At 71.8% G+C, this 56,728-nt stretch carries 49 protein-coding genes and 1 riboswitch (2 of these 50 running past the window's edge); of the genes, 21 read left to right on the top strand and 28 right to left on the bottom strand.

Annotated elements, in window-relative coordinates; all coding sequences use genetic code 11:
* The 11 genes from KVT45_RS36435 to KVT45_RS36385 form a co-directional block, all read right to left on the bottom strand.
* Nucleotides 1-723: the 5' portion of a cytosine permease gene (locus tag KVT45_RS36435; RefSeq protein WP_217553451.1), read on the bottom strand. 816 nt of this gene lie to the left of the window's left edge; 723 of the gene's 1,539 nt are visible here — the first part of the coding sequence; the start codon lies at nt 721-723; the stop codon falls past the left edge of the window.
* Nucleotides 724-864: 141 nt separating this feature from the next.
* The gene (locus KVT45_RS36430; protein WP_217553450.1) at nt 865-1,635 is read right to left on the bottom strand and encodes an aspartate/glutamate racemase family protein; all 771 of its coding nucleotides are present in this window, start codon (nt 1,633-1,635) and stop codon (nt 865-867) included.
* A gap of 84 nt (nt 1,636-1,719) precedes the next feature.
* Nucleotides 1,720-2,199, bottom strand: a complete 480-nt coding sequence (locus KVT45_RS36425) for a MarR family winged helix-turn-helix transcriptional regulator (protein WP_217553449.1) — start codon at nt 2,197-2,199, stop codon at nt 1,720-1,722.
* Complete coding sequence (locus KVT45_RS36420) at nt 2,189-3,079, bottom strand: alpha/beta fold hydrolase (RefSeq protein ID WP_217553448.1); 891 nt, start codon at nt 3,077-3,079, stop codon at nt 2,189-2,191. Before KVT45_RS36420 ends, KVT45_RS36425 begins: the two co-directional genes overlap by 11 nt.
* A gap of 11 nt (nt 3,080-3,090) precedes the next feature.
* Nucleotides 3,091-3,780 carry an isochorismatase family protein gene (locus KVT45_RS36415; protein WP_217553447.1) on the bottom strand — a complete coding sequence of 230 codons (690 nt, stop codon included), beginning with the start codon at nt 3,778-3,780 and terminating at the stop codon, nt 3,091-3,093.
* Complete coding sequence (locus KVT45_RS36410) at nt 3,777-4,427, bottom strand: SRPBCC family protein (RefSeq protein ID WP_217553446.1); 651 nt, start codon at nt 4,425-4,427, stop codon at nt 3,777-3,779. Before KVT45_RS36410 ends, KVT45_RS36415 begins: the two co-directional genes overlap by 4 nt.
* A complete protein-coding gene (locus tag KVT45_RS36405; protein WP_217553445.1) occupies nt 4,418-4,954 on the bottom strand; it encodes a (2Fe-2S)-binding protein in 537 nt (178 codons plus the stop codon). Before KVT45_RS36405 ends, KVT45_RS36410 begins: the two co-directional genes overlap by 10 nt.
* Nucleotides 4,951-7,323 carry a xanthine dehydrogenase family protein molybdopterin-binding subunit gene (locus tag KVT45_RS36400; protein WP_217553444.1) on the bottom strand — a complete coding sequence of 791 codons (2,373 nt, stop codon included), beginning with the start codon at nt 7,321-7,323 and terminating at the stop codon, nt 4,951-4,953. The genes KVT45_RS36405 and KVT45_RS36400 overlap by 4 nt, the downstream gene beginning before the upstream one ends.
* Nucleotides 7,320-8,168, bottom strand: a complete 849-nt coding sequence (locus KVT45_RS36395; protein ID WP_217553443.1) for a xanthine dehydrogenase family protein subunit M — start codon at nt 8,166-8,168, stop codon at nt 7,320-7,322. The genes KVT45_RS36400 and KVT45_RS36395 overlap by 4 nt, the downstream gene beginning before the upstream one ends.
* A 61-nt stretch (nt 8,169-8,229) precedes the next feature.
* Complete coding sequence (locus KVT45_RS36390; protein ID WP_217553442.1) at nt 8,230-9,501, bottom strand: FAD-dependent oxidoreductase; 1,272 nt, start codon at nt 9,499-9,501, stop codon at nt 8,230-8,232.
* A gap of 32 nt (nt 9,502-9,533) precedes the next feature.
* Nucleotides 9,534-10,565 carry a hypothetical protein gene (locus KVT45_RS36385; RefSeq protein ID WP_217553441.1) on the bottom strand — a complete coding sequence of 344 codons (1,032 nt, stop codon included), beginning with the start codon at nt 10,563-10,565 and terminating at the stop codon, nt 9,534-9,536.
* Between the two features lie 419 nt (nt 10,566-10,984).
* Here KVT45_RS36385 and KVT45_RS36380 point away from each other — a divergent pair, with 419 nt between their 5' ends.
* Both KVT45_RS36380 and KVT45_RS36375 read left to right on the top strand, forming a co-directional pair.
* On the top strand, nt 10,985-12,490 hold the full coding sequence (locus KVT45_RS36380) for a cytosine permease (RefSeq protein ID WP_217553440.1): 1,506 nt from the start codon (nt 10,985-10,987) through the stop codon (nt 12,488-12,490).
* Nucleotides 12,487-13,065 carry a cysteine hydrolase family protein gene (locus tag KVT45_RS36375; protein WP_217553439.1) on the top strand — a complete coding sequence of 193 codons (579 nt, stop codon included), beginning with the start codon at nt 12,487-12,489 and terminating at the stop codon, nt 13,063-13,065. The genes KVT45_RS36380 and KVT45_RS36375 overlap by 4 nt, the downstream gene beginning before the upstream one ends.
* 182 nt (nt 13,066-13,247) lie before the next feature.
* Here the strand turns inward: KVT45_RS36375 and KVT45_RS36370 are convergent, their stop codons facing one another.
* The 4 genes from KVT45_RS36370 to KVT45_RS36355 form a co-directional block, all read right to left on the bottom strand.
* On the bottom strand, nt 13,248-14,369 hold the full coding sequence (locus KVT45_RS36370) for a hybrid-cluster NAD(P)-dependent oxidoreductase (RefSeq protein WP_217553438.1): 1,122 nt from the start codon (nt 14,367-14,369) through the stop codon (nt 13,248-13,250).
* Nucleotides 14,366-15,619: an SRPBCC family protein gene (locus KVT45_RS36365; protein WP_217553437.1), complete on the bottom strand. Its 1,254-nt coding sequence runs from the start codon at nt 15,617-15,619 to the stop codon at nt 14,366-14,368. Before KVT45_RS36365 ends, KVT45_RS36370 begins: the two co-directional genes overlap by 4 nt.
* Before the next feature lie 55 nt (nt 15,620-15,674).
* Complete coding sequence (locus KVT45_RS36360) at nt 15,675-17,723, bottom strand: NADH:flavin oxidoreductase (protein ID WP_217553436.1); 2,049 nt, start codon at nt 17,721-17,723, stop codon at nt 15,675-15,677.
* A gap of 159 nt (nt 17,724-17,882) precedes the next feature.
* Complete coding sequence (locus KVT45_RS36355) at nt 17,883-18,665, bottom strand: IclR family transcriptional regulator (protein WP_217553435.1); 783 nt, start codon at nt 18,663-18,665, stop codon at nt 17,883-17,885.
* Between the two features lie 186 nt (nt 18,666-18,851).
* Here KVT45_RS36355 and KVT45_RS36350 point away from each other — a divergent pair, with 186 nt between their 5' ends.
* The 6 genes from KVT45_RS36350 to KVT45_RS36325 are packed head-to-tail and all read left to right on the top strand — an operon-like array spanning nt 18,852 to nt 26,754.
* Nucleotides 18,852-20,435, top strand: a complete 1,584-nt coding sequence (locus KVT45_RS36350; RefSeq protein WP_217553434.1) for an ABC transporter substrate-binding protein — start codon at nt 18,852-18,854, stop codon at nt 20,433-20,435.
* A gap of 2 nt (nt 20,436-20,437) precedes the next feature.
* Nucleotides 20,438-21,394, top strand: a complete 957-nt coding sequence (locus KVT45_RS36345; RefSeq protein WP_217553433.1) for an ABC transporter permease — start codon at nt 20,438-20,440, stop codon at nt 21,392-21,394.
* Nucleotides 21,391-22,290, top strand: coding sequence for an ABC transporter permease (locus KVT45_RS36340; protein ID WP_089105963.1), 900 nt, complete (start codon nt 21,391-21,393; stop codon nt 22,288-22,290). The genes KVT45_RS36345 and KVT45_RS36340 overlap by 4 nt, the downstream gene beginning before the upstream one ends.
* Entirely contained in the window at nt 22,290-24,080 is a 1,791-nt protein-coding gene (locus KVT45_RS36335) for an ABC transporter ATP-binding protein (RefSeq protein ID WP_217553432.1), read from the top strand. Before KVT45_RS36340 ends, KVT45_RS36335 begins: the two co-directional genes overlap by 1 nt.
* Entirely contained in the window at nt 24,077-26,110 is a 2,034-nt protein-coding gene (locus KVT45_RS36330) for a CocE/NonD family hydrolase (protein WP_217553431.1), read from the top strand. The genes KVT45_RS36335 and KVT45_RS36330 overlap by 4 nt, the downstream gene beginning before the upstream one ends.
* The gene (locus KVT45_RS36325; protein ID WP_217553430.1) at nt 26,077-26,754 is read left to right on the top strand and encodes a TetR/AcrR family transcriptional regulator; all 678 of its coding nucleotides are present in this window, start codon (nt 26,077-26,079) and stop codon (nt 26,752-26,754) included. Before KVT45_RS36330 ends, KVT45_RS36325 begins: the two co-directional genes overlap by 34 nt.
* Nucleotides 26,755-27,056: 302 nt before the next feature.
* On the opposite strand, the gene KVT45_RS36320 is transcribed toward KVT45_RS36325, so the two are convergent.
* Nucleotides 27,057-27,455, bottom strand: a complete 399-nt coding sequence (locus KVT45_RS36320) for a hypothetical protein (RefSeq protein ID WP_217553429.1) — start codon at nt 27,453-27,455, stop codon at nt 27,057-27,059.
* A 364-nt stretch (nt 27,456-27,819) separates the two neighbouring features.
* Nucleotides 27,820-28,935, bottom strand: a complete 1,116-nt coding sequence (locus KVT45_RS36315; RefSeq protein WP_254647847.1) for a WD40 repeat domain-containing protein — start codon at nt 28,933-28,935, stop codon at nt 27,820-27,822.
* A gap of 107 nt (nt 28,936-29,042) precedes the next feature.
* Between KVT45_RS36315 and KVT45_RS36310 the strand changes: the two genes are divergently transcribed.
* Nucleotides 29,043-29,477: an NUDIX domain-containing protein gene (locus KVT45_RS36310; RefSeq protein WP_217553427.1), complete on the top strand. Its 435-nt coding sequence runs from the start codon at nt 29,043-29,045 to the stop codon at nt 29,475-29,477.
* A 319-nt stretch (nt 29,478-29,796) separates the two neighbouring features.
* Here the strand turns inward: KVT45_RS36310 and KVT45_RS36305 are convergent, their stop codons facing one another.
* Entirely contained in the window at nt 29,797-29,970 is a 174-nt protein-coding gene (locus KVT45_RS36305; RefSeq protein ID WP_217553426.1) for a hypothetical protein, read from the bottom strand.
* A gap of 207 nt (nt 29,971-30,177) precedes the next feature.
* Here KVT45_RS36305 and KVT45_RS36300 point away from each other — a divergent pair, with 207 nt between their 5' ends.
* From KVT45_RS36300 to KVT45_RS36290, 3 genes are all read left to right on the top strand, one after another.
* On the top strand, nt 30,178-30,771 hold the full coding sequence (locus KVT45_RS36300) for an RNA polymerase sigma factor (RefSeq protein ID WP_217553425.1): 594 nt from the start codon (nt 30,178-30,180) through the stop codon (nt 30,769-30,771).
* Between the two features lie 230 nt (nt 30,772-31,001).
* On the top strand, nt 31,002-31,799 hold the full coding sequence (locus KVT45_RS36295; protein WP_217553424.1) for a hypothetical protein: 798 nt from the start codon (nt 31,002-31,004) through the stop codon (nt 31,797-31,799).
* A 154-nt stretch (nt 31,800-31,953) separates the two neighbouring features.
* Nucleotides 31,954-32,346 carry a hypothetical protein gene (locus KVT45_RS36290; RefSeq protein ID WP_308310968.1) on the top strand — a complete coding sequence of 131 codons (393 nt, stop codon included), beginning with the start codon at nt 31,954-31,956 and terminating at the stop codon, nt 32,344-32,346.
* 67 nt (nt 32,347-32,413) lie between these two features.
* On the opposite strand, the gene KVT45_RS36285 is transcribed toward KVT45_RS36290, so the two are convergent.
* The 5 genes from KVT45_RS36285 to fae are packed head-to-tail and all read right to left on the bottom strand — an operon-like array spanning nt 32,414 to nt 37,784.
* Nucleotides 32,414-33,574 (bottom strand): iron-containing alcohol dehydrogenase family protein, encoded by a 1,161-nt coding sequence (locus KVT45_RS36285; protein ID WP_217553423.1) that lies wholly within the window; start codon nt 33,572-33,574, stop codon nt 32,414-32,416.
* Between the two features lie 47 nt (nt 33,575-33,621).
* On the bottom strand, nt 33,622-34,551 hold the full coding sequence (locus KVT45_RS36280; RefSeq protein ID WP_217553422.1) for an NAD(P)-dependent oxidoreductase: 930 nt from the start codon (nt 34,549-34,551) through the stop codon (nt 33,622-33,624).
* 43 nt (nt 34,552-34,594) lie between these two features.
* On the bottom strand, nt 34,595-36,115 hold the full coding sequence (locus KVT45_RS36275) for an aldehyde dehydrogenase (protein ID WP_217553421.1): 1,521 nt from the start codon (nt 36,113-36,115) through the stop codon (nt 34,595-34,597).
* Complete coding sequence (locus KVT45_RS36270; protein WP_217553420.1) at nt 36,112-37,224, bottom strand: mandelate racemase/muconate lactonizing enzyme family protein; 1,113 nt, start codon at nt 37,222-37,224, stop codon at nt 36,112-36,114. The genes KVT45_RS36275 and KVT45_RS36270 overlap by 4 nt, the downstream gene beginning before the upstream one ends.
* On the bottom strand, nt 37,221-37,784 hold the full coding sequence (gene fae / locus KVT45_RS36265; RefSeq protein WP_217553419.1) for a formaldehyde-activating enzyme: 564 nt from the start codon (nt 37,782-37,784) through the stop codon (nt 37,221-37,223). Before fae ends, KVT45_RS36270 begins: the two co-directional genes overlap by 4 nt.
* Nucleotides 37,785-38,012: 228 nt before the next feature.
* Here fae and KVT45_RS36260 point away from each other — a divergent pair, with 228 nt between their 5' ends.
* From KVT45_RS36260 to KVT45_RS36250, 3 genes are all read left to right on the top strand, one after another.
* A complete protein-coding gene (locus KVT45_RS36260) occupies nt 38,013-38,801 on the top strand; it encodes an IclR family transcriptional regulator (RefSeq protein WP_308310967.1) in 789 nt (262 codons plus the stop codon).
* 157 nt (nt 38,802-38,958) lie between these two features.
* On the top strand, nt 38,959-40,434 hold the full coding sequence (locus KVT45_RS36255) for an NAD-dependent succinate-semialdehyde dehydrogenase (protein ID WP_217553418.1): 1,476 nt from the start codon (nt 38,959-38,961) through the stop codon (nt 40,432-40,434).
* Nucleotides 40,435-40,499: 65 nt separating this feature from the next.
* Nucleotides 40,500-41,867 carry an MFS transporter gene (locus tag KVT45_RS36250; protein WP_217553417.1) on the top strand — a complete coding sequence of 456 codons (1,368 nt, stop codon included), beginning with the start codon at nt 40,500-40,502 and terminating at the stop codon, nt 41,865-41,867.
* Between the two features lie 20 nt (nt 41,868-41,887).
* Here the strand turns inward: KVT45_RS36250 and KVT45_RS36245 are convergent, their stop codons facing one another.
* Genes KVT45_RS36245 through KVT45_RS36235 form a run of 3 tightly spaced genes read right to left on the bottom strand, consistent with a single transcriptional unit; the run spans nt 41,888 to nt 50,666 of the window.
* A complete protein-coding gene (locus KVT45_RS36245) occupies nt 41,888-42,742 on the bottom strand; it encodes a S1 family peptidase (RefSeq protein WP_217553416.1) in 855 nt (284 codons plus the stop codon).
* An 8-nt stretch (nt 42,743-42,750) separates the two neighbouring features.
* Nucleotides 42,751-46,917: a hypothetical protein gene (locus KVT45_RS36240; protein ID WP_217553415.1), complete on the bottom strand. Its 4,167-nt coding sequence runs from the start codon at nt 46,915-46,917 to the stop codon at nt 42,751-42,753.
* Nucleotides 46,914-50,666 carry a hypothetical protein gene (locus tag KVT45_RS36235; protein ID WP_217553414.1) on the bottom strand — a complete coding sequence of 1,251 codons (3,753 nt, stop codon included), beginning with the start codon at nt 50,664-50,666 and terminating at the stop codon, nt 46,914-46,916. Before KVT45_RS36235 ends, KVT45_RS36240 begins: the two co-directional genes overlap by 4 nt.
* A gap of 274 nt (nt 50,667-50,940) precedes the next feature.
* Between KVT45_RS36235 and KVT45_RS36230 the strand changes: the two genes are divergently transcribed.
* Nucleotides 50,941-51,279 carry a DUF2218 domain-containing protein gene (locus tag KVT45_RS36230; protein ID WP_217553413.1) on the top strand — a complete coding sequence of 113 codons (339 nt, stop codon included), beginning with the start codon at nt 50,941-50,943 and terminating at the stop codon, nt 51,277-51,279.
* Between the two features lie 15 nt (nt 51,280-51,294).
* On the opposite strand, the gene KVT45_RS36225 is transcribed toward KVT45_RS36230, so the two are convergent.
* The gene (locus tag KVT45_RS36225; protein WP_217553412.1) at nt 51,295-52,107 is read right to left on the bottom strand and encodes a hypothetical protein; all 813 of its coding nucleotides are present in this window, start codon (nt 52,105-52,107) and stop codon (nt 51,295-51,297) included.
* A gap of 90 nt (nt 52,108-52,197) precedes the next feature.
* Nucleotides 52,198-52,455, bottom strand: a complete 258-nt coding sequence (locus KVT45_RS36220; protein ID WP_217553411.1) for a hypothetical protein — start codon at nt 52,453-52,455, stop codon at nt 52,198-52,200.
* 161 nt (nt 52,456-52,616) lie between these two features.
* Between KVT45_RS36220 and KVT45_RS57815 the strand changes: the two genes are divergently transcribed.
* From KVT45_RS57815 to KVT45_RS36200, 5 genes are all read left to right on the top strand, one after another.
* Nucleotides 52,617-52,748, top strand: coding sequence for a hypothetical protein (locus KVT45_RS57815; protein WP_302832609.1), 132 nt, complete (start codon nt 52,617-52,619; stop codon nt 52,746-52,748).
* Between the two features lie 146 nt (nt 52,749-52,894).
* Nucleotides 52,895-53,767 (top strand): glutathione S-transferase C-terminal domain-containing protein, encoded by an 873-nt coding sequence (locus KVT45_RS36215; RefSeq protein ID WP_217553410.1) that lies wholly within the window; start codon nt 52,895-52,897, stop codon nt 53,765-53,767.
* A gap of 77 nt (nt 53,768-53,844) precedes the next feature.
* Nucleotides 53,845-53,968, top strand: a riboswitch (SAM riboswitch).
* A gap of 392 nt (nt 53,969-54,360) precedes the next feature.
* Nucleotides 54,361-55,344 (top strand): amino acid ABC transporter permease, encoded by a 984-nt coding sequence (locus KVT45_RS36210; protein WP_217553409.1) that lies wholly within the window; start codon nt 54,361-54,363, stop codon nt 55,342-55,344.
* Entirely contained in the window at nt 55,341-56,129 is a 789-nt protein-coding gene (locus KVT45_RS36205; RefSeq protein ID WP_217553408.1) for an amino acid ABC transporter ATP-binding protein, read from the top strand. The genes KVT45_RS36210 and KVT45_RS36205 overlap by 4 nt, the downstream gene beginning before the upstream one ends.
* A 68-nt stretch (nt 56,130-56,197) precedes the next feature.
* Nucleotides 56,198-56,728, top strand: the 5' portion of a protein-coding gene (locus tag KVT45_RS36200) for an ABC transporter substrate-binding protein (protein WP_217553407.1). 492 nt of this gene lie beyond the right edge of the window; only the first 531 of its 1,023 coding nucleotides appear in the window; its start codon is at nt 56,198-56,200; its stop codon lies off the right edge, out of view.

The raw sequence follows: 56,728 nt of genomic DNA, 5'->3' as shown, positions 1-56,728 counted from the left end.
GTCGCCGCCGTAGTTCAGGAAGCCCAGGCCGACGAGCGTCATCGCCATGATGATGCCGCCGACGAACTCCAGCGCCCCGCCCGCGCGGGCCTCGCCGAGGTGCGACCACTCGATCTTGGGCAGCACGAACCCGAGGAAGGCGAGGGTCATGACGCCGGTCACCCACGAGATCCACACTTCGAGCCTCATGATCAGCTGGTGCCCGAGCACGGCGACCGTCATCGTCACCGCGAGCACGACCACGAACCACAACACCAGCGCGGGGGTGGTGCTCGAACCGTCGGATCTCGCGAACACCGACGGCCACAGCTTCGCGAACAGATGGGCGCCGGAACTCGAGGCGAGGGTGACGATCGTCACCTTCCAGCCCATGTTGGACAGGTAGGCGAAGAACGCGGGGATCCTGTTGCCTTTGATGCCGAAGGCGAAGCGCGTCTGGGTGAGCGTGGGCAGTCCCGTGCGGGGCCCGCCGACCGCGAGGATGCCGACGAGGGTGGCCGAGGCGAGATACCCGATGATTCCCGCGACAATCGTCTGCCAGACGTTCAGGCCGAGGCCGAAGACGTAGATTCCGTAGCTGACGCCGAGGATCGATATGTTCCAGGCGAACCACACGGCGAACAGATCGCGCGGCTTTCCGCGCCGTTCGGTGTCGGGAACGGGGTTGACGCCGTTCGCCTCGACGGTGGTGCCTCGTCGTCCTTGCCGATCCGCATTGCTCATGGATGTGTGCCTTTCGGTGGAGGGCTGTGCAGGGGCAGGGGGGTGGATCAGTTGCGGGACATCGCCGGTTCACGAGCCACGCGCGCGTGGCTGCCGCGCCGAGGAATGCGTCGCCGGTGCGGCCGGCCCGATTCCCTGGGCTCAGCCGGCGACCGGGCTGGTCACGCGGCCGCTGAGCAGGCTTCCGGCGCCCGGTACGACCGGAGGCAGGCCGAGTTCCGTGAGGATGCGGAACGTTGTCGAGGTGGCCGCCGAGAGCACCGGCAGCCCCGCTTCGTCCTCCACCGGCTGGATCGACGCGAGGGACGGCATCTGCACGCACGCCGACAGCACCAGGGCGTCGGCGCGGCGCAGATCGAGACGCCGCCAGTGTGCGCGCAGATCGGCGGGTTCCAGGCGGGCGACCGCCAGGTTGTCGGGCACTTCGAGGCTGAGCGCGTCGACCACCTCGATTCCGGTGTCCTCGATGTAGTCGGCGACCCGGGCGGTGAGCTCCTTCAGGTACGGCGTGATGATCGCGACCCGCCTGGCCCGGAGGGCCTCGATGGCGCTCAGCAGCGCGCCGGCGCTGGAGACCACGGGGGCCTCGGCGCCTTCGGCGCGCAGCGCCGAGCTGATCGCGGCCTCCGCGACGCAGTGGTGCCCCGGCCCCTGGGCCATGATGGCGACCAGGCAGGCCGTGGCGACGACGTCGGGCCGGGCGTCGGCCAGCTCCAGCGCCGCCCGCTCGGTCTGCGCGTTCATCCCGCGCAGTTCCTCGGGCGTGACGTGCTTCATCCGCATCCTGCTGCTGTGGAACACGAAGCGGTCGCCGGGCAGGGCGGCCTCGCGGGCGCCCAGCATCCGCGGCAGCTCGGTCTCCATCGTCAGGTTGGAGCTGGGCACGATCAGGCCGATGTGATGATCCGTCATGGAATGCTCCGGTTGAGATACGGGGCGACGCCCTTCCCCTCGCCCGGAGCGCGCCCGAGTACGGCGGTCCGGCGACCGGGAGGGCTATGAGCCCGAGGCCAGTCCCACCCAGTGGTCGGCGAGGGACGTGATCATGTGCAGAACGGTTTCACGGCCGGCGCTGCCGAACGGCTCCAGCAGGAGCTCGTCCAGCGCCCGGGTGCGGTGCTCGGCCTCGCTGAGGACCTTTTCGCCTTCCTCGGTGAGGTAGAGCAGTTTGCGGCGGCCGTCGTCGGCCGCGGTGCGACGGGTGATCAGCTGCCGCCTCTCCAGCCGCCTGGCCACGTCCGCCATGGTCGAGGTGTCCAGTGCCACCGCCGACGCCAGCGAGCTCTGGTCACGGCCCGGATATGCCTGGACGGTCTGGAGCACGGCGAACTGCGGCCCGGTGAGCACCGGGTCGACCTCACGCAACCAGACGGCGAGATAGGCCTGGTACAAGCGGCGTACCTGGTAGCCGGGGGCGGCGGTCAGCGCTACGGGGGCCTGCGGGGCGGTTTCGGAAACCGGGGTCTCATCGGACATGGTCACACCTAAACACGCTGTGGCCGGTGGGACGGGGCGGGGAAAGGATCGCCCGCACGGCCTCGCGCAGGGCTGTGAGAGCGGCCGCCGGGGCATCCCAGAACACCATGTGCCCGGCGCCGGGGACCGGCTGCAGCGCTGCCCGCGGGTTGCGCGCAGCGGCCTCCTCGGCCCCGGTCGCGGTGACCACCGGGCTGTCGGCCCCGTACAGCATGGCGACGGGCGCCGGCACCGAGGGCCACCAGTCGTAGAAGTCCTCGTGCTCGAAGCCGTGGTGGGTGGCCACGACGGCCTCCTGCGCGCAGCTGGACAGCCAGCGCGCCCGCAGCTCCTGTTCCCGTCGCGGCCAGGCGGGCCAGGACGCGGCCACCTCGTCGGCGTCCGTGCCGCGCCTGGCCTCGGACAACTGGCGCAGGAACGCGTCCAGGCCGGTCGGGTACGGTGCCCGGCCCGGGCCGCTCAGCGGCGGGTCGACCAGGACGGCCCCGCGCAGGGGTACCGCGGCGCGGGCCGCGACGACCGCCGCGATCCGCGCGCCCATGGAGTGGCCGAGCAGCAGCGGCCGGTCGAGTCCCAGCCCGGTGATCAGGGCCTCGGTGTCCGAGGCGTAGTCCTCCAGTCCGTAGCCTCCGCCGTCGTCGGACAGCCCCCGGCCGCGGACGTCCACCACTACCGGCCTGACCAGGTCGGTCAGTTCGCGGGCGACGAAATCCATGGTGATCGCGGGGCTGGTGATGCCGGGCAGAACGACCAGTGGAGGGAGGTCGCCCCCGTAGTCGAGCGCGTGCAGCCGTACGTCCCCAGACCGAATCCAGCGGCTGGTCGCGGGCACGTCGGCAAGATCGGCGAGTGCGTCCTGCAGAACCGAACGTCTGGGCATGTGGTCCCTCCTCATGGGCGTGTGCGCCGCGCGCCGCCCGAAGCGGTCGGGGCGGAGAGGGAGCCGAGGTAACCGACGGCGTCAGCGAGACTGATGACGTCGCCGTACTTGGCCTGGATGTCGAAGAGAGCCGCGTCGGCCGGTCCGGCGGCCCGGTCGCCCACGCATTCGCGGGGCACGAGCACCGGGAAGCCCGACTGGACGGCGTCGACGGCGGTGGCCCGCACGCAGCCGCTCGTGGTGGCGCCGCACACCAGGACGGTGTCGCAGCCGAGTCCGGTCAGCGCGGCGGCGAGGTGGGTGCCGAAGAACGCGGAGGCGCCCTTCTTCACCACCAGCGGGTCGTGTCCGGGCCGCCGGGGCAGCCGGGGATCGACGTCCACGGCTTCGCTGCCCTCGAGCAGCACGCGCAGGCCGGGCGCCTTGTGCAGCCAGGGGACCGCATCGCCTGACGCCTCGGCCTCGGTGTAGGCGATGGCGGTGAAGACCACCGGCACCTCGGCGGGGCGGCCCGCCTCGATCAGGCGGGCGGTCGCGGCCACGACGTCGGTCAGGTCGGTGCCCGAGGGGTAGGAGTCCTCGGTGAAGCCCCGGGTCAGGTCCACCACGACGATCGCGGGTCGGTCGCCGCGGCGGACCGGGGCGCCGAAGCCGGCCCGGCGGTAGGTGAGATCCGCGGTGTCGCCGTACAGTCCGTTCATCGACGCCTGCCCAGCAGCCAGCCCGGGACGAACCCGCACGCGAAGGCGGCGATCACCGGGCCGTACTTCTTCAGCAGCGGGCCGGCGATCAGCGACAGGCCGTTCAGCTCGGCCGGTGCCGCGGCAGGCGCCGTGCCCGCGCGAACGGGCGCCCCGGATGTCGCCGCGGCGGTGCCTTCTCCCGCGGCGGACTGCGCGCCGCCCGGGGAGAGCAGCAGGTCCGCGAGGTTCTGGGCGAACTGCTGGAGGATCCGGTCGGAGACGGCGACGATGGCACCCTTGCCGAACTGGGCGATCTTGCCGCGGATCAGCAGATCCGTGGCGAGGTTCAGCAGCGCGCCGTCCTGGTCCGGGACGACTTCGAGGAAGACCTCTGCCTCGGCGTCGCCGCTGCCGTGCGTGTCGGCGCCGCGGGCGTGCACGCGCAGGACGCGCTTGCCGGTGTCGACTTCCAGGAACCGCACAGTACCGGCGTACGCGGCCGTGATCGGGCCCACCTTGACCTTGACGGTGCCGCGCCAGGCGTCGCCGTCGCGGCCTTCCAAGGCTGCGCCGGGCATGCAGGACGCGACCCGCTGGACGTCACTGATCAGGGCGAACACCGCGTCGGGTGCGGCTTTGACGGGGACGGTGTTGGTCAGTTGCACGGTGTCTCCTTCGTGTCCGCGGTCCGCCGGTCGCGCCGTGCGGTCGCGCAGGCATCGATCGCCTCGACGACGGTCTGGTAGCCGGTGCACCGGCAGAGGTTCGCGGCGACGACTTCGCGGATCTCCGCGCGGGTCGCCTCCGGCCGCTCGGCGAGAAAGCCTTCGGCGAGCATCAGGAAGCCGGGGGTGCAGAAGCCGCACTGCAGTCCGTGGTGCTCGGTGAACGCCCGTTGCAGATCGCTGAGTTCGCCGGTGCCGGGGTCGGCGAGGGACTCGACGGTGGCGATCCGCGCCCCCTCCGCCTGCGCGGCGAACATCAGGCAGGCCCGGGCCGGCATGCCGTCGACGAGCACGGTGCAGGCTCCGCAGATCCCGTGCTCGCAGCCGACGTGGGTGCCGGTCAGCCGCAGATCGTGGCGGAGCACGTCCACCAGGGTGCGGCGCGCCGGGGCGATCACCTCGTGCGAGGTGCCGTTGACATCGAGGGTGATGAGCTGGATCTCGTCCAGTCCGCTGGTGTCGTTCATGGTGTCTGCTCCGCTGCTGACGAGGTCAGGGCTCGGTGGACCGTCTCCGGTGTGATCGGGGTGTTGTCCAGTTCGACGCCGGTGGCGCGCAGGGCGTCGTTGACGGCGTTGAGTACCGCGGCGGGGGCCCCGATCGTGCCGCCTTCGCCCGCGCCCTTGGCACCGGTCTCGGTGAAGGCGCAGGGGGTTTCCAGGTGGAGGATGGTGACATCGGGGATCTCGTGAGCGGTGGGGACCTTGTAATCCATGAAGCTCGTGGCCGACGGCTCGCCCTGCGCGTCATAGGTGACCTGCTCGAAGAGCGCGCCCGCGATGCCCTGGGCGATGCCCCCGCGGCACTGGCCCTCGACGACCTGGGGGTTGATCGCCACGCCGCAGTCCTCGACGCAGACGTAGCCGAGGATCTCCACCTGGCCGGTGCCCTCGTGCAGTTCGACGACGGCTCCGTGCGTCGCGTTGGAGAAGGTGCCGTCGACGGAGCCGTCGAAGACGGCGCCGGCGGTCAGGCCCGGGTCGATGTCCTTGGGCAGCAGATGCGACTTGAGGTAGGCGGTCTCGGCGAGGTGCTGGTGGGTGAGCGCGGTGTCCGGGGCGCCGCGACGGCGGACCCGCCCCAGGTCCAGTTCGGTCTCGTCCGGGTGGATGCCCCACTCGGCGGCGGCGATCGCGCGCAGCTTGTCGCCGAGCTTGGCCGCGGCCAGGCGTACGGCGCTGCCGCCGACCGCGATGGAGCGGCTGGCGAAGGTGCCCCAGCCATAGGTGATGCGCTCGGTGTCGCCCTGGTGGAGCTTGACCTTGGCGAGGTCGACGCCGAGCGCGTCGGCCACGATCTGCGCCATGGTCGTCTCGTGGCTCTGGCCGTGGCTCATCGTGCCGGTGGTGACGGTGACCGCGCCGCTGGTGTCCATGCGGACCTCGGCGAGATCGAAGCCGGGGACGACCGCCATCTTGCGCTGGGCGAAGGCGCCCGAGCCGTAGCCGGTGCGTTCGCTGAAGCAGCTGTAGCCGATCCCGACATGCCGTCCCGCGGCGCGGGCGGCCGCCTGCCGCTCGTACCAGCCCGCCTCCTTCAGGGTCCGCTCGCACAGGTCGAGGGATTCCAGGTACGAGCCCGGGTCGTAGGTGATGTTGTTGACGCCGGTGTAGGGGAATTCGGTGATGACATTGCGGCGCCGGATCTCGACCGGATCCAGATCCAGTTCGCGGGCGGCGCGTTCCATGAGCCGCTCGGCGACCATCACGTGCTGGGGGCGGCTCACGCCCCGGTACGGGGCGGTGGGCGCCTTGTTGGTGGTGATCGCCCGACCGCGCGCCCGGTAGGCCGGCACCCGGTAGACGCCGGGCATCTCGGCGGCCGCCATCAGCGGCTCGATACCCGCCGTGAACGGGTAGCAGGAGTAGGCGCCCATGTCGCACACGATGTCCGCGTCGAGTCCGAGGATCCGGCCGTCGGCGTCGAACGCGGCGCGGGCGGTGTAGTGCTGTTCGCGGGCGAGGAAGGACGCCGACAGCGCGTCCTTGCGGTCCTCGATCCACTTGACCGGCCGGCGCAGTCGCAGCGCGGCCGCCGCGGCGGCGATCTCCTCGCGGCCGACCACGCACTTGAGGCCGAAGCCGCCGCCCATGTCCGGGACGATGACCCGCACCGCGCGTTCGTCGAGCCGCAGGCAGCCCGCGGCCACGGTCCGTACCTGGTGCGGGACCTGGGTGCAGGTGTGCAGGACGAGCTGGTCCTCCCGGTCGTCCCAGTGCGCGACGGCGCCGCGCGTCTCCAGCGGGAGCGCGTTCTGCCGCCCGGTCCTCGCCTCCACGTGGACCACGCACGCGGCCTTGTCGAAGATCTCGTCGATGCCATCGGTGGCGAACAGGGTGACGTCGACCAGGGTGTTACGCGCGGCCTGTTCGTGCACCGGCACGGCGTCGGCGGCGAGGGCCTGTTCCTCGTTGGTGACCGGCGGGAGCGCCTGGTACGTCACCCTGGCCACTTCCACCCCGTCCTCGGCGGTGTAGGGGTCCCGGGCGACGACCACGGCGACCGGTTCGCCGACGAAGCGGACGCGGTCGCCGGCGAGGACCGGCATGGCCGTGGGCACGAACTCGGTGAGCGGACGGCCGAGCTGCGCCACGATGTCGCCGAGCTCCAGGTCGTCCGCGGTGAACGCGGCGAGGACGCCGGGGACCGCGCGCGCCTCGGACAGGTCGACGGAGGTGATCCGGCCGTGTGCGACCGTGCTGCGGACGAACTGCGCGTGGAGCATGCCGGGCAGTTCGATGTCGTCGACGAAGCGGCCGCGCCCGGTCAGCAGGCGGGGATCCTCGCGGCGGGGCACCGACCTGCCGACCAGCCGGTGGTCCTGGACGGGCTTCATCGGGACATCGCCTCCTCACAGGCGCGTTCGACCAGGGTGCGCACGAGGTGCCTTCGGTACGCGGGACTCGCGTTCGTGTCACCCGGCGGGTCCACCGCCGCGGCCGCGGCTTCGGCGCAGTCACGGAAGGAACCGCCGTCGGCCAGTACCGCCTCCGCCTCGGGTACGCGTACCGGCATCGCGGCCACCCCGCCGAGCGCCACCCGTCCGCCGCGGACCGCCGGGCCGTCGGCGTCGAGGTCCACGGCCGCGGACACGATCGCGAAGTCTCCTCGGCGCTCGGCGAACTCGGTGAGTGCCGCGTGCGGCGCCGGGCGCGGGAAGACCACTTCGACGATGATCTCGTCCGGCTCCAGGGCGGTGGTGTAGTAGCCGAAGAAGAACCCCTGGGCGGGGATGCGGCGTCGGCCGCGCGGGCTGTGGGTCACGAACTCGGCGTCCAGCAGCACGGCGAGCAGGCACCACTCGGCGGTCGCGTCGCCGTGCGCGACGCTGCCGCCGACCGTGCCGCGGGTGCGGATCGGCAGGTGGCCGATCCACCCCATGGCGTTGCGGATGACGTCGAATCCCGCCCCGAGTCGCCGCGGGGGAGCGATCTCCACCGTGTGGTGGGTGGTGAGCGCCCCGATGCGCAGGCAGCCGTCGTCGCCGGTGTCGAGGTGGTCGAGTTCGCGCAGACCGGCGATGTCCACCAGGTGCCTGGGGCGGGCCAGCCGGAAGTTCATCATCGCGACCAGGCTCTGGCCGCCGGCGACGACCTTGGCGTCTTCGCCCAGGTCGGCGAGCAGCGCCGTGGCATCGTCGACGTCGCGCGCCCGGTGGTAGCGGAAGGCTGCGGGCTTCATGTCTCTCCAGTCGTACGGGCCTGCCGGGGCACCGCCCCGCCGGGCGGGCCGGCGGCCGCGGTCAGCGGGCGAAGCTGTAGGAGTAGGCGCCCAGATCTGGGTCGTCGAGCGGCGTGCCGCTCCACAGCCAGTCGTAGGAGACATCGGACTCGCCGTCGAAGCCGCGCCTGAGCAAGTCGTCGCGCGCCTGCTGCTCGGGGCCGTCCGGAAGGTGGTAGAAGGTCTTGTTCTGCAAGGAGGCGTCCTGGACGATGCCGGCGTGCTTGGCCCGCCGTTCGACGTAGCGACGCAGGGCGCCCTCGACGCCGTCCGCGCCGACGCGGCCCAGTTCCTCCGCCAGGACGGCGGCGTCCTCCATGGCCTGGGAGGCGCCCTGAGCCTGGTAGGGCAGCATGGCGTGGCAGGCATCGCCGAGGAGCGCCACCCGGCCGTCCATCCAGACCGGGTCGCGGCGGCGGTGGTGGAGGGCGAAGGCCGGCACCTCGTCCTTCGCCTTCGACAGCAGCGCCGCGACCCGGTCGTCCCAGCCCTGGTAGGCGTCGACCAGGTCCTGCGCCGTGGCGGGGACGGTCCACTTCTCGGCGGCCTCGTCGGTACACGGGACGCAGCCGACGACGTTGAGGTACTCGCCGCCGCGGATCATGTAGTGGACCAGGTGCCGGTCGGGCCCGTACCAGATGGTGCTCTGGAAGCGGTCCATCAGGAATCGGGTCGCGGGGTCGGCGGCGATGAGGTCGCCGGGGATCAGGGCCCGGAAGGCCATCTCGCCGGAGAACAGCAGGGTGTCGGGCAGGTCCATGAGCTCGCGGACCCGGGAGCGGATGCCGTCGGCGCCGAGCACGACGTCGGCCTCGAAGCGTCGTCCGTCGTCGGTCACCACGGCCGGGCGGCGGGGGTCGCCCCGGTCCAGCCCGGCGACCCGGCTCGCGGTGCGCAGCTCGACGACCGGTCCGGGGCCGGCCGGGTCGACGCAGGCGTCCACGAGGACGCTGTGCAGGTCGGCGCGGTGGTAGTGCCAATAGGGGGCGTTGTAGTGCTGCGTGCAGAAATCGCCGAGCCGGGTCAGGCCGACGATACTGCCGTCCTTCCACCGGCGCCGCACCTGCTCCTGGGGCTCGGTGTGGATGGCCTCAAGGCGCCTGCGCAGTCCCAGCCCGAGCAGGATCCGGCTCGCGTTGGGGGCCGTCTGGATGCCCGCGCCGATCTCGCCGAACTGCGGTGCCTGCTCCAGCACGGTGACCCGCAGGCCCCGCTGCCGCAGCGAGAGTGCGGCGGTCATGCCGCCGAGACCGCCTCCGACGATGACCACTTCGAACGACTGGGTGGATGGCATGTGTTCTCCGGTTGCGGGTGCGGCAGGCGGTGTCAGAAGTCGACGAGGCGGCCGGCGGTGACGACGTCCCGGCCGTCGACGCGGACGGTGCAGCCGCGCATGGCGATGTCGAGGTGCGCGTAGGATTCGCGGCCGAGCACGGGGTGCGGGCCGGTGGACCACAGGAAGTTCCCGGCGAAGGCCCGCGCGTCCATGCCCATCAGCTCGTTCTTGCCGTACAGCGCGGTGGCGAACCAGTCGGCCGTCCGCATCAGGCCCCAGCCCATGTGCGACAGGCTGCGCGCCCATTCGTCGTGCGCGTCGTCGAAGAAGGCGTTCAGCAGCTGGGCCTCGGCGCCCCCGGAGACCTTCTCGATGTGCCCGCCCGCGATGTCCAGGGTGACCGGCTGACGTACGTACTCTTTGAACGGCAGCAGGATGTCGCCCTCCGCCAGCACGATCCGGCCGTCGGAGATCCGCGGCCAGCACAGCACCATGGTGCTCGGCCAGTGGTCCCAGCGGCCCGGGTCGTCGGCGAAGCCCACCTGGAACTCCGGCCTGGAGCCCGGCACCTCGACGGTCAGGTCGGTGCCGGCCGCGGAGGTCACCCGCATCTCGGACGCGCGCTCCAGCAGCGCGACGCCCTTGAGGACCTCCGCCTTGTCCTGCTCCTTGGGCAGGTTGCGGATGAGGACGTCCGGGGCGTCGCAGACGAACAGGATGCGGGTACCGGTCCCCAGGATTTCCTGCTGCAACGGGGCGTGGATGAATCCCTCCCGGGTGAGGTCCACCACCAGGTCGGCCGACTTGAGCAGTTCCTGGGCGGCGGTGTCGTTGAGCACCGCGGCCAGACCGGGCCCCGCTCCGGTGCGCGTGCTGTCCGCGGGGGACGGATTGCCGCCGGGCACGGTGGCGGCGATGACGTGCGCGCCGCTCGACTTGGCCGCACCGAAGGCGGCCGCCACGTAGTCGCCGCGGCTGGTCGGCTCGGACAGGATCACGACGTGCTCGCCGGGCTTGAGCTTGCACAGCTTCAGCTCGCGGGTGAACGCATCGAGCAGATCGACGGAACTGAGGTCGAGCATGTCTCGCTCCAAGAGGCGGGAGGGGTGAGCGTCGGTGGCGAACGACCTGGACATGTGGGGCGCGGACCCGGCTGTGGGCAAGCGCCGGCACCGTGACGGCGGAGCGGCGGAGCGCCACTCACATAACTAATCCGAGTACTAACTATCTATCTCTGTCAAGAGTCGGGATCGACTCCGTTGGCGACTCTCGGCCATTCGGCAGCCGAATCTGCAGCTCAGCGGCACGGATTTTTTCAACATCACGGACATGTCCGAGGTGCCGCACCGGGGTGGGCGGTGAACTTTCGATGGCGAGGTCTTGTGCCGGCAGGGTGCCCGTGCTTAATTATCCGCACTCGGACTAGTTGAATCCGGTCATTCTCCGGACACGTCCGTGCAGGGAACCCCTCTCTCCCCTCATCACGCCTAAGTAGGTCACCATGGTGGATGCCCCAGCTGAAAGACTTGAAAGTCGGCCGTTCGCGGTGGAGTCGCACGGCCTCGATGTGATCGGCGAGAGCGAGCACAAGGGTTTGCCGCGTTCGCTGTTCTGGCCCTGGTTCGGGTCGAATGCGGGGCTTCTCGGGCTGAGTTACGGGTCCTTCGCCCTGGGGTTCGGGATCTCGTTCTGGCAGGCCTTGATCGCCGGCGTGCTGGGGATCGTCTGCTCGTTCCTGCTGTGCGGGTTCATCGCGGTCGGGGGCAAGCGGGGTTCGGCGCCGACGATGGTGCTCAGCCGGGCGGCCTATGGCGTGCGCGGCAACCGGGTTCCCGCGGCGATCTCGTGGATCCTGAACGTCGGCTGGGAGACCGTGCTGATCGCCGTGGCCACGACGGCCACGGCGACGGTCTTCGGGCGGCTCGGCTGGGGCGGCGGGACCGGCGTCAAGGTCGCGGCGCTGATCGTGGTCGGGGCGCTGACCGTGGCCGGCGGGGTGATGGGCTTCGACATGATCATGCGCCTGCAGACGGTGATCACGGTGGTGACCGGTGTGCTGACGGTCGTCTACATGGCGCTGGTGGCCGGTCACATCCACTGGCACACGGTCAGCGCCGTCCACTCGGGCTCGTTCCAGGAGTTCATCGGGGCCCTGGTGTTCATGATGACGGGGTTCGGGCTCGGCTGGGTCAACGCGGCCGCCGACTACTCCCGCTACCTGCCGCGCAGCACCTCCAACCGCTCCATCGTGGGCTGGATCACCTTCGGGGCGTCTTTGGCGCCGATACTCCTGCTGCTGTTCGGACTGCTGCTCGCGGGCTCGTCGAGCTCGCTGAGCTCGGCCATCGCGATCGACCCGGTCGGCGCGCTGACCACGATCCTGCCGACCTGGTTCCTGCTGCCGTTCGCGGTGGTGGCCGTCCTGGGCATGGTCGGCGGCGCCGTGCTGGACATCTACTCCTCCGGGCTGGCGCTGCTGGCGGTGGGCGTGCGCATCCCGCGTTACGCGGCCGCGGGGATCGACGGCGTGCTGATGACGGTGGGCGCGATCTACATCGTGTTCTTCAGCAGCAGCTTCATCGGACAGTTCCAGGGCTTCCTCACGACCCTCGGCGTGCCCATCGCCGCGTGGTGCGGCGTGATCCTCGCCGACCTCGCGCTGCGCCGGCGCGGATACGACGAGCACGACCTGTTCCGTCCCCGGGGCCGCTACGGCGATGTCCGGGTGGCCCCGCTCGTGGTCACCCTCGGCGGGACCGCGCTCGGTTGGGGCCTGGTGACCAACACCACCGCGGGCTGGCTCGACTGGCAGGGCTACCTGCTCAAGCCCTTCGGCCTCGGCGGCAGGACCGGTGCCTGGGCCTACGCCAACCTCGGCGTGCTCACGGCGCTCGTGCTCGCGTTCGCCGCCACGCTGTTCCTCTTCCGCAACCGCATCCACGCACAGGAACAACAGCCGTACTCCGAGCCGGCCCCGGAAGGCGAAGTGGAGGTGGTCGAGGCATGACCGGTTCAGTGGTCGACTCCGGCGGTCTGCTCGCGGTCATCGATATGCAGCGTGTCTTCGCCGAGCCGAACAGCCCGTGGGCCGTGCCCCGTTACGCGGAGGCCGCCGCCGGAGTGCTCCGACTTCTGCCGGCCTTCGGGGACCGGGTGGTGTTCACCCGGTTCATCGCCCCGGCCGAACCGACCGGCGCTTGGCGCCCCTACTACGACCAGTGGCCGTTCGCCCTCCAACCACCGTCCGCGTGCCTGTGGGAGCTGACCGACGAATTCACCCTGGGCCGGCAGGATCCGGCGCGTCCACTCGACGCCGCCACGTTCGGAAAGTGGACGCCCGAGCTGGCCGAGCGGGTCGGCCCCGGCGGCAGGCTGGTGCTGGCCGGCGTCAGTACGGACTGCTGCGTGCTCTCGACCGCGCTGGCCGCCGCGGACGCCGGAGTCCAGGTCACCGTCGTGGCCGACGCCTGCGCGGGCGTGGATGACACCACGCACCTTCGGGCGCTTGAGGTGATGAGGCTGTACGCGCCGCTGATCGAGGTATTGGAGGTTGACCAACTCCTCAAGGGCGATGCGCGGTGACGGGAATCCGACGACGGCTCCGGACCACATCGGGAACCGGCGATCGGAGTGCACTTCGAGACGCCGAAGCAGGGCGGCGGTGCCCGCCGGTGGACGGTTGCGGACGCGGAAACGACCCCCGAGGCCGGAGCGCGGAGCATGCCGGGACGTGGGCGGTGGCCCGGTCGAGCCGTCGCCGGACGTCAGGCGTCGACGACGAGGTTCTCCCGAGGCCGGGAGCAGCAGAGGAGGATCTTGTTCTGGGCGATCTCGCGCGGCCGGATGCCTCCGTTGTGCCGCATGTCGACGGATCCGGCCAGCAGGGTGGTCTTGCAGGTGCCGCACATTCCCTGGGCGCAGGAGGCGGGCAGGCTCAGGCCGGCCCGGGTGGCGGCCGCGAGGAGGGAGGTGTCCGCGTCGCAGGTGAGGGTGCGTCGGCTGCGGGTGAACTCGACGGTGAAGACGCGTCCTTCGGTGGATTCCCCGGTGCCGGCACCGGTGTCGGCGACGGCTTCGGCGGCCGGTGGCGCGTCGAAGGTGAAGCTCTCCTCGTGGTAGCGGTCCATGGCGGCCCCGGCCGTCGCGAGCAGGTGGCGCACGGCGGCCATGTAGCCGCCGGGGCCGCAGGTGAAGATCTCCCGCTGCCGGAAGTCGGGGGCGATCTGCCGGAGCATGTCGAGGGTCAGCCGGCCGCGGTGGCCGCCCCAGGGCTCGGTCGGGCCGTCCTCCTCGCAGACGTGCACCACCCGGACGGTGGGGGCGGTGGCGGCGATGAGGTCGAGTTCCCGGCGGAAGAGGATGTCGGCGGGGGTGCGGGCGCTGTGGACGAACACCACGTCGGCCGGGTGCGCCAGGTCGTACAGGGCCCTCGTCATGGCCATCACCGGTGTCGCGCCACTGCCGCCGGACAGGAACAGGTACTTCGGCGCGGGGTGCCGGGCGAGGGTGAAATCCCCGAGCGGCCCCCTCGCCCGCACCGTGTGGCCGGGCCGCAGATTGTCGTGCAGCCAGTTGGACACCAGGCCGCCCGGCACCCTCTTCACGGTGATCGCGACGGAGTGCGGGCGGGTCGGCGGCGAGGAGATGGTGTAGCACCGCTCGACGGGCCGGCCGTCGATGTCGACGGTGAGGGTGAGGAACTGTCCGGGATCGTGGTGGAAGAGGCGGGGCTGCGGGGGCTGGAGAACGAAGGTCCTGACGTCGGGGGTCAGGGTGTGGACCTGCTTGCAGACCAGCAGGCCGCCGGTGTCGCCACTCGTGTCGCCGCCGGTGTCCTCGTCGGTCCAGGAACGGGTGCCGGCCCAGGCCGGGAGCGTGTCGGTCATCGTGCCAGGTGCGCCTTCAGCCGGGTCGTGTACCAGTTGACGAACGCCTCGACCTGGTACTCGGTCGGGCCGTAGGGGCCGGGCTGGTAGGCGGGGCTGCCGATGCCCTGCTGGGCGCGGGCGACGAGGAGCGCGTCCTGGTCGTTGGTGGCCGTCCACACCCGCGTCAGGCTGTCGAGGTGGTAGTCGACCCCCTCGACCGCGTCGGGGTGCACCAGCCAGGTGGTGCGGACCAGGGTGCGGTCCGCTGCGAGCGGGATCACGGAGAAGGTGATCGCGTGGTCGGAGAGGAAGTGGAACCAGGCGTTGGGCTGCATGTGCATCGAGAGGCGGCCCAGGCGGGGCGTGCGGAAGTCGCCCAGCAGCCGCTTGCAGGCAGCCGTACCGTCCTCGGTGAAGGATTCGCCCGCGCCGTCCAGCGGTTCGCGCTGGATGCGGAAGCCGGTGGTGCGGGTGTCCAGTTCCTCGATCGCCTCGTAGGGCAGGCCCAGTGACTCGTACGTCCGGCGGGACTCGGCGTCGGCCTGAAGGTAGCGTTCGTACGCCGGTCGCAGCACCGGCGGGACGTCCTGCTCGGCGTAGCCGTACACGGGGAAGAGGGAACACTGCAGCTCGGGGTGGCCGCCGCAGTGGTAGCACTCCCGGTTGTTCTCCATGGTGAGCTTCCAGTTGCCGTTCTCCACCAGGTCGATCTGCCCGGCCACCTTCGCCCGGCGCAGGCCGTGCGGCAGGATGTACGGCTCGATGCGGGCGGCCACCTCGTCGAAGTCGGCGGGCGGTTCCTCGGCGAGGCAGATGAAGACCAGGCCGGCGACCGTGCGGGCGTGCACACTCCGCAGGCCGAAGCAGGACGGGTCGAAGTCGGCCGGCTGGGACTCCGCGTGCAGCAGGCGGCCGTCCACGCCGTAGGTCCAGCGGTGGTAGCCGCAGACGATGTTGCCCACCGAGCCGCGCTCGTCGTTGAGTATGCGGGCACCGCGGTGGCGGCAGACGTTGTGGAAGGCGCGTACCTCTTCGTCGTCGTCCCGGACGACGACGACCGAGTACGGCCCGAGGGTCACGGTCACGTAGTCGCCGGGCTCGGGGAGTTCGGCCTCCGCGGCGACGAACAGCCAGTGCCGGGCGAAGACCGCCTCGATGTCGAGGTCGAAGAACTCCCGGCTCATGTAGAAGGGGGCTTCCAGACTGCGGCCGACGGGACGGCGGGCCACCAGGCCGGCCAGGTCCGTCGCGGGGGCGAGTGTGCTCAACTTCGTGTCTCCAGAGGGTTGGTCGGGGTCACACGGGTCACACGGGTCACCCGGGTCAGACCGGCAGGCACAGGCGCAGCGCGTCGTAGACGGCGGCGTGGATGTTGCGGCTGGTGACCGCGTCGCCGATGCGGAACAGCCGGTAGCGTCCGGCGTCGTTGCGGACCACCGTCTGCTCCCGGTGGTCCAGCAGGGCGCGGTGGTCGATCTCGCCGAGATTGCTGGATCCGGGCAGCAGTTCGCGGTACAGCTCGTCCGCGGGCAGGGTGCCGTGTTCCACGATCACGTGGTCGACGGTCAGTTCGGTGTCGGTGCCGGTGTAGTCGCTGTGGAGGGTGGCGGCCAGGCGGCCGTCCGTGGTGCGGCGTACGGCGCGCAGCCGCCGGGCGAGGGTGGTGGTCACGCCGTGTTCCGCGAAGACCTTGAGGTAGGCGGGGGAGTTCATGCTGCCGACGTCGGGGGCGAGGGTGCGTTCCGGCGTCACGAAGTGCAGGCGGGCGCCGGACGGGGCGAGGACTTCGACGGCGTCGAGTGCGGGGTAGCCGCCGTGGTCGTCGTAGACCAGTACCTCGCCCCGTGGGCGCAGTGCGCCGGTCAGCACGTCCCAGGTGTCGGCGACCAGGTCCTCGCCCTTGTCGAGGAAGGACCGGTCGGGCATGCCGCCGGTGGCGACCACGACGAGGTCGGGGTGTTCGGCGAGCACGTCGCGGGACTCGGCGTACCTGCCGAAGCGGAGGTCGACGCCGTGGTGCTTGCACTCGGCGACCCGCCAGTCGACGATGCCGAGCAGATCGCGGCGGCGCGGGTTGGACGCGGCGAGCCGGATCTGCCCGCCGGGGAGGTCGCCGGCCTCGAACAGCACGACGTCGTGGCCGCGTTCGCCGAGCACCCGGGCGGCTTCCAGGCCGGCCGGGCCGGCGCCGACGACGACCGCCTTCCGCCGGCGGCCGGTGCTGGCCGGGACGGTGTGGGGCAGTTGGAGCTCCCGGCCGGTCGCCGGGTTGTGGACGCACTTGGTGTCGCCCGAGTCGTAGATCGCGTCCAGGCAGTAACTCGCCCCGACACAGGGGCGGATGCGGTCCTCCCGGCCGCCCGCGATCTTGGCGACCAGGTGGGGATCGGCGATCTGGGCGCGGGTCATGCCGACCAGGTCGAGCAGCCCCTCGCGCAGGGCGTACCGCGCGGTGGCGGGATCGGCGATCCGGGCCGCGTGCATCACGGGCACCCGCAGCCGGCGCCGGACCTCGCCGGTGAACTCCAGGAAGGGGCCCAGCGGGGTGCCGATCGGCGGGATCGTGCGGACCAGGGAGGCGTCGCTCTCGATGGAGCCGCGGATGGTGCTGACGAAGTCGATGCCGTCGTCGGTGAAACGCTCCGCGGCCACCAGGGCGTCGTCGAAGGTCAGTCCCCCCGGGCGGTCCTCGTCCAGCATCAGCCGGATCCCGACCACGAAGTCCGGGCCGACCGCCTCCCGCACCGCCCGGATCACCCGTCGCGGGAAGGCCATGCGTCGGTCCAGGCTGCCGCCGAGGTCGTCGTCGCGGTGGTTGGTGGTGGGGGAGAGGAAGCTGTCCAGGAAGTGGCCGTATGCCTCCAGCTCGATGCCGTCGAGGCCGGCCTCCCGGCAGCGCTGTGCCGCGGCGACGTAGTCGGCCGTGACGCGGTCCAGGTCCCAGGCCTCGGCGGCCTTGGGGAACGCCCGGTGCGCGGGCTCGCGCAGCGGGGACGCGGAGAGCACCGGCAGCCAGTCACCGGAGTAGTTGCTGGTGCGGCGGCCCAGGTGGGTGACCTGGCACATGACCGCCGCTCCGGCGTCGTGCACCTCGTCGGCCAGCCGGTGCAGCCACGGCACGATGTCGTCCCGGTACAGCAGCAGGTTGCCGAAGGCGGGCGGGCTGTCCGGCGAGACCACGGCGGAGCCGCCGATCATGGTCAGGCCGACGCCGCCGCGTGCCTTCTCGACGTGGTAGGCGCGGTAGCGGTCCTTGGGCAGACCGTCCTCGCCGAAGGCGGGCTCGTGGGAGGTGCTGACCACCCTGTTGCGCAGGGTGAGGTGCTTGAGGCGGAAGGGCTGGAGCAGGGGATCGACACTCTGGGAGGGCATGACCACTCCTCGGGAAGCGGGGTGCCGACGGCCGCGGCAGAGCTTCGGTGGCTGCGCGGCAGCGTCGGTCGTATCGCATTGCGAAACAGACTCGCGATGCGAGACAAATGGTGAGGGCGTCGGCCCGCGGCCGTCAAGAGCCGGTCCGGGTGTCGTCGGTCAGTCGTGCTTGCGGTGGCCCTGGCGCCAGGAGATCCTGGCGCCCGCCTCCCGCACCCGCTCCGCGAGGGCCGGCACGGTGTCGTCGTTGACCCGGAAGGCCGGACCGGACACCGTGACGGCGGCGACGACCCGGCCGTCCGGGGAACGGACCGGCGCGGCGACGGCGGCCAGCCCGATCTCGTGCTCCTCCGACGTGGTGGCGTACCCGCACTCGCGGACCGTCCCCAACTGCTCCTTCAGGAGCGCCGGTTCGACGATCGTGTGCGGGGTGTACCGCGCGAGCCCCCGCGCCAGCACCTCGTCGGTCTCCTTCTCCGGCAGGTACGCCAGGAAGACCTTGCCCGCGGCCGTGGCGTGCAGGGGGCTGCGCTTGCCGACCCAGTCGATGCTGGCGATGGTCGCGCCGCCGATCTCCTGGTCGATGGTGATCACTTCGATGCCGTCGTGGATCGCGAGGTTCACCGTCTCGCCGACGGCGGCGGCCAGTTCCCGGCAGACCGGCCTGCTCAGCAGCGACAGGTCGCTCTGCCGGCCGGCGCCCGCGGCCAGTTCGACCATGCCGAAGCCCAGGCGGTAGCGGCCGCGCTCGGCGTCCTGCTCGACGAGGCCGCGCGACTCCAGCGTGGCGAGGAGCCGGAAGACCGTCGCCTTGTGCAGCCCCAGCGTCCCGGCGATCTCGGTGACGCCGGACGGGCCGCGCCGGGACAGCGACTGGAGGATCGACACCGCGCGGTCGACGGACTGCACCGAGGTGTCGCGAGGCCTCCCGTTGCCGGTCATGGCGCAAGGATAGCCAGCCGGACGGCCGCCCTCCCGGGGGCCGGGGCCCCCGCCGGGCCGGTTACGGATCCGTTTCCGCAGTTAATTTCCGGTCCTGAGGCTTGGCGGGAAACCGCCGTATGGCTATCGTTCACGCACTCCACTCAATCGTTCCGCTGAACGAATAGCGAGAAGGACGGTCGGCCCATGACCGACACCCACCACCCAGGACGGCGGTCTTTCCTCGCCGCCGGTGCCGCCGGTACCGCCTGTCTCGGTGCGTCCTGGCTGCTGTCCGGATGCTCGGGCGCGGCGTCCGGCACGGTGCTGCCCGCGGCGGCGCCGAAGGGCACGCCCGACCGCGGCGGCACTCTCCGGATCGCCCGCCCGCCCGCTTCGGACGCCGAGACCCTCGACCCCGCGAGCTCCCTGTCGGCGTACGAATACCTCGGCGCCCTCTACAACCGCCTGGTCCGTGTCGGCAGCGACGGCGACCTCGCCCCCGATCTCGCCGAGTCCTGGGAGACGGACGCCAAGGCCCGCACCTGGACCTTCCGCCTGCGCAAGGGCGTCACCTTCCACGACGGCCGCGCCTTCACCTCCGCCGACGCCGCCTACACCCTGCGTCACATCCTCGACAAGGCGACCGCGTCCCCGCAGGCGGCCGTCCTCGCCCCGCTCGTCGACCCGAAGACCCTGCGCACGCCGGACGCCCACACGCTCGTCGTCCCGCTCAAGTCCCCGAACGCCGAGTTCCCCAGCCTCCTCACGCACTACAACTGCTACGTCGTCCCGGACGGCAGCGCGAAGTCCGTCGGCCGCACCGGCATCGGCACCGGCCCCTTCAAACTGGAGTCCTTCGCGCCCGCCGGCCCCGGCCGCGTCACCGCGTACACGGACCACTGGGCCGGGCGTCCCGTGCTCGACGCGATCTCCTTCTACTCCGTGGCCGACATGTCGGCCCGCGCCAACGCCCTGCTGGCCGGCCAGGTCGACCTGCTCTCGCAGACCAACCTCGACTTCGCGACGGCCCGCGTGGTCGCCGCCTCGGACCGCGCCACCGTCGCCCGGGTGAAGAACGCCCAGTGGTACGTGCTGCCGATGCTCACCACCGACAAGCCCTTCACCGACGTACGCGTGCGGCAGGCGATGAAGCTCGCCTACGACCCCGAGCACGTGGTGAAGGTCGCCCTCCAGGGCGCCGGCACCCCCGGCTGGGACAACCCGGTGCCGCCCGACGACCCGCTGCACATCTCCGCGCACCCCGCGCACGACCCCGACCAGGCCCGCCACCTGCTGAAGCAGGCGGGGCAGGAGGGGCTGGCCGTCGACCTCTACACCTCCGCCTACGACCCGCTGCTCACCCCCATGGCGCTCGCCTACCAGGAGTCCGCCAAGCGGGCCGGCATCCGCATCCGGGTCAAGACGGCCGCCGCGGACTCGTACTACACGCAGATCTGGATGAAGAAACCGCTGATGGCGACCTACTGGTACACGGGCCGGCCCGTCGACCAGCTCTTCACCCAGATCTTCCGCAGCGGCTCCTCCTACAACGAGACCGCGTGGTCCGACAAGGACTTCGACGCCGTCCTCGACCGCGCCCGCGCCGAGACCGACGCCACGCAGCGGCGCGAGCTCTACGGCCAGGCACAGAACCTGGTGATCGAGAAGGGCGGGGCGATGACACCGATGTTCGCCGACCGGCTGGTCGGGCTCTCCCGCAAGGTCCGCGGATACGCCGAGCACGGCTTCGAGTTCGACTACCTCGGCATCGGCCTGAAGGGAGCCTGAGCATGCTCGCGTTCGTCGCCCGCCGCGTCGCGGCGGCCATCGGCACCCTGTTTCTCTCGTCCGTGCTCGTCTTCCTGGCCCTCCAGGCCCTGCCCGGCGACGTGGCCACCCAGATCCTCGGCAAGGACGCCACGCCCGACGCCGTCGCCGCGCTCCGCAAGCAGCTGGGACTCGACCAGCCCGCCTGGGAACGCTACTTCGACTGGATCAAGGGCGCCCTGCACGGGGACTTCGGCACCTCGCTGGTCTCCGCCAAGCCCGTGGGCGGCGAGGTGGCGCAGTACCTCGCCAACTCCGCGCTCATCGCCCTCGTCACCATCCTGTTCGCGGTGACCGGCTCGCTGGTGCTGGGCATCCTCGCCGGCCTGTACCGCGACCGCTGGGCCGACCACCTGATCTCCACCGTCAGCCTCGTCGGCATGAGCGTCCCCGAGTTCGTGGTCGCCACCGTGCTGGTGCTGTGCTTCTCGGTCGCGCTGCCGTGGTTCCCCGCCGTCGTCCTCTACGGCCCCGACGCGAGCGTGGGCCAACTGCTGCCCGCCGTCTGGCTCCCCGCACTCGCCCTCGCCATCGTCATGGCCGCCTACATCGTCCGCATGGCCCGCACCTCCGTCATCGACGTGATGGCGAGCGAGTACGTCACCACCGCCCGGCTCAAGGGCCTGTCCACCTGGCGCGTCGTCACCCGGCACGCACTGCCCAGCGCCCTGCTGCCCACCCTGCACGTGATCGCACTGAACGTGGCCTGGCTCGTCGGCGGCGTCGCCGTCGTCGAGAACGTCTTCAACTACCCGGGCATCGGCAAGCTGATGCTCACCTCCGTGCAGAACCGCGACCTGCCCGTGGTCCAGGCCGTCGCACTGATCAGCGCCGTCGTCTACGTCGTCTGCAACCTCGCCGCCGACCTCGGCGCCATGGCCCTCAACCCCAAGCTCCGTACGCGCGGGAGGACCCGATGACCACCCTCGACACCGCCCCGCCCGCCGCACCCGCGGCCGCGGACGTCCGGGCCCGCACCGCCCGCGCCTGGCGCACTCTGCGCTCCTCGCGCACCGCGCTCGTCGGCCTCGCCGTCGTCGGCGTCCACGTGCTGCTCGCCCTGCTCGCCCCGCTGCTCACCTCGTACGACCCGATCGCCAACGACCCCTCGCACGTACTCCTCGGACCGAGCTGGGAGCACTGGGCGGGCACCGACCAGTACGGCCGGGACGTCCTGACCCGGGTGCTGTACGGCGGCCGGTACGCGCTCGGCGTGTCCGTCGTCGCCACCGTCCTGGCGGTCGCCCTCGGCACGGTCATCGGCTGCGCAGCGGCACTGCGCGGCGGCTGGTTCGACGACGTCCTGGGCCGGGTGCTCGACGCGGTGCTCGCGGTGCCGTCCATCCTCGCGCTGCTCGTCGTCGTGACCGCGCTGGGCACCGGTTCCGCGGTCATCGTCTGCGCCGTCGCCGTCGTGTTCGTGCCCCAGGTCGTCCGGGTGGTGCGCGGCGCGGCGCTCGCCGTCGTGCCCGCCGACTACGTCACCGCGGCCCGCGCCCGCGGCGAGGGCACCTGGTCGATCCTGCGGCGGGAGGTTCTCCCTAACATCGCCGACGTGGTCGGCGTGGAGTTCGCCATGCGGGCCTCCTGGGTCGTGCTGCTGATCTCCTCGCTGTCCTTCCTCGGCTTCGGCGCCGACCCGCCGACCCCCGACTGGGGGCTCATGGTCGCCGAGAACCGCACCGCCATCACCGTCGTCCCGATGGCGAGCCTCGCGCCGATCATCGCCCTGGCCACGCTCGTGGTCGGGCTCAACCTCGCGGCCGACGGCCTGTCCAAGGCCTGGGGCGTGGACCGGATCAGGGAGGGCTCCTGATGACCTCGACCCAGCCGATTCCCCCGACTCGGGGTGAGCCCTCGACGACCCCCGTCGTCTCCGTCGACTCCCTTTCCGTCTCCTACCGTTCGGGCGGGCGCGACCTGCCGGTCGTGCACGACGTGTCCTTCGAACTCGCCGAGGGACGCACGCTCGCCCTCGTCGGCGAGTCCGGCAGCGGCAAGTCGACCGTCGCCGCCACCCTGCTCGGTCACCTCCGGCACGGCTCGCGCCTGGACGGCGGGGTCGTACGGGTGGCGGGTCACGACGTCTTCGCCCTGTCGGCACCGGAGTTGCGGCGGCTGCGCGGCGGGACCGTGGCCATGGTCGCCCAGAACGCCGGCCACGCGCTCACCCCGTCCATGCGCGTCGGACGGCAGATCGCCGAGGCCGGCAGTGACGTCCTGGTGCTCGACCTGCTGGAGCAGGTCCGGCTGCCGCGCCCCGCCGACCTCGCGCGTCGCTACCCGCACGAACTCTCCGGCGGACAGCAGCAGCGCGTCGCCATCGCCATGGCCCTCGCCGCCCGCCCCAGGGTCCTCGTTCTCGACGAGCCCACGACCGGCCTCGACGTCGTCACCCAGCGCGGCATCCTCGACCTCGTCGCCGCCCTGCGCGACGAACTCGGCCTGGCCGCCGTGCTGGTGAGCCACGACCTCGGGGTCGTCGCCCGGATGGCCGACGAGGTGAGCGTGCTGCGCTCGGGCCGGGTCGTGGAGTCGGCGCCCACCCGGACGCTCTTCGCCGGGGCCGAACAGCCGTACACCAAGCGGCTGCTGGCGAGCGTGCCGCGGCTGACGGACGACGGGCTCGCGCTCGTGGGGGACAGCGGCGAGCGGGAGGTGCGGGCCAGGGCCGTGGTGGACGCGGACGCTCCCGTGGCCGTCTCCGCGCAGGACGTCACCGTCGACTACGGATCGGCCCGCGCCGTGCACGGCGTCACCTTCGACGTCCGCCGCGGCGAGATCGTCGCCCTGGTGGGCGAGTCGGGCAGCGGAAAGTCCACCCTCGCCTGGTCCCTCGCCGGACTGCGCGCCCCCTCGGGCGGCACGATGACCCACGGCGCCGGCGATCTGGCCCGGCCCGCCCGCCGCCGACCCGCGGCGCTGCGGCGCCTGGTGCAACTGGTGTTCCAGAACGCCGACACCTCGCTCAACCCGCGCCGCACGGTCGGCGACGCGATCCGCCGCCCCCTGCGCTTCTTCGGCACCGCCCCCGACCGCCGGTCCGCCCACGCCCGCGCCCTCGACCTCGTACGGGACGTACGGCTCGACCCGGCGCTCGCCGACCGGCTGCCCGCACAGCTCTCCGGCGGCCAGCGCCAGCGCATCGGCATCGCACGGGCGCTGGCCGGCGAACCGGACGTGCTGATCGCCGACGAGATCACCACCGCCCTGGACGTCTCGGTGCAGGCCGAGGTGCTCCGACTCCTCGACGACCTGCGCAGGGAACGGCAGTTGGCCTGCCTGTTCATCAGCCACGACCTGGCCGTCGTACGGGGCATCGCCGACCGTGTGCTCGTGCTGCGCCACGGCGTGGTGGTGGAGGAGGGCCCGACCGAGGCCGTCTTCGCCGACCCCGGACACCCCTACACCCGTGAGCTGATGGCGGCGGCCCTCGAACCCGACCCCGATGCCCGCCCGTTGGTGGAGGCGGTGGCCGACTGGGTCGACGCGGCGCAGCCGGACGACCTGTGGACCGACCTAGGCGGCGGTCACCGCGTACGCCGCTGGCGTCCCGCCGACACCGCCGTCACCGATGTCACCTCCGTCAGTGAAGGAGTCTCGTGAAGTACCGCGAGCGGTTCGAACGCCAGGTCGTGTGCGAGGACGTCTGGATTCCCGTCCAGGGCGGCCGGACCCGGCTGCACGCACGCGTCTGGCGCCCGGCCGACGCCGAGCACGACCCGGTGCCGGCGCTGCTCGAATACCTCCCGTACCGCAAGAGCGACTGGACCGCACCCCGCGACGCCCAGCGCCACCCCTGGTACGCGGGCCACGGCTACGCCTCCGTCCGCGTCGACATCCGCGGCCACGGCGACAGCGAGGGCGTCCCCGGCGACGAGTACGACGCGACCGAACTCGCGGACGGCGTGGACGTCGTCAACTGGCTGGCCGCGCAGCCCTGGTGCACGGGCAAGGTCGGCATGTTCGGGATCTCCTGGGGCGGCTTCAACTCCCTGCAGATCGCCGCCCTCGCCCCCGAACCCCTCAAGGCGATCGTGACGGTCTGTTCCACCGACGACCGCTACGACAACGACGTGCACTACACCGGCGGCGCGGTCCTCGGCATCGACATGCTCGCCTGGGCCGGCACCATGCTCGCCTTCGCCGCCCGCCCGCCGGACCCGGCGAACGTCGGCGCCGACCGCTGGCTGCCGATGTGGCGCGAACGCCTCGACGCCCTCGAACCGTTCCTGCACACCTGGCTGGCCCACCAGCAGCGGGACGACTACTGGCGGCACGGCAGCGTGTGCGAGGACTACGGCGCGATCGACGCGGCGGTGCTCGCGGTCGGCGGCTGGCACGACCCGTACCGCGACGCGGTACTGCGGCTGGTCGAACACCTGCCGCAGGACCGCGTACGGGGGCTGATCGGCCCGTGGTCCCACCAGTACCCCGACCGCGGGCTGCCCCCCGGTCCCGCCATCGGCTTCCTCCAGGAGACCCTGCGCTGGTGGGACCAGCACCTCAAGGGCGCCGACACCGGGGTGATGCGGGAACCGCTGCTGCGCGCCTGGATCAACGACCCGGTCCCGCCCGCCACGTCGTACGACGTCATGCCGGGCCGCTGGGTCGGCGACCCGGCCTGGCCCTCGCCGCGGGTCAGCTGGCAGGAGCGCCCGCTGGGCACGGACGGCACGCCGCCCGTCCTGGTCCGCTCCCCGCTCCACACCGGCATCGACGCCGGCCGCTTCTTCCCCTTCGGCAACGCGAGTGACCTGCCGCCCGACCAGCGGGAGGAGGACGGCCGGTCGGTGTGCCTCGACTCGGCGCCGCTGACCGAGCGCGTCGAGATCCTCGGCCGCCCACGGGTCCGGCTCCGCCTGGACAGCGCCACCCCGCGCGCCCACGTCATCGCCCGCCTGTGCGACGTGGCCCCCGACGGCTCGTCCACCCTCGTCACCCGGGGCGTGCTCAACCTGCTCGCCCGGCACGGACGGGACCAGGCCGTCGAGTGGAGCCCGGGAACGTACGAGGACGTCGAGTTCGAGCTGAGCGCCATCGGGTACGCCTTCCCGCCCGGCCACCGCATCCGCCTCGCCGTCTCCGACGCCTACTGGCCGTGGGTGTGGCCGCACGGCGAACGCGGGGAACTGACCCTGCTGCCCGCCGACAGCACCCTCCTGCTGCCCGTGCGGGCGGCCGGGGAGGAGCCGCCGGTTCGCTTCGAGGAACCCGAACAGGCGCCACCGCTCCCGGTGACGTACGACGTCCCGGCCGAGCCGCGTCCCGAGCGGCTCGTCACCCACGACGTCGCGGCGGGGGAGTGGACCCTGGAGGTCGACCCCCGCTACGGCGGATCCCGCACCTACCCGGACGGGTTGCGCTACGAGGAGAACGCCCGGGAGACGTACCGTGTCCGCAGCGACGACCCGCTGTCCGCCTCGGCCGTCTCCGCGTGGACGATCCGGCTGACCCGCGGCGAAGCCGGCGAGCAGGAAGAGGGCCGGCCATGGGACGCGGAGATCGTCGCGCGGACCGAACTGCGGGCCACGGACGCGGAGTTCGTGATGGACAGTCACCTCGAAGCACGGGCGAACGGAGAGACAGTGGCCAAACGCGCATGGCACCGCACCACCCCGAGGACGTCGGGATGAAGGCCGAGCGGAGCCCGCGCCGTGCCGTCGCCGCCGCCGACCGCACCCGGCAGCCCACCGAGGTGCGCCGCCGCCTCATCGTCGAGGCCGCGGTACCGCTGATCGCCGAGCGAGGCTACGCCTCGGTCGGTGTGCGGGACGTCGCGGCCGCGGCCGGGGTGTCCGTCGGCACGGTCACCTACCACTTCGGCAGCGTCCAGGAGATCCTCTCCGAGGCGATGGTGCTGCAGATCGAGCGGTACTACGCGGCCCTCAGCGAGGCCGCGGACCGGGCGACCAGCGGTGCCGAGGCGCTGCGGCTGCTCGTCGACGCGCTGTTCACCGAGGACACCGACCGGCACTGGCGGATGTGGTTCGAGTACTGGAACGCGGGTGAGCACCACCCCGACCAGGCGTTCGCCCGCGGTCAGGACCGGCGCTACGAGAGCTGGCACCAGCAGATCCGCACGCTGGCCGAACGAGGCGTCGCCGACGGCGAGTTCAGCTGCGAGGACCTGGACGGCTTCACGGTCCGCTTCGCCGCACTCGCCGACGGCCTGGCCCTGCAGCGGCTGCGCCAGGCCCCGCCGCTCACCACTCAGGACGCCCGCCGCCACCTGAACCACTTCGTCGAGACGGAACTCCGCCGACGGCCCGGAACCTGACGAAGCATCCGTGATCCGTCGTCCGTGACGGGGGGTGAGGCCACGAGGCTGCCCGGCGGAGGCCGTAGCACGCAGACTGCTTTGCTCGGCCGAGTGCGCTGGACACCGACCTCGAGGAACGACCCGTCGCACGCCGCTCAGTGGCTCCATGACTGGGGGTCAAGGGGTCGCAGGTTCAGATCCTGTCGTCCTGACGCGGCGAAGAGGTCTTCGCGGGCGAGAGCCTGCGGGGGCCCCTTTCGCATGGGGTGTTTCCGGCACGGCAGTCTTCGCCGGCCTCCAGAGGTGCGGGCTCGTGTCCATCACTCCTGTCGGACCTTCCACCGCCGGTCTGTCAGGGCTCGGGTCAGTTCGGTGTCGTACTGATCGGCGTCGAAACAGAACGCTGGGGGCCGCACCTCGTCCCTGGGCACCCGCCAGTCGGACCACTCCACAACCCCGCCGTGACGCTGCACGAACACGGACAGGTAGCCACAGCAGCCGCCCGTGCACTCAGGCTCGCCCAGCACCACACGTCGCCCCTCGCCCGTCGCCCAGAGGGGACCGTGACCGTCGGCGGGCAGCGCCTCCTTCGCGAACGGACCGCGACCTGCCTCTCCGACCGCCTCTGCCAGCACTTCCGCGCCGTCGATCCGGAACTGTAGCTGGGCAGCCCAACGGGGGCCCGCCGGCAACACACTGACCTCAAGCCGATTGAACACCCGAGCACCCTACGTGGGTACCGGCCGCCACCGATCCTTTCCTACGACCAGGCGTGGGCGTCTGGCCGACAAGTCATCTCACCAGGCCGGCCGTCGGTGACACATGAGGGTGCGTCCGATGGCCGCAGAGGCGAGGACGCAGTCGATGCCGAAGGTGTACGGCCCCGACGGTGGCCGTCGCTGCGGGCCGCCCCGACGAAGCTCTCGGTCCCACCGGGACCCGTCGATGAACCGCCCGGTCCCGACGTGCTTGCCGGTTCCGCCCCGATCCGGCGGCCGAAACCGGTGGCAGCCGTGCTGACGAGCAGGGCGATGGGAGCGGCGTGCACGGGGTGTTCAGCAGCACGGGAAACGACGCATTCCGTCAGTACGTTTCCCACAACCTCACCGTCGTGTCGACGCCGCAGCCGGCGAGCAGCCGTCCGTCCGGGCTGAAGGCCAGACCCCGCACGGCCTTGCGGTGGCCGGTGAGATGGACGGTCGCGGTCAGATGCGTGGGGTCGGTGACATCCCACAGGGTCACGATCGCGTTCTCGCATCCGGAGGCCAGCGACCGGCCGTCCGGGCTGAACGCCACCGCGTACATCTGCCCCGTGTCCCCAAGACTGGCCAGGGGAAGGGTGCCCGCGTCCGTCCTCACAGGATGTGCCGGGTCGGTGACATCCCACACCATGACGGCTCCTTGCCGCCACGACCCGTAGGTGCCGGAGACAACGCCCAAATCCCCGCTGGCGGTGGCCAGCAGCCGCCCGTCCTGGCTGAACCCCACCGAATGAACGGCAGGCGCCCCGCCCGAGGTCAACGCCTTGGGCCAGTCGCGTGCCTGCGGTCGGACGACGGCGATGCGGACCGGATGCGTCGGCTCGCTGACATCCCACAGGACTCCGGTGTTCTTGTCGCCGTCGGAACCCGTGGCCAGTAACCGTCCGTCCGGACTGAACATCACCGTCCTGACGGGACCTGACCGCCAGACATGCCGATGGTGGGTGACAGGGGCGCCTCGGCTCGGCCGTGCCGGGTCGGAGATGTCCCAGACGGTCACGGCGCGGTCGCCGGCGCAGGCGATGAACCGTCCGTCCGGACTGAAACTCACCGCGTGGACGCCACCTTGCCGCCAGCCATCGCGGAACAACCAGCCGGGGCGTTCATGGACGAGGGCCACCGATCGGGTTGGGTTCGCCTGGTCCGTGACGTCCCAGAGGAGCACGCTCCAGTCGCTGCTTCCGGACGCAAGCAGCCGTCCGTCCGGGCTGAACGCCACCGCGTTCACCGCTCTGCGATGGCTGGTCAGTTCGGCGGCCCGGATCGGATGGGAGACATCCGTGACATCCCAGAGGACCACGGTCCTGTCGCTGCTTCCGGACGCAAGCAGCCGTCCGTCCGGGCTGAACGCCACCGCGTTCACCGCTCTGCCGTGCCCGCTGAGGGCAGCGGCCGGCCCCCGCGACGGAGGCGGCGACGGCCGTCCCAGGAATGCCATAGTGCAGTCTCGCGCGATCCGGAATCCCAGGGAAGGCGGAGGGCTGACTTGCTCAGCCTGCCCGGTTCGGGTCCTCTCGCCGGGCCGGGCGCACTATCGTCGGGTGTGTGAGGGTCCGTCACAATGTTCGCGCGGTCCTGCTGGACGACGGTCAACTGGTGTTCCTGCGCCGAAGATGGCCGGGCTGCCTGCCCTACAACACGACGGTCGGTGGAGGCGTCGAACCCTACGACGTCGACCTTGAAGCGGCCCTGCGCCGCGAAGTCATGGAAGAGCTCGGCGCCACGATCGGCGCTGCCACCGAATTTCTGACCCTGACCGAGCCGGGCGAGAAGGTCACCGTCGTGCGGCACTACTTCCGCGCCGACGTACTGGACATGGACCTGAACCGTCGTGGTGGTCCCGAGCCGGACGATGCCGACACCGGCGACTTCTCGCCGGTCCGGGTGGCGCTGGACGCGTCCGCCGTGGCGGCGCTCGAACTCCAACCGCCCGAACTCGTCGACTACCTGTGCGAGCACGCCAAGATGTGGGGCGCCTGAGAGACCGGGTCACGGGGGTTCTGGCGGGGCAGGGCAGCGCGAGGCCCGGTTGTGGGCCGGGACGAGACGAGGGTGGCTCCTCATCGCCCAACGGCACGGGAGCCTCGTGCGTTGCGCACGCCACCAGCGGCACCGGATCAGTGGCCACTCTGAAAAAGCTCGATGAGCCGGCCGCCCAGGCCGAAGTGCCGAACAACCTTGTGGGCCCCGGGAAACGGGAGCCCACGTACGGGACGGGGGCTCCGCATGCCCACGGCTGCGTCACATCAGCCATGGTGCGAGCAACGGTGGCGGGACAGCCCCTACCGGCTGTCGCGCATCAGTGCAGTGGCAGATAGAACTCCCATGGCCACACCAGCCCGTACGTGTGCAGGGCGTAGGTCAGCAGGTGCCAGAGCGGCTCGACCGCCACGGCGGTCGGAAACGCGCAGAGCATCGCGATGCCCCACTCCCGGCGCCAGGACGGCGTCGCACGTTGGATTTGCCTCTTCATGAGTGCCGCACTTCCTTCACGTCTTCACGGTCGGGGATCGTCCCCGTCGCCATAGACGTGGCGGTCTCACTTCGCGTTACCGGCGCCGCCCTCCCGCCGGTCTTCGCCCGAACGGGTGATGGCGGAGAAAGCCGGTAACGCTGCCCGGCACGGGCGCGTCATGGGTGGAGTCGGTCGGGTCACTGTAAAGCGAGGAGCAGCGCGCCCATGACTCCAGTTCCCCGTAAAAGAGTGCGAGGTAAGCTATTTGAGACATGGGACGATTTCTTCACCGCACACGCCGAGTCGTTGTACCGATACGCGCGCCATCTGTCGTACGGCAGCGGTGGATTCGATGGCGAGAGTGAGATGAACGTGATCCTCGCCAGGATAAAGAACGACTGGGACGACATCGAACCGGCGATGGCGAGCGGCTATGCCCGGCGCGCACTGCTCAATGCCCTGATCTCGCACAAGCGCGTGAACCGCCCGCACATGGTTCCGCTCCAGCAGACGTCGCGGAACGGCCAGGTGTATTCCGTGGACTTTCCCGATCCGGCCCCCACGCCGGAGGAGTCGACGGCCAGTAACGACCTGCTCGTTCGCATCCTGGCGGTCATTCACGAACTGACCCCCGAGCACAAGGAGGTGCTGATCATGACCTACGCGGGACACACCCCGAAGCAGATCGCCGAGTTGCTCGGACAGAAACCGGGCACCGTCCGCCAGCGGCTGCGCCGGGCTCGCAAGGAGTTCGACCAGGCCTGCGACAGCGAGCTGCTGCGAACCCTGACGCAGAAGGTCACGAAGGGGGTCCGATGATGGCGGCCCGGAACGCGACGCAGCCGCCCGCCGTCCTCGGCTCCACGACGCGGTGGGGGTGGCGTTTCTCCCGGCTGGGGCGGGCGGTGCGGGCGGCCGAGAAGAGGTATGCGGCCGACAGGGCGGAGTCCCGGCGCAGGCGGGATCAGCGGCTCTCCGAGGCGCTCGGGTCCGGGGCCGGGACTTGGGGGCCGGCGGAGCTGGAGCGCAAGCGCGCCGAAGTGAACCTCATGGCCGAACTGATGACCACGCTGAAGGATCCCGCGACGGCGGCTCAGGACGAGCCGGCCGTTCAGACGGTGGCCACCCGGCGGAGTTCGGCGACCGACGGGCAGAAGATGTCGGCGGGGTCGCCTCCCGCCCCTGAGGCCCGGTCGAACGTGGGCGTCATCGACCAGGATTCCCCCGGCCCGGCCGAGGAGACGGAGACGCCGGCGGAAAGTCGGTACGGGCCGCGCCGTCATCTGATCTCCATGATGGCGATCGCGGCCAGTCTCCTCAGTATTCTCTGGGTGACCCACGAGGGATATACCGCACACCAGCAGGCCTCGGCGCCGCGTGATTCGCCGGGCTTTTCGCCCCGCCCCTACGAGCGGATGCCGATTTCAAGTCCTGACCTGGACTTCTCGGCGACCCAACGCCCAGGTCCGGCAGGTGCCTATGCGACCGCCTTGCAGATCCAGAACGCCGAATTCCAGGGCGCCAGCAGAGTGTGGTGTGTGCTCGCCGACCCGGCTTCGAAGGACTGCGCGACGACCATGCGCCGGAGTTTTCGAACTCACGAGGGTGCCCGCGACATGGTCCTCCTTGTCACCACGTCGGTCGGAAAGATGAACCGCGACCGCACCTCCGTCGAAATACTGCTCCGGCTGGGCGACACGGAACGCCACGCTTTCCCGCTGGAGTGGGTCGACGGGCGCTGGCAGGCCGATCCGGTGACCATCCCCGCAGCCAAGGAGAAGGGAGGGCTTTACACCATGGTCGTGGCGAACGCGGGGTACGGCCTTTGCGCCGAGGCGGATTGCTAGGCGGCGTCTTCAAATGACCCCGAGTGAGAGATCACGGTCAGGTGGTACGTCGCCACGAACTGTCCGACGCCGAGCGGGAGTCCGTCCGGCCGCAGCTGCCCGAGCCGGCGCGGGGAAGGAAGCGGTTGAACGACCGCACGGACTCGACCGGATCGTGCGGAGGCTCCGGACCGGGGCGGTCCGGCGGGACGCGGTATTCCTCCGGCTTGTTCACGGGGTCGCCAACGGGAACGTCGACCAGAAGCTCAAGGCCGGGATCGGCTTCAACACGGCCGTGGTTCAGCGGCTGGACCACCTGAAGGAGACCCAGCTGAGTGACGACGGTCCCGGAGCCAACGAGTTGGCGGACCGGATGCAGGAGGCACGCTCGGCCCTCTACCTGCTCTGCGCCGGCGACACCGTCGATCTCGCCGATGCTCTCGCGCGTCGGGTCTGGCGCACCCGGCCCACCGACGGCAGGGACGACCGCCGGGCCGAGTTCCGGGAGACGTTGGACCTCCTGCGTCGTTTCACCCACCAGCTCCGGCAGGAGATCGCCAGACCGTAGTTCCCATCGGATCACCGGGCGGACCAGCGCACGTCCTTCTCGGGACGAGCGGTGATGGCTCCTGCTCCTAGTACACCGCTTCCAGGATCCCGAGGATCTGCTCCTCGGTGGGCTGCCGGGGCGTGTTGCGGGTGACCGCGTCCGCGAGGGCGCCCGCGGCGACGGGGCGCAGCAGGTCCGGGCGGGCGCCCAGGTCGCGCAGGGGCTGCTTGATGCCGAGCGCGCCGGAGATCTCGCGGACGGCGTCGATCATGGCGCGGGCCCAGTCGCCGTCGGCGGGCGGGGCGAGGCGGAGCGCGCGGCCGGCCTGCTCGTACGCCTCCTGGGCGGCCGGAGCGCTGAACTCCAGGACCTCCTCCAGGACGGCGGCGAGCGCGACCCCGTGCGGGGTGCCGGTGTGGGCGGTCAGGGCGTGCCCGATGCCGTGGACGAGACCGAGCCCGGAGATGGTCAGGGCCTGGCCCGCCAGGTGGGCGCCGAGCATCAGCCCCGCCCGGGCTTCCAGGTCCGCGCCGTCGGCGTGGGCGACGGGCAGCCATCGGCCGACCATCGCCACCGCCTGCGTCGCGTACGCCGCCGAGACCGGGTTCGCGCCCCGCGAGGCCAGCGACTCGATGCCGTGCACGAGGGCGTCGATGCCGGTGGCCGCCGTGATCCGGGCGGGCAGGCCGAGCGTCAGCTCCGGGTCGAGCAGCGCGATCCGCGGCTTCACCGAGGGATGGCCGAGGTACACCTTGCGGCGCGCGGCGGTGTCCTCGATGACGCCGAAGCCGTTGGTCTCCGCACCCGTGCCCGAGGTGGTCGGGATCGCGATCAGCGGCAGCCCGTCCAGCGCCTCCCACAGCGCGTCCGCGTCGGCCGCCGCCGCGTCCGCGTTGCCGACCAGGAGCGAGATGCCCTTGGCCGCGTCGAGGACCGAGCCCCCGCCGAGGGCGACGACCACCGCCGGGCCGAACTCCCGCGCCCGGGCGGCGCCTTCGTCGACGTTGCCGGTGGAGGGGTTGGCGCCGACCCCGTCGTACACCCCGTGCTCGACGCCCGCCGCGTCCAGCACCTTGAGCACCTGGCCGGCGATCCCGGCGGCCCGCAGCCCGCGGTCGGTGACCACGAACGCGCGGCTCATGCCGAGGGAGGAGACCAGGTCCGGGAGATGCGAGAGGCGGCCGGGGCCGAACTCGATACGGCAGGTGGGGTCGACGGTCAGCTGGCTGGTGAGGGACTCGCCCATGGCGTACAGCTCCTGGGGACGCGGGGGAAGGGGAGAAGGGGGGCTGCTCAGGCGGGGGTGCTCAGCAGGGCCTCCTCCGGACGGGGGAGCCGGAACTCCCGGCCGGCCAGGGCCTCGTAGAGCCGGACCGGGCTCATCTCCCCGGCCAGGTCGCCGTGTTGTGCCTTGGAGCGGCGGTAGATCTGCTCCACGAGCGCGGACAGCTCCGTGGCGACGCCCAGGTCGCGGCCGAGGTCCACGGCGAGGCCGAGGTCCTTGCAGGCGAGGACCATGGCGAACGAGTCGTCGTAGTCGCCGTCGACCAGCACGGACAGCAGGTCCTGCGCCAGGAAGTGCGAGGCGGCCGGGCTGGCCAGCAGCGAACTGCGCAGCACGCCCAGGTCGACGCCCGCCTTGGTGCCCATGGCCAGCACCTCGGAGGTGGCGACGAGGTGGGTGAACCACAGCAGGTTGATCATCAGCTTGACCGTGTAGCCGGCCCCCAGCGGGCCCACGTGCAGCACCTTGTCGGGGTCGCCCATGGCCTCGAAGACCGGCAGGCACCTCCGGAAGTCGTCCGCCTCCCCGCCCACGAATATCTGCAGCCGCCCGGCCTCGGCGCCGCGCGCCATCCCGCTGACGGGGGCGTCCAGACGGCGTACCCCGCGCCGGTCCAGGACGTCGGCGGCGATCCGGTCCGCGACGGCCGGGGTGGAGGTCGACATGTCGATCCACAGGGCGCCCTCGGGCAGCGCCTCGGCGGCCCCGCCGCGCAGCAGCACCTCCTCCACGACACGCGGGTTGGGCAGCATGGTGATCAGCAGTTCGGCGCCGGCCACGCACTGGGCCGGGGTGTCGGCCCAGCGGGCGCCGAGCGCCAGGTGTTCGGCGGCGGCCCCGGGCCGACTGTCGTGCACGGTGACCGGGTGTCCCGCCTGGATCAGGTGGCGGGCCATGTGGCGTCCCATGTTGCCCAGGCCGATGAAACCGATCCTCATCGTTGTCCTCGCTAGGTGATGGTGAAGTACGGGGAGGGGCCGTTCAGGCCAGGTTGATCCAGGTGGTCTTGAGGGCCGTGTACGCGTCCAGCGCGTGCAGGGACTTGTCGCGTCCCGCGCCGGTGGCCTTGAAGCCGCCGAACGGGGTGATGACGTCACTCGCGTCGAAGGTGTTGACCCAGACCGTGCCGGCCCGCAGCCGCTTCGCGGTGCGGTGGGCGACCGTCACGTCCCGGGTCCAGACGGCGGCGACCAGCCCGAAGTCGCTCTCGTTCGCCAGCCGTACGCCCTCGTCGACGTCACCGTCGTACGACACGACGGCGAGCACCGGGCCGAAGATCTCCTCCTGGCCCACGACGGAGGTGTTCGCCACGCCGTCGAGCACGGTCGGCTCGACGAAGCTCCCGCCGGTGCCGGCGAGGGTGCGCCCGCCGCCCAGCAGCACCCGCGCCCCGTCCGACCTGCCGCGCTCGATGTAGCCGAGGACCTTGGCGAGTTGGGCCTCGTCCACGACGGGTCCCATGACGGTGGCCGGGTCGAGCGGGTCGCCGACGCGGAATGTCTCGACGGTGATCCGCCGTACGGCCTCCAGGAGCCGGTCCTTGACCGAGGCGTGCACGACGACCCGGGAACCGGCGTTGCAGGTCTGCCCCGCGTTGTAGAAGATCCCCCACGCCACGGCGGACGCGGCGGCCTCGATGTCGGCGTCGGCCAGGACCAGTTGGGGCGACTTGCCGCCGGCCTCCACGGCGACCTGCTTGCCGTTGGACTCGCCCGCGTACACCTGGAAGAGGCGGGCGACCTCGGCCGAGCCGGTGAAGGCGATCTTGTCGACGTCCGGGTGGCGGCCGAGGGCCTGACCGGCGACCTCGCCGCGACCGGGGACCACGTTGAGCACGCCGTCGGGCAGCCCCGCCTCGGTGGCCAGCGCCGCCAGCCGGAGCGCGGCGAGCGAGGTCTGCTCGGCGGGCTTGAGGACCACGCTGTTGCCGGTGGCGAGCGCCGGGGCCAGCTTCCAACTGGCGATCAGCAGCGCGTAGTTCCACGGCACGACCGCGCCGACCACGCCCAGCGGCTCGCGGGTGATCAGTGCCAGCGCGTCGCCGGGGGTCGGGGCCACCTCGTCGTACGTCTTGTCGATCGTCTCGGCGTACCAGGCGATGGTCTCCGCCGCCTTGGCCACGTCGATGCGCACCGACTCGGTGATGGGCTTGCCCATCTCCAGGGTGTCGAGGAGGGCCAGTTCCTCGGCGTTCGCGAGGATCAGCCCGGCCCAGCGCAGCAGGATCCGCTTGCGTTCCTTCGGCGCGAGGCCACGCCAGCGGCCGTCCTCGAAGGCGGTCCGGGCGGACCGTACCGCCCGGTCGACGTCCTCGGCCCCCGCCGCCTGCACCTGGGCCAGCACCGCGCCGTCGCGCGGCGAGACACTGGTGAAGGAGTCGCCGGAGGTGGCGTCGGTGCAGCCGCCGTCGATGAACAGGCGTGTCTCGAAGACGAGCTTGTCCGCCGCGGCCAGCCAGTCGTCGTACGAGCGGGCCAGCAACTCGCCGATGGTGTACGTCACTTGATCCTCCAGCGGTCGATCGCGTCCTCGTCCAGCTCGACGCCGAGACCGGGCAGGTCCGGGACCTCCAGGTCGCCGTCGGCGTTCACCCGCACCGGCTCGGCGAGCATGAAGTCGCGGCGCTCGGGGGTCCAGCCGGGCGGGTCGTACGGGAACTCGAAGAACGGGCCGCCGCCGACGCCCGCCGCCACGTGGAGGTTGGCGAGCACGCCGATGCCGTTGGTCCAGCTGTGCGGGGTGAACTGACGGTGCTTCAGCTGGGCCAGTTCGGCCAGGGTGCGGGCGCGGTGCATGCCGATCGCCAGCACCACGTCCATCTGGTAGATGTCGAGGGCGTCCGCTTCGAGGTAACGCAACAGCTCGGTGGGGGAGTGGTGCATCTCGCCGGCGGCGATCCGCACCCCCGGGTTCTCGGCGCGCAGTTGCCTGAAGCCGTTGAGGTCCGCGTACGGCAGCGGCTCCTCCACCCAGAACACGTCGAGTTCGGCGAGCCGGGCGACGGTCTTGCGGGTCCTGGCGAGGTCGGAGGCGTTCGCGGTGTCGCCGGCCATCCGCCAGGACTGGTTGAGGTCGACCATGATCTCGAAGCCGGGTCCGAGTTCCTCGCGGACGGCACGGACCGCCGCGATGCCCTCGTCGATGCGGTTGCGGTCGATGCGGATCTTCATGGCGCGGAAACCGGCCTCGCGCACCTTCAGAGCGGTCTCGACGCGCTCCTCGGGGGATTTCAGCTCGCCGGAGGAAGCGTAGGCGGGCAGCTTCTCCGCCGCGTTGCCGAAGAGCTCCGACACCGGGCGGCCGTGCACCTTGCCGATGACGTCCCACAGCGCGGCCTCCAGCGGCCAGTAGTGGGCGCCGTGGAAGTTGGCGGTCTCGATCGCCCGCACATGCCGGGTGATGTCGAGCGGGTCCTCGCCGACGAACAGGTGCTTGTACGTCTCGAAGCCGTCCATGAGATCGCCGGAACCGATGCCGGTGATCCCCTCGTCGGTGTGGACGCGCACGATCGTCGCGTCGAAGGCGCGGCGCGGCTCCGGGTCCCAGGCGGCGCGGAACGGCGGGTCCAGCTCCAGCCGCAGCCGGTCCAGGACGATGTCGGTGATCTTCATCGGGCGAGCACCTCGGCGGTCGGCGTGTAGAACGGGTTGGCCGGGCCCTCCTTGGCGGCCGCCAGCACGTCGGACACGGTCGGCGTGCCGGTCACGGCGGCCCGGACCGCGCCGTACGCGGCGGCGCGCTGGTTGCGGAAGGAGATGTCCAGGTCGCCGACGGCCGGGTTGACCCACACCGCGGCGATGATCAGCAGATCGTCCGCCTCCGCCGCCGGGATCAGCCCCTCCTCGACCGCGTCCGCGACCCCCTGCGCGAGGCCGGCCTGGGCGGAACCCCAGGTCGCCCGCTCGTGCAGCTCGCCCGCGGCGGCGGCCTTGGTCACGAACAGGGTCAGCGGCTTCACCGGCACCGACGGCCGGACGACCGTGAGGAACGGGACGTGCCCGGCGCTCGGGGTGGCCAGCGCCGTGGCCCACGCCGTCTCGACGGGACCGCCCTTGCGTCCGATCACGATGTTCGTGTGCGCGGCGTCGACGCCGTCGCCGGCGAACGACTCGCCGATCAGCGCGGTCGCCGCGAAACCGGGCGGGCGGGTGGGGGAAACCGGCGTGGGCATCGGATCTCCTGGGCCTGGGAAGCGTGATTCACCGGGCGCAGAAGGACGAACCCCGTACAAGGACGAACCTCGTATTCGGCGCAGTTCATTCGGCCCGATGCGGCGAATCTAGGTCGGCGGCCACCCCCTCGCAAGGCGCCGGCGGGAATCGAAATGCCGGTTGCTCTGCTGACAACTTCCCCTCTGACCTGGGGTTCCGCTGTCGGTATCCGTGCCTACGATGACTCCGTGACCGACTCCACCGCGGCTTCCCGCGGCCACGGCCTGCGCCGCGACATCGACCTCCTCGAAGCGCTCGCCTCCGACGAGGCCCAGAACGCCGGCGGCCTCGGCGTCGTACGCCTCGCCCAGCTGGTGGGCCGGGAGAAGACCCAGATCTCCCGGGCCCTGAAGGCGCTGGCCGCCGAAGGCATCGTCGAGCGCGACCCCGACTCCCTGGAGTACCGCATCGGCTGGCGGCTCTTCTCCCTGGTCGCCCGCACCTCCGAGAGCCGGCTGGTGCGGGTGGCCGAGCCGGTCATGCACGCGCTGTCGGCCGACCTGGAGGAGACCAGCCACCTGTGCGTCCTCAGCGACCGTGACGTCCTCACCCTGCTGTCCGTCTCGGGGCACTCCTTCCGCGTGCACGGCTGGGAAGGGCGCGGGGTGCCCGCCTGGCGGCTGTCGGCGGGGCGCGTGCTGCTCGCCGACGCGACCCCGGACGAGCTGTACGTCCGCTTCGGCACCAGCGGCGAGATGCCGGTACAGGATCTGTGGGCGCTCATCCAGGACGCCCGGCGGCAGGGCTACGCGCGGGTCAGCGAGGAGTTCGAGGAGGGGCTGGTCGGGGTGTCGGCGCCCATCCGGGACTTCCGGGGCCGGGTCGTCGCCGCCATCAACATCTCCGCCCCCAAGTCCCGGTTCGGCGACCGGCTCGACGAGGCGGGGCGCACCACGGCAAGGGCCGCGACCCGGGTGTCCGCGCTGCTGGGCTGGGAGCCCCGGCGCGCCCCGCTGGCGCGGACCCGGCTCACCTGACGGCGGTGCTCCCGCGGACTCTCCGCATGATCGGCGAGTTGCCCTCACAGCAACCCCCGTTGCGATCCGCAGAGGTTGCCTTGTCGGCCCCATGACGCGCTCGTAAATTCACCGCCCATCGGACGAGCCTCGTCCGGAACGGAGAAAAGAGCAGCTCATGAACCTCGCCGGCATCGACCTCCTGGCCAAGGCGCCGTACGCGGAGGGCGATGTGTTCCTCGGCGGCCGCTGGCTCCAGGCCGCCGACGGACGCACCTACCCCGTGTACGACCCGGCCACCGGCGACCTGATCCGCGATGTCTCCGCGGCGGGCGAGGAGGACGCCCGCGCGGCGATCGAGGCCGCGGAGTCGGCCGCGGCCGGCTGGCGTGCGACACCGCCCCGGCGCCGTTCGGAGATCCTGCACGACACGTTCGAGCTGATGCGCGAGCACACCGACGCCCTCGCCCGGCTCATCGTGCTGGAGAACGGCAAGGCCTACCGGGACGCGGCGGCCGAGGTCGGGTACGCCGCCGAGTTCTTCCGCTGGTTCGCCGAGGAGGCGGTCCGGATCGACTCCTCCTTCGGCGATGCCCCGGCCGGCGGCTACCGGCACGTCGTGCGCAGACACCCCGTCGGCGTCACCGCGTTCGTGACCCCCTGGAACTTCCCGGCCGCCATGGCCACCCGCAAGATCGCCCCGGCGCTCGCGGCCGGCTGCCCGGTGCTGCTCAAGCCCGCCCCGGAGACCCCGCTCACCGCCCTGGCGGTGGCCGCGCTGCTCACCGAAGCCGGCCTGCCCGAAGGCCTGTTGAACGTGCTGCCCACCGACCGCGCCGCCGAGGTCGGCTCCGCCTGGCTCGGCGACGAACGGGTCCGCAAGTTCTCCTTCACCGGCTCCACCGCCACTGGCAGACTCCTCCTGGAGCAGGCCGCCGCCAACGTCGTCAACGTGACCATGGAACTGGGCGGCAACGCCCCCTTCGTGGTCTGCGCCGACGCCGACATCGACGCCGCCGTACGGGGCGCGATGGACGCCAAGATGCGCGGCGGCGGCGAGGTCTGCATCGCCGCCAACCGCTTCTACGTCCACGCCGACGTCGCAGCGGAGTTCACCGAGAAGTTCGGTGCCGCCATGGTCGCCGTGCGCGCCGGATCCGGTCTGGCGGAGGGCGTCACCCTCGGCCCGATGATCAACCAGCCGGCCGTGGACAAGATCCGCGACCTGGTCGCCGACGCCCTGGCGCGCGGCGCGCGCATCGCGGCACAGGGCGAAGTGCCCGACGGACCCGGCCACTTCCACCCCGCGACCGTCCTCGTCGACGTCCCCGACGACGCCCGCATCCTGCACGAGGAGGTCTTCGGCCCCGTCGCGCCGCTCACCACCTTCACCGACGAGGACGAGATGCTGGCCCGCGCCAACGCCACCGTCCACGGCCTGGCGTCGTACGTCTACTCCCGTGACGTCGGCCGCGCCCTGCGCCTCGCCGAACGCCTGGAGGCCGGCATGGTCGGCGTCAACCGCGGCCTGCTCTCCGACCCTGCGGCGCCCTTCGGCGGCGTCAAGCAGTCCGGCCTCGGCCGGGAGGGCGGCCGCGAGGGCATCGAGGCCTTCCTGGAGACGCAGTACATCGCCCTCGACTGGCCCCTCTGAACCTCAACAACCTCTGAACCCTTGCCCGTCCCCGTCCCCGCACCCGCTCACCCCAAGGACCGCTCATGGCAATGACGCCTGCGACCCAGCAACCGCCCGGCACCCCGGAAGTGCCCGCCGACCGCGCCCGCGAACGCCGCCGCCTGCACACGAAGCTGAAACTCGCCACCCAGATAGGCGAGGGCATCGACGGCTACATCATCGGCGGCATCGGCATGGCGATGACCGCCCTCACCGCCGATCTGCACCTCTCCACCCTCATGGAGGGCCTGGTCGGGGCCTCCCCGCTGATCGGCATCTTCGTCGGCGGCCCGCTCTTCGGCCGCCTCGCCGACCGCTTCGGCCGCCGCCCGGTGTTCCTCGCCGACATGCTGATCTTCCTGGTCGGCTCGGCGCTCCAGTTCTTCGTCACCGACGGGCTGCAACTCTTCCTCATCCGGCTGCTGATGGGCGTGGCGATCGGCGGCGAGTACGCCATCGGCGCCCCGCTGCTCTCCGAGTACGCCCCCAGACAGGGACGCGGCCGGCTGCTGGCCAGCCTGGAGATCAGCTGGTACGTCGGCTACGCGCTCGCCACGGTCGTCGGCGCCCTGTTCGCGGACGTCGACGGCGGCTGGCGCTGGTCCCTGGCCAGCAGCGCGGTCATCGCCGTGGTGTGCGTGTCGTTGCGCGGCGGCATCCCGGAGTCGGCCCGCTGGCTGCTGAGCAAGGGGCGCCGGGAGGAGGCCGAGGCGCTGATCGAGAGGTACGGCATCGAGATCGACGTCGACGCGGAACTCGACGAGCGGGGCGCGACCGGACAGGCCGGGTTCTGGGCGCTGTTCAGCAAGGACCACCTGCGCAGCACGGTGTTCGCGAGCGTCTTCTGGGCGGCCCTGGTGCTGCCGTACTTCGCCATCGGCACGTTCTGGACGCAGGTCTTCGACGCCCTCCACATGGGTGACAACGCGGTCGCGGCGCTGCTCGTCTACTCGTTCACCGCGGTCGCCGGGGTCACGGCCGGCTGCCTGGTCGTGGACCGCATCGGCCGCCGCAGGCTGCTGATCCCGCCGTTCTGGATCACCGCGGCCTGTCTGGCCCTGGTCGCGGTGTGGCCGCACTCGACACCCGTCATCGTGGGCGGTTTCCTCTTCTTCATCTTCCTCAACGCGGCCTCCAGCGCGCTCACCGCGGTCTACCCGCTGGAGGTGTTCCCCACCTCGCTGCGCGCCACCGGCGTCGGCTTCGCCACCGCGATGAGCAGGGTCGGCGCGGCCGTCGGCACCTTCCTGCTGCCGATGGGCCTCGACCGGTTCGGAGTGGAGTTCGTCCTGCTCGTCGGAGCCGGGGTGCTCGCGCTCGGCGGTCTGGTCTCCCAGTTCCTGGCCCCGGAGACCACGGACCTGGACCTCGCGAAGGCGGCGCGGACGGCCCGTGGACCGGTGAGCGGCTGACGTTCCCCGAGGTGACGCGGCTACGGCTTCTGCGTGAGCGCGGTGACGCCGAGGCCGTCGGCCGACTCGATCTGGCGGAGCGTGTGGAAGTACATCACCGCGTCCTTGTGCCGGGGCTGTTCCTCGGTGGGACCTCCGCCGACGAGCATGCCGAGAAGGACGGCGTTGCCCTTGTCGTCGAGCCGGTACACCGGCGAGCCGGAGTCACCCTCCAGGGGGCCGGACGAGACAGGCTTGGTGGCGGCGGCGAGGCCGGTCGTGCAGTCGTCGGTGTGCCCCGGATCCGTGCTGCACAACGTGCCGTGATCCGGGGTCCGGACCTCGAATCCGCAGTTCGCCTTGGTGACCATCCCGCTGTAGCAGACCATGTCGCCCTGCGCGACGGAGCCCTTGCCGACCACCCGGACCGCGCTCGGGACCTGGGGATCGACCCAGATCGTGGCCGCGTACGTCTGCGGTCCGGACTGCCCGCGCACACCGGTGATCAGCTCCATGTCGTGTCGTCCGTCGGGAACACCCGCGTCGAATTTCACGACCGTGACCGTGCCGAAGTCGATGTCGCCGCCGGACCGATCGTGGCCGGAGCCGAGATCGATGTCCTTCTTGAAGCAGTGCCCGGCGGTCACCATGCCCTTCTTCCTGGGGTCGGCGTTGAACTGCACGGCGAATCCGGAGGTGCAGTGGTAGTCGCTCTCCTGCGCGGTCGGGAAGACGGAGAGGGCGGCGCCGCCGAAGTGCGGTTGCACGTCATTGGCCCGGCCGTACGGCGCCGGATCGGCCAGCGGGCGTGGGGTGTCGAGCGCCGACGGCACCAGGCTGAGACAGCCCACGGCGGCAAGGGCGACGGCGTAACCGGTGACTGTCCGCGTGCGCATGGGCCGCCTCACAGCTCGATGTCGATGACGATGCCGCCGAGCAGACCGCGCCTGGCGGGCACATAGTCGGCGTGCACCAGCCGACGGGCCACCGGGACGGGCGTGCCGCCCACGGTCACGGTCTCGGTCGCGGTGTCCGGGTCGCACTGGTGGAGCTCGTGTTCCTCGACCAGGAACCGGTAGCGGACGAGCAGTTCGGTGGGCCGGTCGGGGAAGTCGACCGACCAAGCGAAGCCGGCGCCGTCGGCCCGGCAGGTGAGCTCGACCGGGTCGCCCACCGGCGCCCAGTCGAGCTCGTCGCCGGCGGTCAGCCTCTGCAGGGTGGCCCGGACCCGTCGGCTCCCGGCCACGGCGGCCGGCCCCGTGCCGATCCGCCGGCCGACGTCGTTCCAGGTGGTCGGGCCGGACAGGCGCAGCCGCGCACGGTTGTCGACCGTGGTGGCGGTGACGGTCCGGGGCGGCGGCAGCTGGCCGAACTCGGCGACCACCGCCTTCGACAGCTCGAGACCCGGCAGGGCGAAGGGCTGGTAGCGGGCGACGACCGGCCGCAGGAACGGGAAGTAGGCGGTGGCCGCGGCCGCGGCCAGGTCCACGTCGATGTCGACGTACCAGAGGCGGCGGTCGGTGTCGTACAGCGGCGTGTACGCGGCGACGGACACGGTCGGCGGGGTGGCGCCGGTGGATTCGGCGAGCGGCAGGCCGGTGGCCGTGGCGGTGGGGTTCGGGAAGGTGGCGGTCGAGGGCGGTGGGAGGGGCGTGGTGTCCGCCCACACCGGGTCGATGCCCCAGCGGGTGGCGTACTCGTCGGGCAGCACGCCGGCCGGATCCAGGAGTACGGCGAGGAGTTCGTCGTCGCCGGAGGAGTACCACGGGCGGTTCAGGTAGAGCCGCAGGCCCGCGAGGTGCCGGGTCCGGGTCATCGTACGGGTGTCCCGGTCGACCGCGGTGGACCAGCGGAACGTGGGCACCAGGTGGCTGACGTCGGGCGGCTCGGGGCGCCGTGAGCTGGGCACGGGCACCGCGACGCCCGGGCCGGTCCGGGTGACGAGTTTCGGGTCGTCGGTGATGGTCGGGTGGAAGTACTCGCGGAACCGGGTCGTCGCGGTCGGCGTGTAGGTGAGGTTCCGGTGCCGGGTGTCGCCGAACTCGTGGGAGACGGAGGCGTATCCGAAGTCGGCGTCCGCCGGGATCGTGGTGTCCTCCAGGTGGGCGAGGTGGGTGAAGCGCTGCGGGCCCGCCTGGGTGACGTCGTCGACCCACTCGCTCCAGGTGCCCTCCACGGCCACGGTGGCGGTGCTCTCCACATGCACCAGCAGGGTGCTCTCCAGCAGCGCGGACGTCTCTTCCGGACCCCGGTCGACGCGCGGGCGGTCCAGCTCCGGCGGCCGCAGCGGCTTCTCCACCGCGTGCACCAGGTCCAGCCGCACCCACGGGGTGAGCAGCCAGTTCTCGCCCGCCGCGCTGAGCCGCGCGACCAGGTCCCGGTCGGGCTGGCGGAGCCCCGCCCAGTACTCGGAACGGGTCAGCAGGGTCCACTGGTTGAGCAGCGGCAGGTCGGCGGGGTCGAGGTAGCAGCTGAGGTAGACGCGGGCGGTCTCGCCCTTGGTGAGGTACACGGTCAGCCGGCGCCACAGCGGGTTGTCCTCGGGCCGCGGCTCGTCGTCGCCCTCCTCGATGCGCAGCACGAACGGCCTGGCCTGCGGCCAGGGGCCGGTGAACGGGAAGAAGTAGTCGCCGGTGGTGCCCGGCAGACCGCGCAGACAGACACCGCGGGCGAGCGGGTCCGGCAGATAGGGCAGCAGCAGCTGATCGCGGTCGTGGATCACGAACTCGCCGGTCTTCAGGCCCGCGCCCCGGTGGGCCAGCGGCAACTCGGTGAGCGGCTCGGTGTCCCGGACGCTGTGCTTGGCCACCCGGATCTCGCCGAACCGCAGCAGGTCGGTGCTGGAGTCGGGGTCCTCGGGGTCGCTGACCACGGTGTCCAGGAACGACCCGGACTCCCGGGCGGCGGAGGCGAAGTAGCGCCGGCGCACCTCCTCGGTGACGTCCGGGCCGAACGCCGGGTCGTAGCAGCCGTGTTCCTCGGCCATCCGCAGCGCGCACTTGGGCGGCGCGATGTGCCGCTCGTCGCGGTAGCCGTAACTGCGGTCCAGGTGGTCGATGCCGGTGTCGGTGCCATGGTCCGGGACGTCCGAGCGCCGCACGCTGTACGACAGCGCGGAGATCTCCGTGCCGTCGTCCTCGACGGTGCTCCTGATGACCAGCTGCTCCGCCGACTCACCTTCGTTGAAGGGCTTCGACGGTACGACCACCGGCTGCGGCACCGGCTCCCAGCGCCGGTAGGTGACCGCCGGGGAGGCGAGCTCCTCGGGGATCTCGGCGGTGTGGTCGAGGCCGTTGCCGGCCAGGTCGACGGCGCGCGCCCGCAGCCGGTAGGTCCGGCCGTAGCGCAGCGCGGGCAGGCTGCCGGGCTGGGCGGTGAACCGGGTCTCCAGCGGTACGTCCGGGGAGACCTCGGGCGCCACCGCCTCCGGCTGGTTCCGGAGGCCGATGGTCCTGCCCGGGCGCGCGGCGACCAGGCTCCAGCCCTCCCAGCCGAACAGCGCCTGGTGACCGTAGAGTTCGTCGGCCCCGGGCGACTGCCTGGTCACCGCGCTGGTCTTCACCTGGCCCTCGTCGGGGCGCACGGTGAGCGGCACGGGCGCCTCACCGGGGCGGCGGACGGTGTAGGTGCCCTGGCGCCGGCACAGGGAGTGCCAGCTGTGCACCTCTCCGGTCGCGTCGGCGACACCGACGTCCACCCGGTAGCCGCGCACCAGGTCCTCGGCGTGCAGGACGGGGTCGGCGGCGCCCGCGGTGCGCTCGCCGTCGGCGCCGATCCGGGCCGCCAGCCGGTGGTCGCCGTCGGCGCACAGCACGGTGAGCCCGCTGCCGCGCGCCGCCGGGGTGCCGGTGCCCAGCTGTTTGCGGGCCGGGGCCGTGTCGTCGAGCGGGCCCTGGTCCAGGGCGTCGACCGCCCGGGCGTAGTCGACGTGCTTGAGTGCCGCGCCGTCCACGTCGAGGTCGGTGACCCGGAAGGCGTCGGAGCCGAGGTCGAGCATCCGGCCGCGCAGGACGCCCTCGTCGGCGGACAGGGGATCGAACCGGCTCCCCGCCCGGTAGCGCAGCCTGGTCGCCGGGCGTAGTCCGGGGGCGTGCAGCCGGTCCTGGTCGGGGTGACCGGCGAAGGAGACCTGGACCGCGCCCTCGTCGGCCAGTCCGGGCGGTGCGGTGAAGACCAGGTCGACGACCAGTCCGAACCTGCGCTGCAGCTCGGGGTAGTCGGCGAGCAGGGTGCACGCCTCGTGGAAGTCGACGCGGTGCGGCTCCGGTTCGGGTTGCGGAGCGGCCGTCCGCGCCGCCGAGGCCGGCGTGCGGTCGAAGAAGCGGTGGGCCTCGGCGAACGCGAAGGTCCTGGCCCGCGCCTCGTAGTCCGGGTTGCCGGTGCGCCGCATGACGCGCGGGGTGTACGGCGACGGGTCGGCGGCCGCCTCGGCGCTCCCGGTGCCGAGCAGGGTGTCGAGGGTGCGGTAGGCCTCGCCGGGGTCGGGCGCGAAGTCCTTCACCCCAGGTCCGATCAGGTCCAGGACCGCGCCGGGTGCGGGGAACTTCCAGCCCTGGTCGAGGTCCGGGTCCGGCGGGCCGCACTCGCTCAGCTCCTGTGCGGCGGCCTCCAGGCGCAGGCGCTGGGCGGTGGTGGCGACCGCGACCTCCCGGTACAGGCCGGTGACCTCGGTGTGCACCGCGGCCGCCGGATAGGAGCGGAGGGTCCGCTGGACCGGCCCGGCGGCCGTGGCGGTCTTCTGCCCCGGCGGCCGTACCGGTGTGCTGTCGCGGAACAGCGCGGTCCAGGCCCCGCTGTCCGCGGGCGGGAACCGGTCGGCGGGGGTGACGGAGCCGGCCGTGGCGATCACCGGGCCGCCCGGACTGCCGTAGAAGTCGAGGGACAGGTGGCCGAGGAGGCCGTGCAGTGCCGTCGGCCAGTCGGGCATCCCCTCGTAGTCACCGAGCCGTGCGGATCCGGTGAGCAGCGGGGTGACCAGGACGGAGACCCGCAGGACGTCGTGCCCGGCCGGGTCCTGGCCGGTGATGCCGTCGGGGAGCACGGTCCAGCGCAGGGCGCGTTGAGCGGTCACGGGGTCACCTCCGCGAAGGCGGTGCAGTACTCGGACACGGGGTCCCGCTCCGCTCCGGTCACCGGGTCGGGGTAGACGGACATCAGGTCGGCGAACGAGGGCGGGACGACCGGCGGGGGATCGGTGGCCGCTCTGTGCCCCGACGCCGCGGCCAGGGGCGCGGGAGCCGTGCCCGAGCCGGCGAACCGCTTCTCGCAGGTGATCTCCACCGACTCGGAGAAGAACCCGATCTCGATGCTGATCGACAGGGTGGCCCGGCCGATCGCGTAGCCGTCGCTGTAGCCGAGCTCCAGATACAGCTCGATCGAGGCGGAGACCAGGCCGAGCACGTCGACCTCGCCGCGGGCCCGCAGATAGCCGACCAGTTTCACGCCCTTCGCGGTGTCCAGCCGGAAGTACACCCCGGCCATCACCGAGAGGCTTCCGCTGGCCACCCCGAAGTTCATGGACACCGCGGCGCCGAACTCCAGGGCCGCCTCCAGCACCGTGATCTCCTGGGCGGAGAGCACGATGCCGAAGTACCCGCCGCCGCCCAGCATGGACACGGTCAGCCGGAACGGCGCCTCCCGGCGGCAGAAGGCGAAGCCGACCTCCAGGGCGCTGCCGAGGAACGGCACCTGGAGGGAGGCGCTGAGCGCGATGTTCTCCAGGCTGAACACGCCGACGGCCAGGTTCGGCAGCGGCATCGAGTAGTTCGCCGTGATGCCCGAGGCGGTCACCTCGACGGCCGGCGGATCGCTGAAGCCGTCCAGCGGGATCAGCTGCCGCAGGGTCTCCACGAAGGACAGCTCGTTGACGAACCGGACGTGCCCGAACTTCACCTCGATGTCCGGCTTCTTGCCGATCCGCATGGTGAAACGGATCAGCTCGAAGTGGAGTTCCAGGCCCTGGAGCACACCCGGCACCAGGAGCAGATCGAAGTCGGACAGCGTGCAGGTCACGTCGGCGCCCTGCGGGACGCCCTCGCTCAGCGCGCCGCGCCGGTCCACCACGAGGGTGAGGTGTCCGGCGGCCCGCCCGTCGGACAGCCGGAACAGGGTGTGCGGGGGGTCCGGCCAGTCCTTGAGGTCGGGCGCCCATTCCATCCGGGCGTTCACCACCTCGGCCAGCTTGGCGCCCCGGGCGGCGGGCTGGACCGCGTCCTTGAGGGCCAGGGCGCCGCCGACCGTGTCGTCCCAGGTCGCCACCTGCTGCTGGACCCGTTCCAGGACGGCGCGGACGCCGGGGTCCGTGGCGGCAGGCAGCGCGGCGCGGAGGTCGGTCAGCGCCGACGAGAAGACGTGGAACGCGTTCTCCACGTCCTCCAGTCCCGGTGCCTGGTCGTCGCCCTTGAGCGCGCCGACGACGAACTCCACCAGCGTGTCGGCGAAGATCGCCGCCGCGTCGGTCGTCCTGATCACCAGATCGGCGATGTCAGGGAACTGCCGTTCCAGCGCGGCGGTGAGCCCGCGCACCCGGCGCAGGTCTCCCAGGAACCCGGTGACGGCGTCGACCGTCTCGGAGAAGAAGTTGGGCGCCTGGAGGTTGTCCAGGCCGGTCGCCTCCAGCAGTTTCACCAGCGGGATGACTCCGAACAACCTGGCGTTGGTGCCGAGCAGTTGGCCGAAGAACGCCGTCGGCTCGAAGCGGCCCTCCGCGATCGCGGACCAGTCGTGCTCCAGGACGTCCGACGCGTCGGCGCCCGCCGCGCGGGGCAGTTGCGGCGCGGCGACCGGTCCGGTCAGCCGGGAGACGCCGGCCACGTCGAAACTCGGCGTCACCAGCGCCCCGGACTGGTCGGCTGAGCGGTGGAAGGACATGGGCGCGGTGTAGAGGACGAGTTCCGCGAACAGCTCGCCGCGGTTGCCGTCCTCGAACGCGTGCTTCGCGTAGGGGACCGGGTAGCGCAGGGGCAGCGCGGACCTGAAGCCGCTCAGCGACCTCACCTGCGGCAGCACCGCGCGCGCCCAGCGCAGCCGGGGGACGAAACGGGGAGCCGCCTCGCTGTCCCCGGCCAGCAGTTCGCCGGTGGTCTCCATGCCCCAGACGGCCTCGGCGAGTTCGAGCGCGGTGTCGCCCGGTGTGGTGCTCGGTGCCATCGCCACCGACTGGCCGCGCAGGGCCGCGGTCACGCGTCCGACGGTCGTGGTCCCGTCCGGCGGGCCCGAGGTGGGGCCGGTGTCCTGCCGGTTGTAGTGGTCGGCGACGGTGGTCACGGCGTCCGGGGACTCGTGTGCCGTCTTCCCCAGGAACAGCAGGGGGATCTGGAACTCGACCAGCCTGCCGTCCCGGTCCACGGCGCTGACGGCGAACCGGAAGGCGTCCTCGGGACGCGCCGGGTCCTTGCCGCTCGCGACCGGGAAGAAGGCGTGCTCGCCGGGCAGGATGCCGTCCAGGTTGACGGGCTCGGCGAGATCCGGGGTCACCTGGGTGAGCAACTGCACGCTGGTGAAGGGGAATAGCAGGTGCAGCCGGTCCCGGGGCGGGTTGCCGGGGCCGAGCACCTCCCGGTCGTAGCCGATGACCGGCTCGCGTACGACGACGTACATCCGCTGGCAGAGATAGGCGCCGTGGTCCGGGCGGCCGGGGTCGAACTTGCGCTCGGTGACCTTGACCAGCTCGGCCCGGTGCCCGAAGGGGCACAGCCGTCCGGCGTACATGACCCGCACATAGTGGTCCCGGCCGAGCGCCGCGCGGTGCCGCCACTGGGTGACGTCCAGCCCGGTGGGCGGTTTCGGCCAGCGCCCGAGCGAGTCCAGGCCGCCGCCGAGCCCGGACAGGGTCAGGCCCCGGACGTCCACCGGCTCGGGCGGGCGGTCGCCGGTGAGCGCGAAGTCCGAGGTGAGGTGGACCAGTTGGTGGCGGTCGCGGGAGTCCAGCGCCATGCGGAACTCGTACTGGCCGGCCGGGGGCAGGCTGATCCGGCCCGGTACGAAGTCGGGGTCCCGGGTCCACACGACCCGCGCCGTCTCCTGCCGCAGCCGGGTGTGCCAGAGGGCGATGCGCTCCTGCGGCTGCGGCGGGCCGAGCGCGGTGGTGTGCGTCCAGCGCGCGTCCTGGGTGGGTGACAGCAGCAGGCGGTACGGCAGTTCGATGCCGGTGCGCGGGTCGGCGGGGTCGGCGAAGGGGTTCTGCGGGCCCGGCGGTGGCGCTGGGGCGGCGTGCGGAGGCTGTGGCGGGCCGGAGTGCGCCGGCCGCAGCGGGGCGGGGTGCGGCGCGCCGACGGGGCCGGCCACCGCGGTCAGCGCGGTCTCCTCGCCGTACCGCGCGGTGAGTTCGGCCAGCGCGCGGACCGCCCGCAGGACGTGCTCGGCGCCCCGGCCCGCCAGTGCCTCGGCGAGCCGCGCGGTGGCGGCGGGCGCGGCCGGTGCCACCGCGGCGTCGACCACGCGCAACGGCAGGGTGCGCATCGCGGTCAGCAGCCCGGTGGCGGAGTAGTCGATCCGGTCCTGTGCGCCGACGGCGAAGACCAGGACGCTGCGGCCGGCGATCCGTGCGAGCACGGGCGGCGTGGGGTGGGGTTCGCCCGCTCCCGGTTCGCCCTCGGCCGGCAGTCCGGGGGCGGCCTCGAAGAACGCCTGCTCGGTGAGGTGCTGCGGGCCGAAGTCGACCACCAGCCGGCCCTCGACCGCCGGATCGGCCCGCTGGAGTGTTCGCCTGCCGAACGGGGAGGCGTCGAGGCGCAACCCCGGGAAGCTGAATCCCAGATCCAGCAGATCGTCCGTACGTAACAGCCTGATGGGTGCTGGAGTGGGATTCGTTGAGGTCACCAGCCGCTCCTGCCCAGGTGAAGAGAGTCCGCCCCGGGCGATGACCGTAGCCTCGGTCCGACATGTAGATCAATGTGCAAATTCACCCGTAGGGGTGATCGTGTGACGATGTGCACCCGGATGAGTGAATGGTGTTCGTGGGTCTTGACGGCGTCAGGTGACGCGATCGGAAGGCAAAGCTTGCGGTGCCCGGTACGGCGCCGCACCCCCCGCCCGGACGTAGCGTGAGCCCGTCACCGTATGCCCGCCCCCGCAGCAGCACCGGGAGTCCCAGATGGCCCGCTCCGAAGCCCGCGTCCCCACCGACCGCCCCGCCCGCTACGCCAAGCAGCTGGCCTCGCATCTCTCCCGCCGCTCACAGACCAGCTGGGACGAAGAGACCGGTACCGGCGGCATCGTCTTCCAGAACGGCACCGGCACCCTCACCGCGGCCGAGGGCGCCCTGCTGCTCACCGTGGAGACGGACCCCGAGAACCTCGAACTCCTGGAGAGTGTGGTCGGCCGGCACCTGGTCCGCTTCGGCACCCGTGACGAACTCGTCGTCGCATGGCACCGCGACAACGGGGAGCCGGGCACCACCCAGAGCAACCCCGGGGACCCGATGCCCCACTGAGCGGGCCGGAACTGCCTAGTCGAACTGGCTCGGCAGCGGTGCCGGGGTCTTGCCGGACAGCACGTCCTTGAGGCGCTGGGCGCCGTTCTGGACGGCCAGGGCGGTGCTGTCGTGGTCGACGCCGGACAGGCCGCCGTTGGTGACCGCCGCCCCGGAGGCGCCGACGCGCAGCGCCGCGACGTCCAGAGTGGTCGTGGCGGGCTGCCCGTTCGAGGTGCCCTGGACGGTGACCGTGAGCGCCGCCAGCGCGTCGGCCACCTTGGGCGGTTCCTTGTACTCGACGACCTGCACGGTCCGTTGGCTGCCGTCCGAACCGGTGGCCGTGAACTGGTTGCACTTCTCCGGGAGGCCCTTCAGCCAGTCGATGGTGGCGTCCATCCCGGCCTGGCCGTAGTCCCCGACCTGGTACAGCAGCCGGGAGTTGTCCGAGGTGAAGCCGCGCAGTCCGGAGGCGCCGGTGGCGCGGCCCAGCAGCGTGTCGGAGTAGAGGCTGTCCAGCAGCCGCTGGCAGTCGGCGGCATCGGCCTTGGCCCTGAGGAAGTCGGCGACGTCGACCTTGCCGACCAGCATCTGGTTGCGCCAGGTGGCGGCGTCGTTGGCCAGCTGCCAGTCGTCCTCGATGTCGGCCGGCGTGATCAGCGCCGCCTGCGCGCCCGCTCCGGTGAGGGCGGGGGTCGCCGACGGGGAGGCGGGGCGCTCGGCGGCGGGGGAGACGGCCGCGGCCTCGGGGGAGCCGCCGTCGCCCGAACAGGCCGCCGCCGTGGCGAACAGGGTCCCCGCCGTCAGGGCCGTGGCGAGAACACGCGCGGGTCGGGACGGACGGTTCATCGCGACTGCCTCCTCGGGAACGCGGTACGTCCCTCCACGCCACCACCGCCCGTGAGGGCCGACCACTCGCACGTGCCATTCGGGTGAGCGTCATGATCCGGCCGCCGCGATCCGTACCCGCCGGCTGCCGCAGCGCGGGCACACCGCGTCCGTGAGCGGCGACGGCACGGCCCGGCCGGCCTCGTCGACGTACTCCAGGGTGCTCTGCAGGTCGGGGTCGGCGATCGGGTCGGTGAAGAACACCGCCTGGAAGGTGGCCTCCCAGCCGTGGCCGCACCACCCGCAGTGGAACGCGAAGGTCTCGGGCACGGCGCCGGGCACGGGCCCGGGACCCGGGGGCTCGGTCATCGGTTCCGGCTCCTGTCGCTAGGCCTCCGTCACCCAGCGCACCGCCCCTCCCGCCAGGCGGCAAGTCGGGGCCGGGTGTCCCAGGCGTGGACGCCCCCTTGACGCCGGGCGGAGGCCGATCGACACTCCAGATGGGAATCCTAGTGAAAAGGTAGGGAAAGATGGGTCGCCTGCGCACGCTCACCGGCAGACACCGCCGCGAGAGCCCCGCGCCCTCGGTCGGCCCCCTGCTCACCTCCCGCCGCCACATCGACCTGCTACGGATGTGCGGCGCCACCGGCCGCAGAGGCTGAGCGCCCGATCCCGGCCGTACGGGCCGAGCGTCCACCCGCCAGGGCTCACCAGGACGCACCCGAAACCACTCAGAACCCACTGAACCCACCGACGAACGCTTCCGCCGCGCGTACGTCCGCGCGCCCGCCCGCCCCCGGGGAGACGCATGTCCATCGCTCCACTCGCCGCCCTGCCCGCCGTCCGTACCGCCCCCGCCTTCCGGGGCCGCATCGGCCGGGACGCGCGCAGCGGCCACTACGCCGTGCCGCGCCGCTACCGGCTCCACCTCTCCACCGCCTGTCCGGACGGCCTGCGCATCGCCGTCGGCCACAGCCTGCTGGCCCTGGACGACTGTTGTCCGGTCACCTTCCTGCCCGCGGTCCCGGACTGTCCCGACGGCAGCCATCCGGCGCTGCGCCCGCTGTACGAGGCCAGCGCTCACCGCTACTCGGGACCGGCGCTCGCGCCGGTGTTCAGCGACGACTGGTCCGGCCGTATCGTCAGCACCCACAGCCGGGACATCCTGCGCGATCTGGACCGGCACTTCGGCGACGGCGTCGTCCGGCTCTACCCGTGCGGTGCCGAGGCCGAGATCGAGGCCGTCGAGCGGCTGTGCGCCGAGGACATCGAGCAGGCCGCACAGCGGGCCGGCCGCGAGGGCGGCGACCCCGAGGCGCTGGCGGTGCTGCTCGCCGCCCTGGACGGGCTGGAGCGCCGGCTGACCGGCGTGGAGTTCCTGATCGGCGGTCAACTCACGGCCGCGGACATCGAGTTGTGGGTGACCCTGGTGCAACTCGACACCGTGCACCGCAACCACCTGGACGCCGCCGCCGTGCACGCCATCGCCGGCCACCCGGTGCTGTGGGCCTACGCCCGGCGGCTGGCCGCCCACCCGGCCTTCGGCGCTCACCTCGACCTCGACGGCATCGCCCGCCGCCACCACGGCCGTTGCCAGGGCCTGGAGGCCGCCGGCGCGGCCGTCCAGATCCTGGACTGGGCGGGTCACGCGGCGGACGCTCCCGGCGTTCCACGCAGGTGAGAGCGGCCCGAACCGTTTCGCCAGTCGGACAGGCGTTGACATTCGTTCGGGCAACTGCGTTACTTACGGACCAGAACGGTCAAGAGCGTCAGCGTCAAGCCCTGGCTTGCTGACCGGCAACCCTCGCATCGCGGTGGGGTGCCCCAGGTGACGACCGGACCGACGACGTTTCGGCAAGCGACGATTCGGTAAGCGCGAGGCCCCCAGGGGGCCGGCACGACAGTGAACAGGTGACGGACATGTACGCAGCTTCCAGGACGGCCCAGAGCCGCGCCGTGGGCTGCGTACGCCCGTACCCGAGCCCGCTCGTCGCCGACCGCGCCGTCGACCTGCTCCGTGTCAACAGCGCCCTGTGTAGCGCGTGTACCGCACCGGGCTGTGCCCGCTGTCGGGTCTGACCAGGCCTTTCTTCCGCCGGCTGCCCGCAGCTCCGCACCCCAGCGTTCCCGTCAGAACACCGGCTGCCCGGTGTGTTGCCGTCCGCCCAGCCCCGTGCCCCGCGCGCCTCCGCGCACCCTGCCGTGCCCGAACACGGCAGGGTGCGCGGCCCCCGCCGCGGGACACGTGGGTGTCCGACTCCGCCGGAGCCCGCCATGAGTGAACCCCCAGGCGCCACGATCGCCGCCTCCGAGGCACCCCCCGCTGCCGACGAACCGTCAAAACCCCTCGCCGCACAGCGCGTTCTGCCGCTGCGCAGGCCGGGACGGTGGATCGCCACCGCCGTCGTCCTGGTCCTGGCCGTCCAGTTCGTGCACGGACTGGTGACCAACCCCTTCTACCAGTGGGACCGCTTCGGCTACTGGTTCCTGCGGCCGACGATTCTCGACGGTCTGGTCATCACCCTCGAAGTCACCGCCTACAGTGCGGTGCTGGGCCTCCTCGGCGGCATCGTGCTCGCCCTGGCCCGGCTCTCGAAGAGCCCGGTGCTGCGCGCGGTCAGCTGGACCTACGTGTGGGCGCTGCGTTCCATCCCGCTCATCGTGGTCCTGCTGTTCCTCTACAACTTCAGCGCCCTGTACAAGACGTTGAGCGTCGGAGTCCCCTTCGGACCCGCCTTCTTCTCCTTCGACGAGTCGAAGCTCGCCACCGACATGGTCGTCGCCGTCATCGGCCTCAGCCTCAACGAGGCCGCCTACGCGGCCGAGGTGGTCCGCGGCGGCATCCTCTCCGTGGACCAGGGCCAGCACGAGGCGGCCGCCGCACTCGGCCTGCCCAAGGGCTACCAGTTCCGGAAGATCGTGTTCCCGCAGGCGCTCAGGTCGATCACCCCGAACTACGTCAACCAGCTGATCGGCCTGATCAAGAGCACCTCGCTGGTCTTCTACGTCTCGCTGCTCGACCTCTTCGGCTCCGCGCAGAGCATGGGCTCCACCTACCCAGGGGACATCGTGCCGCTGCTCCTGGTGGTGACCGTCTGGTACCTGATCCTGACCAGCGTCGTCTCCGTCGTCCAGTTCTACGTGGAGCGGTACTACGCCCGCGGCGCCACCCGCACGCTGCCGCCGACCCCCCTGCAGAAACTGCGCACCGGCCTCACCGACCTGCGCGCCCGCATCCGCCGGGAGGCCGCGGTATGACCATCACCGACACCCTGGAGACGGCCCCCGTCGCCCTGGAGATATCCGGCGTCCACAAGTGGTACGGCGCCCACCGCGTCCTCGACGGCATCGACCTGACCATCCGCCCCGGCGAGGTCACCGTCATCCTCGGCCCGTCCGGCTCCGGCAAGTCCACCCTGCTGCGGGTCATCAACCACCTGGAGAAGCCCGAGATCGGCCATGTCAGCGTCAACGGCGAGCCGATCGGTGTGAAGCGGCAGGGCGAGCGGCTGAAGGAGCTCAGCGAGCGCGCCATCCTGGCCCAGCGCAGCCGGATCGGCTTCGTCTTCCAGAACTTCAACCTCTTCCCGCACCTGACCGTGCTGGACAACGTGGCCGCCGCCCCGGTCGCCACCGGAAAGCTCGGCAAGCCCCAGGCCCAGGCCCTGGCCAAGGAACTCCTGGAGCGGGTCGGCCTCGGCGAGCGCGTCGGCGCCTACCCCCGGCAGCTCTCCGGCGGCCAGCAGCAGCGTGTGGCCATCGCCCGCGCCCTGGCCCTGCGCCCCGGCGTGATCCTCTTCGACGAGCCCACCTCCGCCCTGGACCCCGAACTCGTCGGTGAGGTCCTCGCGGTCATCAAGGACCTGGCGACCAGCGGCACCACCCTCGTCATCGTCACCCACGAGATCGGCTTCGCCCGCGAGATCGCCGACCGGGTCGTCTTCATCGACGGCGGCCGGATCGTCGAGCAGGGCCCGCCCTCCGAGGTCCTCGACAAGCCGCAGCACGAACGGACCAGGGACTTCCTCAGCAAGGTCCTCTGAACCGCCGTACTCCCAGACTTCCCCCCACGCCTCATCTCCGCACACCCTCTCAGCGACAAGGAACGGCCATGCCCACCCACCTCACCCGACGCAGCCTGATCAGAGGCATCTCCGCGGCGACCGTCGTCGCCTCCCTCGCCACCGGGCTCGCCGCCTGCGGTGGCGACAGCGACGCGGCCACCACCACCGACGCCAAGACCGGCGAGGTCGTCGTCGGACAGGTCTCCAACGGCGCCGCCACCCAGACCTCGATCAAGGTCTCCGAGGTCAAGTCCATCAGCGCCGAACTGCCCGACTCCGTCAAGAAGAGCGGCAAGCTCGTCATCGGCGAGGGCGCCCTGCCCGCCGGGTTCCCGCCGCTGGCCTTCGTGGGCAGCGACCAGAAGACCCTCACCGGTTCCGAGCCCGACCTCGGCCGGCTGGTCGCCGCGGTCTTCGGCCTCAAGCCCGAGATCGACAACGCCACCTGGGAGAACATGTTCGTCGGCATCGACAGCGGCAAGGTCGACGTGGCCTTCTCCAACGTCACCGACACCGAGGAACGCAAGAAGAAGTACGAGTTCGCCTCCTACCGGCAGGACAACCTCGCCTTCACCGTG

The sequence above is a fragment of the Streptomyces sp. GbtcB6 genome (assembly GCF_019091475.1).
Classification (GTDB): Bacteria; Actinomycetota; Actinomycetes; order Streptomycetales; family Streptomycetaceae; genus Streptomyces; species Streptomyces hyaluromycini.
The sequence above is the reverse complement of the archived record's forward strand: the minus strand, read 5'-3'. Positions and strand labels throughout refer to the sequence as shown.

Bases quoted from the DNA above. Each gene is read 5' to 3' on its own strand.
- KVT45_RS36430 (WP_217553450.1), bottom strand. From the start codon at position 1,635: ATGACGGATCATCACATCGGCCTGATCGTGCCCAGCTCCAACCTGACG.
- KVT45_RS36425 (WP_217553449.1), bottom strand. From the start codon at position 2,199: ATGTCCGATGAGACCCCGGTTTCCGAAACCGCCCCGCAGGCCCCCGTA.
- KVT45_RS36420 (WP_217553448.1), bottom strand. From the start codon at position 3,079: ATGCCCAGACGTTCGGTTCTGCAGGACGCACTCGCCGATCTTGCCGAC.
- KVT45_RS36415 (WP_217553447.1), bottom strand. From the start codon at position 3,780: ATGAACGGACTGTACGGCGACACCGCGGATCTCACCTACCGCCGGGCC.
- KVT45_RS36405 (WP_217553445.1), bottom strand. From the start codon at position 4,954: ATGAACGACACCAGCGGACTGGACGAGATCCAGCTCATCACCCTCGAT.
- KVT45_RS36400 (WP_217553444.1), bottom strand. From the start codon at position 7,323: ATGAAGCCCGTCCAGGACCACCGGCTGGTCGGCAGGTCGGTGCCCCGC.
- KVT45_RS36395 (WP_217553443.1), bottom strand. From the start codon at position 8,168: ATGAAGCCCGCAGCCTTCCGCTACCACCGGGCGCGCGACGTCGACGAT.
- KVT45_RS36390 (WP_217553442.1), bottom strand. From the start codon at position 9,501: ATGCCATCCACCCAGTCGTTCGAAGTGGTCATCGTCGGAGGCGGTCTC.
- KVT45_RS36385 (WP_217553441.1), bottom strand. From the start codon at position 10,565: ATGCTCGACCTCAGTTCCGTCGATCTGCTCGATGCGTTCACCCGCGAG.
- KVT45_RS36380 (WP_217553440.1), top strand. From the start codon at position 10,985: ATGGTGGATGCCCCAGCTGAAAGACTTGAAAGTCGGCCGTTCGCGGTG.
- KVT45_RS36375 (WP_217553439.1), top strand. From the start codon at position 12,487: ATGACCGGTTCAGTGGTCGACTCCGGCGGTCTGCTCGCGGTCATCGAT.
- KVT45_RS36370 (WP_217553438.1), bottom strand. From the start codon at position 14,369: ATGACCGACACGCTCCCGGCCTGGGCCGGCACCCGTTCCTGGACCGAC.
- KVT45_RS36360 (WP_217553436.1), bottom strand. From the start codon at position 17,723: ATGCCCTCCCAGAGTGTCGATCCCCTGCTCCAGCCCTTCCGCCTCAAG.
- KVT45_RS36355 (WP_217553435.1), bottom strand. From the start codon at position 18,665: ATGACCGGCAACGGGAGGCCTCGCGACACCTCGGTGCAGTCCGTCGAC.
- KVT45_RS36350 (WP_217553434.1), top strand. From the start codon at position 18,852: ATGACCGACACCCACCACCCAGGACGGCGGTCTTTCCTCGCCGCCGGT.
- KVT45_RS36345 (WP_217553433.1), top strand. From the start codon at position 20,438: ATGCTCGCGTTCGTCGCCCGCCGCGTCGCGGCGGCCATCGGCACCCTG.
- KVT45_RS36340 (WP_089105963.1), top strand. From the start codon at position 21,391: ATGACCACCCTCGACACCGCCCCGCCCGCCGCACCCGCGGCCGCGGAC.
- KVT45_RS36335 (WP_217553432.1), top strand. From the start codon at position 22,290: ATGACCTCGACCCAGCCGATTCCCCCGACTCGGGGTGAGCCCTCGACG.
- KVT45_RS36325 (WP_217553430.1), top strand. From the start codon at position 26,077: ATGGCACCGCACCACCCCGAGGACGTCGGGATGAAGGCCGAGCGGAGC.
- KVT45_RS36315 (WP_254647847.1), bottom strand. From the start codon at position 28,935: ATGGCATTCCTGGGACGGCCGTCGCCGCCTCCGTCGCGGGGGCCGGCC.
- KVT45_RS36305 (WP_217553426.1), bottom strand. From the start codon at position 29,970: ATGAAGAGGCAAATCCAACGTGCGACGCCGTCCTGGCGCCGGGAGTGG.
- KVT45_RS36300 (WP_217553425.1), top strand. From the start codon at position 30,178: ATGACTCCAGTTCCCCGTAAAAGAGTGCGAGGTAAGCTATTTGAGACA.
- KVT45_RS36295 (WP_217553424.1), top strand. From the start codon at position 31,002: ATGGCCGAACTGATGACCACGCTGAAGGATCCCGCGACGGCGGCTCAG.
- KVT45_RS36285 (WP_217553423.1), bottom strand. From the start codon at position 33,574: ATGGGCGAGTCCCTCACCAGCCAGCTGACCGTCGACCCCACCTGCCGT.
- KVT45_RS36280 (WP_217553422.1), bottom strand. From the start codon at position 34,551: ATGAGGATCGGTTTCATCGGCCTGGGCAACATGGGACGCCACATGGCC.
- KVT45_RS36270 (WP_217553420.1), bottom strand. From the start codon at position 37,224: ATGAAGATCACCGACATCGTCCTGGACCGGCTGCGGCTGGAGCTGGAC.
- fae (WP_217553419.1), bottom strand. From the start codon at position 37,784: ATGCCCACGCCGGTTTCCCCCACCCGCCCGCCCGGTTTCGCGGCGACC.
- KVT45_RS36255 (WP_217553418.1), top strand. From the start codon at position 38,959: ATGAACCTCGCCGGCATCGACCTCCTGGCCAAGGCGCCGTACGCGGAG.
- KVT45_RS36250 (WP_217553417.1), top strand. From the start codon at position 40,500: ATGGCAATGACGCCTGCGACCCAGCAACCGCCCGGCACCCCGGAAGTG.
- KVT45_RS36245 (WP_217553416.1), bottom strand. From the start codon at position 42,742: ATGCGCACGCGGACAGTCACCGGTTACGCCGTCGCCCTTGCCGCCGTG.
- KVT45_RS36230 (WP_217553413.1), top strand. From the start codon at position 50,941: ATGGCCCGCTCCGAAGCCCGCGTCCCCACCGACCGCCCCGCCCGCTAC.
- KVT45_RS36225 (WP_217553412.1), bottom strand. From the start codon at position 52,107: ATGAACCGTCCGTCCCGACCCGCGCGTGTTCTCGCCACGGCCCTGACG.
- KVT45_RS36220 (WP_217553411.1), bottom strand. From the start codon at position 52,455: ATGACCGAGCCCCCGGGTCCCGGGCCCGTGCCCGGCGCCGTGCCCGAG.
- KVT45_RS57815 (WP_302832609.1), top strand. From the start codon at position 52,617: ATGGGTCGCCTGCGCACGCTCACCGGCAGACACCGCCGCGAGAGCCCC.
- KVT45_RS36215 (WP_217553410.1), top strand. From the start codon at position 52,895: ATGTCCATCGCTCCACTCGCCGCCCTGCCCGCCGTCCGTACCGCCCCC.
- KVT45_RS36210 (WP_217553409.1), top strand. From the start codon at position 54,361: ATGAGTGAACCCCCAGGCGCCACGATCGCCGCCTCCGAGGCACCCCCC.
- KVT45_RS36205 (WP_217553408.1), top strand. From the start codon at position 55,341: ATGACCATCACCGACACCCTGGAGACGGCCCCCGTCGCCCTGGAGATA.